The sequence below is a fragment of the Microvirga sp. jy35 genome (genome assembly GCF_056148915.1).
The window spans coordinates 1-43,241 of record NZ_JBWBEW010000043.1 but is presented as its reverse complement, the minus strand read 5'-3'; the positions used below and the strand labels follow the sequence as shown (position 1 = coordinate 43,241).

Here is a 43,241-nt window from a genome sequence, read left to right as displayed (position 1 = left end):
CGCTTGAACAGAGACAACAGGGCGGCTCCTCGACTGGCCGCTTTCCTCTAAACTGCCAAGGTTAATGCAACGGCGCCCCAGAACCTGCACGAGCTGAACCAGTGCTCCGGCCGGTACGCCAACCCTGATGGTGCGCTCCTGCGCTCCGGCCGGGCCCACGCAGAAGAGGGCGGTGACCACGAGAGCCAAGACGGTCCGGTACAGTGCCATCAAACCTCCGCCGCGCTTGATAGCGGTCATAATGACAACAGGCTGGATCGGCACTGGTTCATCTGATGCGCCGAGGGCAATCCCCGTTCAGCCCGTCCCTTGCGAGGAGGCAGACGCAGGCACGATGTCGGCCTCACGCACCACGCGCTGGATCGGCCCAGTCGCGGCCTTGATCCGGTAGAGTGGCTCGTCGTCAGGTCCGGAGGGCAGAAGGCGCAGGATCTCGTAGATCCCGGTGTTGTCGAGAAGCCGTTCCCTTGGCCGCACAAGCTGGCCAACTCCGAATCTGTGAGTCATGGCGTCTGCTCCTCGTCCCTGTGTGCGGCTCTTCTGAATGGCCGGCCCAATGCTGAACCAATCGCGTCGCTTGGCTTGACGTTCCAGCGCATGCCGCACCAAGGGTCGGGCTTTTCATGATCACACTCAATCCTGGCTCCGTTCAACAATCCAGGAGCAACTCTGCTGCTCGTCGGAATTGCGCGTTAGGCTTGTGAGGTCCATGAGTGCCATGGCATCCCTTCGAGGGGCAGGTCAGGAGAAGGTTGATGCTGAATTGGCTTCTTGGCCCTGAGATCAGCAGGACCGCACAATCCGCATGGGTCCCGGAGATGATCGATCGCGTAGGCCGACACGTGGAGGATCAGGTGTTCGCCATCACGGGACGGCGCGGGGCGCTCCTCCCGTCGCACAGCAGCATGACGGATCTGCTGATCGGAGCCTATATTGTGGGCGCCCTCGAGGGCTACGCCCGCACTATTCCTGAGATCCAGAATATGGGCGAACAGGGGAACACCCGTGAACTCCTCCAGGGTGCAGCCACCGAGGTGTGCTCGCGAGTGTTCGGTCCGGAGTGGGTGCGATGGGTCCGCTATCAACTTCCTCAATGGGATGGACCGCCGGCATATCACCCCACCTTCCGGCGGGAGCTTTCCAGCATGTGCTGTCGTGGTGCCCACGACGGCCGATGCCTGGCTTCCAATGATCCCCTCAGCTTTGCCAAGGCCGGCAGCCTGCTTGCCTTCCTGCTCGAGATGATGGAGCCACAAGTGCAATGATGCGTCGCCTGCTGGACGCCCAGTGGACCGCAGCGCAAGGGGCGGACGCGATCATCTATCCCAAAGCATAAGCTCTCGCACTCAGGACGCGCGAGCCTGTCAGGTGCTGGTATGCGGCGTCCGTCAGAGCTTTGTGCCGGTGATCTGGAAGGGAGCGGAACGCACCTTCCACTCCGCCTCTTCGGCGGCGACGGTCACTACGAAACGCTCCTGACCTGTGCTCCAGTCAGGAATTCGCACGCTTGCCTGGAGGGTTCCATCCGCGCTCGTCCTGGCTTGCTGGAGAACCTCGTAGGCGGTCCGAGGGGCGCCACCGCCGATGACCACCGCAGTGTCGGCGGGAAGACCCTTGGCGGAGACGGTCACCGTCATGCCGACCGTGCCATTTCCAGGCGCGAGCGCGACCTCGGCCTTGCTCACGTCGACGTTCGTGGAACTGATGCGGTCACCGATGCCGCCGAGCCGCTGACGCAGGTCCGGGTTCTTGTCGAGGAGGTTGTCCACGGACGAGGTGAGATCCTGCGCCATTCCACTCAGCGCGCTGCCGGCCTCGCGGGCGAGCGATCCCAGTCGCTCGGTTGTCGGCTGGGCTGTCGAGGCTGTGAGCTTCAGCTCCCGGCCAACGCGAAGGTCGTCGGATCCCTCAACCGCCGGGTTCGCCCGCAGGATGGCGGCTTCCGTCATATCGCAGCGAGCGGCGATGCTGCTGACGGTGTCTGATCGGCTTACCCGGGTCGCATCGCCACAAGGGGAGGAAGGCTGTGCCCAAATGGGGCCGGAGCCGAGAAGTGCCAGGGCAACGGAGCCATAAATGTAATGCCGAGCGCTCATGGAGGTATCCTTGTGTTCGGTTTCCGGCTGCTTGGATGACCTCGACGAGGTTGTGCTCGAAAGGCCTGCAACGTGTCAGAACACTTGGACAGATAACTGGTCTCGGTTGAATTCGTTGCCGGACCGCAGGGACAACTTGATGAGACGAATTGGACCACTGCATAGGTAGACCTGCCACACTCACTTGGGATTTGCGACGGAGGTTGATCTACCTTGGTGGACCAGCTCTCGGGCATGGTCAGAACCGGGAAGCGGCTCTGCCTGCGGTGCCCGGACCAATTGAGGGGTTGCTGCCACACGAATGTAAGTGATTAAGATCTGACACCCGGTACCCGACAGATGCTGCTTGCCTCAGGTTCAATGCGACTGTTCAAGTACTTCCAGTGGGTCTCTCGTGAGTGCCGCCTGCGCTTTCGAGAATGAGCCGTATTGTCTCCTCTGGCTGGTCCCACATTGGGAAATGGCCACACTTGTCGAACCAGTGCAGTTTGGCGGTCGGAAACGCCTCCTGCGCACGGGCTGCTTGGCGCGGCAGACACAGGCGATCCTGCCGGCCCCAGCCGATTATCACCGGACCGGGACCGGGTGCGGCTGGTCCTTGCTGCTCCGGCCCCTTGGCCAAGTCTTGAACCAGAGCGTCGAAGGTGGGCGTCGCCGCATAGCTCTTCAACTCGGTCGCAACAAGCTCGGGAGCAAGGGCCCACGGTCGCGCAGAGAGCTGCGCCAAGAGAGCGGTCCGTGCCGCCACGTTGCGCGACAGCATAGGCAGGGTAGGCCCAAGACCACGGACCAACCGAATGGATGCTCCGATGGTTGTGCGAAAGAACGTTCGCTCCCATCCGCGCCAAAACCCTCCCGGATCGAGGGCAACGACCGCGCCAACGCTGCGCCGGCGAGCTAACTCCAGCACAAGCCGCGCTCCCATCGAACTCCCGACGGCATCGGCTCCCGAAAGCCCCTGTTCGGCAATGAAGGCATCAACACTGTCGGCAAGGCCCATGAAGGTGCCGCTACCGGCTGCCGCGGGCGTGCCGCCGTGACCGGGCAGATCGATAGCGATCACTTCACGCTTTTCAGCAAGGGCAAGAAGGATGGTGCTCCAAGACCGCCAGCTACCCCCCAGGCCGTGAACGAGGAGCAGGGGCTGCCCCTGTCCCCGACGAACAACATGCATCATTCACCGCCTCCGTGCAGTTCGGCGCGGAGTAGGGGATGAGCGGAGACGATTGCCTTGCCTGTGGCCACCTGATCGGATCCTTCACGTTTGGAAAGGCACTCGTGGACACCAACGCCCTAGCCTGGCTTTTGGTGCAGCGTTGTTGGTGAGGCCTCCCGCGGTATAGCCATCGAACGGACCAGTTAGCGGAATCTATCCCAATCAGCCGCCCGACACTGGGGCACCAAGCGTTAGGATATGTCCTCAGGTTCTTGCCTGAAGGCCGTGGATTCAAGACATGAGCCGGCTTCTGTGTCGGTCACTGCCGCCGGCGGTCCGTCCGCATCGCGTCTTCCTGCTGCTCGGGTTCTCCCGCACCATCAACAGTGACCTCGTTCAGATGACGGGGGGCAGGCGGTCTGTCGCCTGCGGGCCACCCCTCGCGCTGACGCGTGCGGTCCCCATCGGCCTCCTCGGTCTGATCGTGCAGGAGCACCACGTTGGTCGGAAACGGCAAGTCGATGCCGGCATGACCCAGCGCCTGCTGAACGGCCTGGATCACGCGTCCGCGCACATGCACCACCTCGGCGCGTTGCGGCCGGGTCCACCAGCGCACCTTGATGTTGACGCTGGACCCAGCCAGCTCCCACGGGATGGCTTCCGGCGCGGGCTGATCGGAGACGCCCGGCACTCCGTTCAGGGTGCCGCGGATCACCTCGCAGGCTTTCCCCACATCGTCACCGTACCCGATCCCGACGTCGTACTCGCTGCGGCTCTGCTCGAATGCCGTGTTGACGGTGACGGACTCGGTGTAGACGCTGCTGTTGGGGATGATCACCCGCTTGCCATCATAGGTCCTGATCAGGGTTGCCCGTGCCTCGATGCGCTCGACTGTTCCCTCATGCTTGCCGACCACGATCTGATCCCCCTGGCGGAAGGGCTGCCGCAAGAGCAGCAGAAGGCCAGCAAGCCAGTTTTGCAGGATGTCCTTGAATGCGAAACCAATGGCGATGGAACCGACACCCAAGGTGGCCAGGACATCGGCGGGCTTGACCGACGGGAACACGATGGTCGCAACGACCAGAAGGCCGAGCACGATGATCGACCAGCGCGCGGAGCCGGCGAGCAGGGTGGCAAGGTCCGGGCGACCACGGTAGTTGAAAAACCGGGATACGGCGATGCGGGCCAACCAGGCAATCGCCAGGAAGATCAGGAAGACCATCAGGGCAATGCCGAGGTTGGGCAGGATCCACCAAAAGCCCGTGATGAAACCCTCGATCCGCTCCAGCGTGATGCTTGCATCAGTCTCCATCATGTAGGCTCCTGGTTCAGCGCATCCGCTGACTGGCGGAACGTGTGCCACGCGACAGGTGTTCCGGCGAAGATCTCCGCCGGAAGCTGCATCGGAGGGGTCGAGACGAAGGAGTGTGGCTATCGTGGGCTATTCCGGTGTCCCTGATCGGCAGGCGCCAACCCGCTCCGAGCAGGTTATGGCTGCCGCACGCTCGCCAGGGTAGTCTTGGCCGCTTCGTGATCGGTGCCCTTGATAACTGCGATGGTGCCGTCCGTCTCCAGCACAACGGCGGCTGCCTGGCTCGCGTCCATCACGCCATTGGAGCGTAGCGCCGCCATCACCTCGTCCCGCGTCATCCGCTGCGCCCGCATGGCCCCATCGAGAAACTCGCCTTGGTGCATGATCAGGGTGGGCTCGCTCTTGACTAGATCCCGGAACCCGGCTGATCGAACCGAAAGCCAGGTGATCATGAACTGGAGAAACACCAGCAGCACCATCGCCAGAACGCCCTCCGCCAGTGCCACGTCCTTGCTCAGCAGGACCGTGGCAAGGGTGGAGCCGAGCGCAACCGTGACCACCAGGTCAAAGGCATTCAGCTTGGTGAGCGTGCGCTTTCCCGAAATGCGCAGGATGGCGACAAGGGCGACATAGGCGAATGTCCCGACCAGGAGCACACGTCCCAATCCGGTCCAGGAGTCAAAGAACATGGATGCTTCCTTCCTTGGGACGGGGCGCGGTGGCAACCCTGGCCTGCTCGATCCGGCGCAGAACCGCCGTGCGGTCGCTGGGGGCGAGGTGCGCCTCCGTGGTCGTCTCTGCCAGCTTGCCGAGCTGTCGGGACACTGCCTCTCGAGCTTCCTCGGCGTGGAGAACCGGCGCGAGCTGGCCTAGGACGTCCGCAATGCGGATCAGGATGGCAGGGATTTCCTGTCCGGCCTGCCGGATGGCATCGAAGGCAGCGTCGGCAAGGCCCTGCACATCGGACCGCTGGGCAATCACCCGCACCTTGCCCTCCTTGTCGCGCCAGACAGCCTGCTGGAGCGAGCGCATGAAGATCTCCTCCAGGGCGGCGGCGATCCGGTCAATCACGGCAATGGCGGTGAAGGGGTCGTTGATGCCGGGGGACAGGGCCCTCAGGGCAATCTCTACAAGCTGGCGCAGGCCGAACTCGAGATCCTGCGCCGAGTTGCGCTCCTGCCCAACTACAAAGGCGGCCCTGATGGCCCGCACGGCTTCTTGACCAAGAGGACGCCCTGCATGGACGACCACATGCTCGCCGTTCTTCAGCACGAAGTGGCCGGCGCGCACCTTCACGTCAAAAAGCGCGTCCTCGTGGCAGGCCAGCGTGACAAGCCTGTCGTAGTCGATCACCTGGATGTAGCCGCTTCGGTCCAACGAGACAGCTCCGGCCCTGGGCCTTGTCAGGTCCGGGATCGCACGCTCCGTCTCGTTAAGCTCGGCTGACAGCATGCTGCGGATGTCGTTGTGCAGGTCACCGGCCACCCGCGCGACGATGCTGTCGGCGATGATCGCACGGGCGATCTTGTGCACGTAGAACAGCAGGGCAAACAGGCAGACGCCCGTCAGGACGCTGCCGATCGTCACCGCAACGTGCGGTACCCCTTCGACCCCAAGGGTCCCGTCGAGGCTGCGCAGTACGACCAGGACGTAGAGGATGGTGCCGATGAAGAGCCCCAGGACGGTCTGAATCTGCCGGTCGCCCATGAAGGTCGAGATCAAGCGGGGCCCAAGCTGGTTGGCCGCGAGGGTCAGGATGACGAAGGTGACCGAGACGACAAGCGAGGTCATTGTCATCAGGCCTGAGAGCAGGCTGGACATGAGATCGCGCGCGCTGCTGGCGTCTCCGCCGTAGAGCCACCAGAAGCCGCCGGCATCCCGGACTTCGAGAAACGAGGCTTCTGACGTGAGGATCCAGTAGGCCAGGCTCAGCGCAAGTGCACTGAGGACCAGGGGGATGATCCAGAGCTGACCGCGCAGGAGAACGATGACATTCCGGAGACGATCCATGAACGGTCAACCTCAGACGCCTGCATGGGATCCATCAGGGCCGCGTCAGTGCCCTGCCCTGAGACATACAGGAGGCGCTGTCAGGTAGCGCTTGGTCTTGGCGCACAACGGAAGAGGTCCAGTCCCGGAACCGATCCAACCGTCGCAGCATAGTGTCAGGGACGAGCCAAAACTGTATCGAGGGCAGATGTCTAAGCGGCTCCTTGCCACGTGGGATGTGGTGCGCACCAGCCTGTGGCTGGTTCCTTCCATCATGATCGTCCTGGGGATCGGCCTTGCCGTCGCCATGCTCCGCATCGATGCCGGGCACGGCTCCGAGGACAATGTCCGGGCGTGGTGGATCAACAGCGGCGATGGCGAAGACGCCCGCAGCCTTCTCTCCACCTTGCTCTCCGCGATCATCACGATGGCCAGCATGGCCTTTTCGGTAACCGTTGTTGCGCTAACCTTGGCTGCAAACTCCTATGGCTCGCGTCTGATCCGCATCTTCCGGTCAGATCTGCGCACGCAGGTTGTGCTCGGCACCTTCGCCATGACCATCTTTTACTGCCTGATCGTGCTGCGGTCGATCCATGGCAAGGCGCCGATACCGGAGGTGCCGCACGTATCCGTGACTGTGGGCACCGCCCTGGCACTCATCTGCGTGTTGGCCCTGCTGGCCTTTATTCAGGGCGTGGCCCGCTCCATTGTCGCTGATGAGGTCGTGCGAAGGGTCCGTCGCGAGGTCGATACGGCTATCGTCAAGCTTCCCCACCTCGCCGACACCACAGTTCCGGAGCATGGTCCAAGTGACCTCCCGAACGGCTTTGAGGAGCAGGCGGAGCGGATCGCATTGCCTTATGAGGGGTACGTGCAAGTCGTTGACTACGACGAACTGGCCGCCTGGGCCGAGCAGCGCGACCTAGTTGTGCGCCTGGACTTTCGGGCCGGGGACTTCATTGTGAATGGTGATCGACGTGTCTTGATCCACCCGCCCACCGGCAACCCCAAAAAAACCAGGAAGGAAATCGGGAACTTCATCGTCAGCGGAGACGAGCGTACGCCCACGCAGGACCTGGAGTTCGCAATTCGCCACCTGGTGGAGGTGGCATTGCGGGCATTGTCGCCCGGGATCAATGATCCATTCACGGCTACGGTCGTGATTGATCGGTTGCGCGGGGTCCTGTCGCGGATGATGGAGCGCGCCCTTCCTTCTGAGACAATCCGGGACCGTTCAGCTCGGGTGCGGGTGTATCGTCAGGTTACGACCTATGACGGCGTTCTTGACGCAGCGATCCACCAGATTCGGCAAGCTGGATCGGCCAAGCCCGAGATCCTGATCCATCTGCTGGAGGCCATCCGCCGGATTGCCGAACACGCGCGCCTGGATGAGCAGCGGGGTGCATTGGCTCGCCATGCGCACCTGGTCCGAGCAGCCGGGCAGCGTGACGTGCCTGAGCCTGCCGACCGGGAAGACATCGAGCAAAGCTTTCACAGGGCAATCAGGGCTTGTAAGGAGGCTTCTGTAAGATAGTCCCGCTGGTGAGCCTAGCTGAGCCGAACCGCTACGGACGCCTGCTTGGGGCGGTGCCCGGCATGCATTATTGTCGTCCTGCCGACGTCCTAAGGCAGGAGGGGCACCGGGTTCCATATCCCTCACGAGACTATGTAAGGCCCTCCAATCGATGACAGGGACACGGCACCGATCGAATTCAATCAACCGCCTGCGTCCACTTATGGTGTGATGTCCAACCGCCCGAGTGTATCGCGGTGCCGGACCTGTTCGCCAACAATGATGGTTGTCCCCTGCAATCTTCAGGGAACCCGTGATGGCAGATGATCCTCAACGTCACGCATCAGCAGCAAGCGAGAACGAGCGCTGGAGTGCTTTGGCGGAGCTTGATGAATGGCTGCGCACCCCCATGCTGGTGCTCAGCTTTCTGTGGCTCCTGCTTGTTGTGGTGGAACTGGTCTGGGGGACCTTCGACGCCCTGGAGACATTCGGCACGGCGATTTGGATTGCTTTTCTGCTCGAGTTCGCCGTTCGCTTTACGCTCGCGCCCGAGAAGCTAGCGTTCCTCCGCCAGAACTGGCTGACGGTCGTAGCCCTGGTTGTGCCCGCTTTCCGGCTCTTTCGGGCGTTTCGCATTCTGCGGGTCGCCCGTGCCGCTCGTGGCTTCCGGCTGGTCCGCATTGTCGGAACGGCAAACCGGGGCATGAATGCCCTTCGTGCCAGCTTGAGCTGTCGGGGGCTCGGCTATGTCACAGGCTTGACCGTGCTGGTTGCCCTCCTGGGAGCCGGTGGCATGCTCGCGTTCGAGCCAGCATCCCAGGTAAATGGCGGGTTCGACAGCTATGCCGATGCCCTGTGGTGGACCGGGATGCTATTGGCTACCATGGGGTCCGAGTTCTGGCCGAAGACCCCGGAGGGGCGCATCCTGTGCTTCCTGCTCGCGCTCTACGGCTTTGCCGTGTTCGGCTACATCACCGCGAGCTTCGCGTCCTTCTTTGTCGGACGTGACGCGGCCTCCGAGGAGGGCGAGGTGGCGGGGACAAGGGAGATTGCCGCTCTGCGGGCTGAGATCGCCGCTCTGCGCCGGGACCTCCAGACCGGGGTGCAGACTTCCGACCTCTCCCCGAACTAGGAGCTGCGGCAGGTGCTTTCCGTCTTTGACCTCATTGCCGTCCTGCTCGTGCTGACCGCCACCTTCGGCTGGCTCAACCATGTCGTCATACGGCTGCCTCATACCATCGGCCTGCTGGTTATGGGGCTTGCCGCCTCTCTGTTCCTGATCGGAGTCGAGATCGCCCGGCCGGAGGTGCACCTCTACGAGGACTTGGCGGTCCTTTTGCGCCAGGTTGACTTCAGGGCCACCGTACTCAACGGGCTCCTGGCCTTTCTGTTGTTTGCAGGCGCTCTTCATGTCGATCTCTCGCTGCTGAGGCGGCGCGCCTGGCCCATCGGGGTCATGGCAACAGCCGGCGTGGCGATCTCAATCGCGGTCATCGGTGTTGGCTTGTGGTGGATGTCCGATGTGCTTGGGGTTCCGCTGCCCCTTCCCTGGGCACTCGTATTCGGCGCCTTGATCAGTCCCACCGACCCTGTTGCCGTCCTCAGTACGCTCAAGTCCGTGAAGGTGCCGGAGACACTCGAGGCCGATATGTCAGGCGAATCCCTGTTCAACGACGGGGTCGGCGTGGTGGTCTTCACGGTCCTGCTCGCCATCGCGTCCGGAGGGGGAGAGGGCGGTGCCAGACCCGGACATATTGCCGAGCTCTTCTTCGTTGAAGCGCTTGGTGGCGCGGCCCTCGGGTTTGCAACGGGATATGTCGCCTACCGCTCGATCCGCGTGATCGACAACTATCCTCTGGAAACCCTGATATCCCTGGCGGTCGCCGCCGGCACCTATGCGGCGGCCGCGAGGTTTAACATGAGCGGTCCGATCGCGGTCGTCGTGGCCGGCATCCTGATCGGCAACCGCGGCCCGCAGGATGCCATGAGCGATCTAACCCAGCGCTATGTGTTCGGCTTCTGGCAACTCGTGGACGAGATCCTGAACTCCGTGCTGTTTCTGCTGATCGGCCTTGAGGTTCTGGTCCTTGGCTTCGATCCTGCATTCGCCTGGCTCAGCCTCGCCAGCATTCCCCTTGCGCTCATTGCCCGCTTCCTGGCCGTGGCGCTTCCGGTCATGGCGCTGCGAACGCGGCAGAAGTTCGCGCCTGGGACGATTCCGGTTCTGACCTGGGGCGGCTTGCGCGGCGGGATCTCCATTGCGCTGGCATTGTCCCTGCCCGACGTTGCCGAAAAGCCTGCTTTGCTGGCCGCAACCTATGCCGTGGTCGTCTTCACAATCGTTGTCCAGGGTCTTAGCCTGCGCTCCTTGGTGAAACGGGTGACTTGAAACACGCTTGGAGAACTTCATGACACATCCGGTCCTTGAGCCTCTGGGCGCGTATCGCGCTTACCCTCCGGAGGAGATGATCGAGCGGGCACGGATCTTCTACGAGGACATCAGGCGCAGGAGGACGGTGCGGGACTTCTCCGACAAACCCGTGCCGCGGGAGGTGATCGAGTATGCTCTGCTGGCTGCCGGCACGGCGCCGTCTGGCGCCAATCTCCAGCCCTGGCATTTTACCGTGATCACAGATCCGAACATGAAAAGGCGCATCCGGGAGGAGGCCGAGGCCGAGGAGCACGCGTTCTACAACGGCCGTGCGCCGCAGGAGTGGCTCGATGCACTGGCGCCGCTTGGCACGGATGCAAACAAGCCCTTCGTCGAGACGGCTCCCGTGCTGATCGCCATCTTCGGGCAGCGCTCGAGTGAGGGGCCTGGCGGACGCAAGGTCAAGAACTACTACGTGCCGGAGTCGGTGGGGATCGCCACAGGCTTCCTGATCACCTCCCTGCATGCGGCAGGCTTGGTCACACTGACCCACACTCCTAGTCCGATGGGCTTTCTCAACGAGATCTGCCACCGCCCGGAGATCGAGAAGCCTTACATACTTCTGGTCGTCGGCTACCCGGCGGAGGACTGCTCGGTGCCCGTTCACGGGGGAATCAAAAAGCCGCTCGAGAAGATCGCCTCCTGGCTGTAAACGGGGTTCAGGGAATGGTGTCCTCAACGTAGGTAAAGGTCAGCCCCAGGCCTTGGAGCGCAATACCTCGCTGCTGGGCTGGTCAGGAAGTCGACGTATGCATTGCAATGTTCGGGCTTGATCTTCCCGCCAAGGACAGGCAAAAACCCAAAAGCAAGTAAGGACCCGGTGCAACTCCGGGTGGCTCTTCCGGCCGCCAATCCGCCGGACCATCCAGCAAACAAGCCCTCCGGCAGCGCCTTCATCCCACGGGCCCTGCATTCCTGTGCTTTCTGGAACCCCATGACCTTTATCGAAAACCTCCGCCGTGAGTGGCTTTCCAACATCCGTGGCGACGTGCTCGCCGGGATTGTCGTCGCCCTTGCCCTGATCCCGGAAGCGATCGGCTTCTCCATCATCGCGGGCGTTGATCCGAAGGTGGCCCTGTACGCCTCCTTCTCTATTGCCGTGATCATCTCAATCACGGGCGGCCGCCCCGGCATGATCTCGGCGGCAACCGCTGCAACCGCCGTTCTCATGATCAGCCTCGTGCGGGATCACGGCCTTGAGTACCTCCTGGCAGCGACGATCCTCGCTGGGGTCATTCAAGTGCTGGCGGGGCTGTGCCGGCTTGGCTACGTGATGCGCTTTGTCTCACGTTCCGTCATGACAGGCTTTGTCAATGCGCTTGCCATCATGATCTTCATGGCACAGTTGCCCGAGCTGATCGGTATGCCATGGCAGACCTACGCCATGATCGCCGCAGGCCTTGCGATCATCTATCTCTTCCCGCGCCTCACCAAGGCCATTCCCTCGCCGCTCGTCTGCATCGTCGTGCTGACGGCACTCACGGTCTTCTTGGACATTGACGTGCGCACTGTGGGTGACCGCGGAGCCCTGCCGGACAGCCTGCCGGTGTTCCTGATCCCCAACATCCCCTTCACGCTGGAGACGCTCTGGATCATCCTTCCCTATTCCATCAGCGTGGCCGCCGTGGGCCTGCTGGAGAGCCTATTGACGGCTGCTATCGTTGATCAGATGACGGACACCGCCAGCGATAAGAACCGGGAGGCCATCGGGCAGGGCATCGCCAATTTCTGCACCGGCTTCATCGGCGGCATGGCGGGTTGCGCCATGATCGGGCAGTCGGTCATCAACGTGAAGTCCGGTGGGCGTGGGCGTCTGTCGACCTTCGTGGCCGGTGCGTTCCTGCTGTTCCTGCTTCTCGTCCTCGGCGATCTGGTACGCATCATTCCGATGCCGGCGCTGGTGGCTATTATGATCATGGTCTCGATTGGCACCTTTAGTTGGTCGTCCCTCAACGACCTGCGCAAGCACCCCCGGCGCTCGAGCATCGTCATGCTGGCGACCGTATTCACAGTGGTGGGGACCCACAATCTGGCCCTTGGGGTTGGAGTCGGCGTCCTGCTCTCCGGCATCTTCTTCGCCTGGAAGGTTGCGCAGATCTTCCGGGTCACCTCATCACTGACGGCTGACGGCCATGAACGGGTTTACCTCGTCGAGGGGCAGCTCTTCTTTGCTTCGGCGGACGATTTCATGGCGGCCTTCGATTTCAAGGAGCCCCTGAAGAGGGTGCGCATTGACGTCAGCCGGGCGCACATCTGGGACCTAACTGGCGTCAATGCTGTTGATCGTGCTGTCCTTAAGTTCCGCCGCGAGGGCGCTGAGGTCGAGGTGGTCGGCCTGAACGAGGCCAGCACGACCATCATGGACAAGCTGGCTGCCCACAATGATCCAAAGGCTATGGAGAAGGTCTTCGGCCACTGAGACATTGACGCGCGGGAACATGGCCCGCCCGTTGCCAAAACAACTGTACTGATTGGGCCTGCGTTCCGGACGCCGGAGGCAGCGCCGGGCGCTTGCGCCGTTCAACAAACCAGGAGCAACCCTGCTGCTCGCCAGGTGCGACACCTTCAGTACGCGATGCGGATGCAACATTCCGCGATGCCGCGAGATACGGCAGGATTATTCGGCCTTGGTCCGGAGTACCGCCTCGTCCTCCGGCAAGGCCACATCGGTCTGGAGCCTGTAGCCGACCCCCGTCTCCGTGAGGATGTGCCGGGGCTGGTCGGGCCGCTCCTCCAGCTTCTGACGAAGCTGGCGCACATAGATCCGCAGGTACTGCACGTCCACCTTCGGTCCCCACACCTCCTGCATGATCATGCGGTGGGTCAGCACCTGGCCGGCGTGGAGAACGAGCAGGCGCAGGATGTCCCATTCCTTGTTGGAGAGCTTCACCTCCACCCCGCGCACCGTCACGCGCCGGCGGGTGAGGTCGACGGCCAGGTCGCCGTGGGTGAACAGGGGCTCAGCCCCCTGGCGCTGGACCCGGTGGCGCAAGGCCGTGCGGATGCGGGCGACGAGCTCGCCCATACCGAATGGCTTGGTCACGAAATCGTCCGCGCCGAGGTCGAGCGCGTCCACCTTCGCGGCCTCCTCGCCGCGGCTCGACAGGACGATAATCGCGACCCTCGATCCTGCGATCCTGAGCTGCCGGATCACCTCCAGCCCGTCATGGTCCGGCAGGCCCAGATCGAGGAGCACGACCTCGGGCGCTTCGCGGGCGACGATGTCGAGCGCGGACCGGGCGGTCCCGGCCTCCAGGATGCGATAGCCGTGGACCGCGAGACTGGTGCGGAGCAGTCGCCGGATCGGCGGCTCGTCGTCCACGATGAGGAGGGGAATGGTGCCGTGGACGGTCATTCGGCGGCATCCTCCCAGGGCTGGGCGGTGAAGACGGACTCCGGAAACGTGATGGTGAACACCGCCCCGGATCCGTCGATCCGGTTGGCCGCCTTGATCGTCCCGCCAAGAACTTGGACGAAGCCGCGGCAGATGGACAACCCGAGACCGGTTCCGGCCCGCTGCCGATCACCCTTGTTCACGCGGTGGAACATCTCGAACACCCGCTCCAGGTCCTCGGGAGGAATGCCTAGTCCCTCGTCGCTGACGGTGATCTCTACCATTCGTCCGTCGCCAGCAGCGCCGATCGCGATGGTTGAACCGGGCAGGGCATACTTGGCGGCGTTGTCCAGGAGGTTGACCAGCACCTGCTCGAACAGCACGACGTCCAGGTCGAGCATGGGAAGTCCGGCAGGTAGATCGACCGCCACCCAGTGTTCGCCGAGCACATCCTGCATGCGCTGCAAGGCCGCGCCGACAGCCTCGTTCAGATCGACGGGCTCCCGCTTCAGTTCGATTCCACCAGCCCTGAGGCGGGTCATGTCGAGAAGGTTGGCGACGAAACGGGACAGGCGCTCGGACTCGCCCTGGATCGTGGCGGCGAGTTCCTCGCGGGCAGCCGCATCGTAGAGTTCGCCGTACTGGCGCAGGGACGTGGCCGCGCCGGTGATGGACGCCAGCGGTGTCTTCAGGTCATGCGAGAGCGAACTCAGCAGGGCCGAGCGCAGCCGCTCGGTCTCCGTGGCAAGGCGTGCCGCATCCATCTCCGCGGCCAGCCGGACGCGTTCGATTGCGACGGCAGCCTGGTCGACGAGCGCCGCCAGCAACCGCTCCTCGTCGGGGGTCAGCGGTACTCCGGTCCGGCTGACGCCGATCGCGCCCACCGGACCGTGGCTGGTGCGCAGGGGCAGGAATCGGTGTTGCGCGGTGAGCAACGCCTCGGTGCCCCGTGCCGCCCTGTCCTCGTCGCTGTCCATTCGGGCAGCGTCCGCGTCGGTCCCGTCGACCTGACCACTCGGCGGGTAAGCGGCCTTGATGTCGAGCCTGCCATCGCCGTCGGGGAGCAGGATCACCACGTCCAGTCGCAGCATTGAGCCGATCTCCTGCCCCGTCGCCCAGAGCAGGTCGTCGAGCGTAACGATCCCGGCGATCTCGCGGCTGAAGGCGTAAAGCGCCTCCGTCGTCGCGGCCCGGCTCGCTGCGGCGAGCGCTGCCTCCCGCGCCCGAGAGGCGAGATGGCTCGTGATGACCGCCACGATGAGGAAGAAAAACACGGTGGCGATGTTGGCCGGGTCGGCCACTGCGAGGCCGAAGGCGGGAGGGAAGAAGAAGAAGTTGTAGGCGAGCGCACTGAGAAGGCAGGCCGCCAGGGATGGCCAGAACCCATAGCGGATCGCGATGGCGATGATGGGGAGCAGGAACACCAGGTCGACGTTCTCGATTCCCGTGACCGGGGCGAGGACGAAGGCGACGGCAAGGGCCACCGCAATCGCCACGGCGGTCACGGCGAAGGGCCAGGGGGCGAGGGATCCGCTAGGAACCAAGGTCCCGATCCAGTTCCTGCGCCTCCAACCCTGGTTATCCTGCTCTCCGCCGTCGGTCATAGCCTCTCCGATTCCAGCCGCGCCACCATGACGTCCATGACGGCGGAAGGCGAGGCATGTGCCCGCCGCGCGCATAGGAATGTCATATATGAAACGGCCAAAAGGCCGATTCCGCACGGCCCCAGTGCTGCAATCCCCGGACTTGTGGGGTAATCGGGCCCAATCTTTCCCGACAAGGAGATCCGATGCACGCCCTGACGCCGCGACCCCGCTCAGCCCTGCGGGCCCTCCTGAACAACGAAGCCTCCGGCGGCCTCGTCCTCATGGGAGCGGCGGCCCTGGCCTTGGTCATTGCCAACTCGCCCGTGAGCGGCGCGTACTTCGCGGCGCTGCACAGCTACGTGCTCGGCCTGTCGGTGCTGCACTGGGTCAACGATGCCTTGATGGCGGTGTTCTTCCTGCTGGTCGGGCTTGAGATCAAGCGCGAGATGCTCGACGGCCAGCTCTCCACCTGGCCGCGCCGCGCGCTGCCCGGGATCGCCGCCCTCGGCGGCATGATCGTGCCGGCCGTGATGTACCTCACCTTCAACAGCGGGCCGGACGGCCACCCGCGTGGCTGGGCGATCCCGTCGGCCACCGACATCGCCTTCGCGCTCGGCGTCCTGTCGCTGCTCGGGCCGCGGGTGCCGATCTCGCTCAAAGTCTTTCTCACGGCGCTGGCCATCCTCGACGACCTCGGGGCGGTGCTGATCATCGCAGTGTTCTACACCGGCGACCTCAACTTCTACGTCCTCGGTGGTGCGGCCTTCGTGCTGCTTCTCCTCAACGGGCTCAACCGGGCCGGCTTCACCGACCTGAAACCCTATCTGCTTCTCGGCGTCGTGCTCTGGGTCCTGACGCTGCTGTCCGGCATCCATGCGACATTGGCGGGTGTTGCCCTGGCGCTCACGATCCCCCTGCGAGCTTCCCCCGGAAGGCCCGAGGATGCGTCGTGCCCGCTGCATCGTCTCGAACACGCCCTCCAGCCCTGGGTGGCGTTCCTGATCGTGCCGATCTTCGGCTTTGCGAATGCCGGCGTCTCCTTTGCGGGGATGTCGTTCGGCGCCCTCCTGAATCCGGTACCGATCGGGGTAGCGCTCGGGCTGTTCGTCGGCAAACAGGTTGGGGTCTTCGCCTTCTCCTGGGTGGTCATCCGCCTGGACTGGGCGGACCTGCCGGCAAACGCCACCTGGGCGCAGTTCTACGGCGTCGCGCTGCTGTGCGGCGTTGGGTTCACCATGAGCCTGTTTATTGGGTTGCTCGCCTTCCCGGCCTCACCGGAGTTGCAGGATGCCACCAAGCTCGGCGTGCTGCTCGGCTCCGGCCTCTCAGCCTTGGCCGGCGCCGTGCTGCTGCGCATGGCAAGACAGGAGCGAGGCCTGAAGCATGCCTGACCATAACAGCGACAACGAACGGTCCGGCAAGGACGACGAGAGGAAGCAATGAACCTGACCATCGGCATCGTGATGTTGGCCATCGGCCTCGGGATGATCCTGCTGGGACTTCCGCGCAAGGGCGAGGACAAGCGCCCGTTCATGCGCTCGCATCTTGTCTTCGCGGTCTATCCAGCGCTGATCCTCGTGTTCCTGGCCATGGGCATCCTGACCATCGTGACGAGCCTCTGAGCAGCACCGAATGCTCCGCGCCCGACTTCACCTGCGCCAAGGACGAACCTCCCGCCTGAGACCGAAGCTCTCGAAAGATGGTGATGCGAGTTTGATGGACCACGATCTCCATGAGTTCCTCCGGCATTCCATCCGGTCGGTCTGGAACACCGAATTGCTCCTCTGGCTCAATCGCCATGCAGGCCGCGGCTGGCCGGCTGCTGATCTCGTGCGGGAACTGCGTGCAAGCGACGTGGTCGTCAGCCAGGGAGTTGCGAGCCTTCAGCAGGCAGGATTGATCGTGGCTGAACCCGGTGCCGCTTACCGCTACGCGCCCGCCTCACCTGAGTTGGATCGTCTCGTGCAGCAACTCGAGCGCGTATATCGCGAGCGCCCTTCCGCTGTGAGGCGGGCATTGTTCTCTGCGCCCGCGGATCAACTGGCATCCTTTGCCGATGCATTCCGCCTGAAGAAGGACTGACGGGCATGTCGGGTTTTCAGACCGTCATCTACGGCTTGTGTCTCCTGACGAGCGCCGAGTGCGCGTTTCTGCTCGTGCGCAGCTATGCGCAGTCACGGGCGAGGCTGCTGTTGTGGAGCGCCCTCTGCTTCGCTCTTCTGGCCGTCAACAACCTGCTCGTCGTGATCGACTTGCTGGTCTTGCCGACGGTCGATCTTGTCCCGCTCCGCAACCTGGCATCGCTTGCGGCCGTCGGCGTGCTGGTCTTCGGCTTCATCTGGGAGACTGAGTGAATGAGCGCCGCCACTTCGCAGTTCGTGTCCGGGCTGATCACGATGGGGTTTCTGATCGCGGGCGTCTTCTTCCTGCGCTGCTGGACGAGAACCCGGCATCTCCTGTTCGCGGCCTTCGCCGCCGCCTTCTGGCTGCTTGCCGCCAACCAGGCGCTGGTCGCCGTTCTTGATATCCCCCGGGATGAGCGAAGCTGGATCTATCTTCTGAGGGTGGCGGCCTTTGCGCTGATCATTGCAGCGGTGATCTGGAAGAACAGGCGGTCAGGCAGCGGAGTGCAGCGGGACTAAGTGGCGCAAGGGTTGTCGTCAATGAGGGATCGTCGTCTCAGCAGGCGTATTCCTTCCATCCTGGAAGGACGCATCAGGCTTGCTCCCGAAGCCTCGCCGATCGTCTGCACGATCCGCGACCTGTCGGCGACCGGTGCGCGGATCTGGCTCCCGGACGTCATCGGGTTCCCCGACGAATTCGACCTGGAGATCCCGATGCTGGAGCAGGCCGTACGCGCTCGCGCCGTGTGGTCCAAAGGGAAGCAGCACGGCCTGGTTTTCCTTCAGGCGCTTCCTGAGCCTGTCGGCGTCGGGAAGGACGATGTGCCGGAGACACTCCGAAACCCGGATCGAAAGACGTGATGGGCCGAGGGACCATGGCAAGCAAGGAAGCCGCGAGTAGACTTCAACACATCAGGAGCAACTCTGATGACGTCAAACCGGCGCGTTACGATCGATGCATCGGATCCCTTGCCGCACGAAGGCTTATGACAGGAGGCGCATGATGCTGAAGTGGTTGCGCAAGGGCCTGAAGGCCAGGCCGGCACCGTCAACCCGGGCACCGGAGGTCATCGAACTCGTCTCCCGCCACGTGCAGGAGCAGGTCGCCGCCTTCACCGGAGGGCACGCCGATCCCATGCCGGCATACAGCCGCATAACCGATCTCCTGCTCGGGGCCTATGTCTGGGGCCTTCTGGAGGGCTGTCTCCGCAACCTTCCCGGCGGGGAAGCCTTGATCGAGGACGGGCACGCCCGAACCGCCGTCATGGCGGAGGAGGTGTGCTCGCGGGTGCTCGGTCCGAAGCGGATGCGCTGGGTGCGCGGCCAGCTTCCGCAGTGGGACGGGCCGCCGGCCCGCAATCTCTCCTATCGCTGGGCCCTGTCGAGGATGCATCGCGACGGCGTCCACGATGGCAGGTACGTGGCGGCCGGGGATCCGCTCTGCTTCGCCAAGGCCAGCAGTCTCCTTGCCATGCTCCTGGCCGCGCAGGAGGCACAAGGTTGACCGTCTTGGCCATAGCGTTCGGGAGGCTGCGATTGCCTGTTCCGGAAAGAGTGGGCACATGAGGCTTGTGATCCATACGCTCGGGACTCGCGGCGATGTCCAGCCTTACGTGGCGCTCGCCCGCGGCCTCATGGCGGCGGGGTGCGAGGTGGTGCTGGCCACCGCAGCGCGGTTCGAGGGATTCGTGACGGCCCACGGCGTTCCGTTCGCGCCCTTGCCGGACGATTTCCTCGACCTGATGGACACGCCTGAGGGCAAGGCGGCCCTGTCGGGTCGGAACACGCTGACTTGGACCCTGCGGCTGGCGCGCCGGGTCCGTCCGATGATGCGCCGGCTGCTCGATGCGCAGTGGGCGGCGGTGGGAGGAGCCGACGCCATCGTCTACCATCCAAAGGCGCTGGGCAGCGTCCACATCGCCGAGCGGCTCGGCATCCCGGCGTTCTGTGCCTTCACCCTGCCTGGGATGACGCCAACTCGGGCGTTTCCCAGCCCCATGCTGCCCTTCGCGGATCTGGGGCCGCTCAACAGGCTCAGCCATGAGCTGTTCCTGCGCTATGCCAACACCCTGTTTCGGGAGCCGGTCAACCGTTGGCGCGAGGAGGTGCTCGGTCTCCCGCCTTCCCGGCGCGATGATTGCATCCACGGAGTGCCCGTGCCCCGGCTCTATGGCTTCAGCCCGGCCGTGGTGCCGAAGCCAGCCGACTGGGACGGGAACTCCGCGGTGACCGTCTACTGGTTCCTTGATGACGAGGCATGGCTGCCAGTGCCATCCCTGCAAGGCTTCCTCGCGGCCGGTCCGCCGCCGGTCTATGTCGGGTTCGGCAGCATTCCTTCCGTGGACCCGGTGCGGACCACGGCCATGATCGGGGAGGCTCTGGCGAGCGCGGGCCAGCGCGGCATCCTGGCCAGCGGGTGGGGTGGCCTGGCGGCTGCGCCTTTATCGGAGCATGTGTACATGCTCGATGCGGCGCCTCACGACCGCCTGTTCCCGCATGTTTGTGCCGTCGTTCATCACGGTGGCGCCGGCACCACAGCGGCGGGCCTGCGTGCCGGCAAGCCGACGGTGATTTGCCCGTTCTTCGGGGATCAGCCGTTCTGGGGCCGACGCGTGGCAGAGCTCGGCGTAGGACCGGCCCCCATTGCGTTCAAGCGCCTGACGGAGGCCGGGCTGGTGGAAGCCATTATGGGCGCGGTAGACGATGATGGGATGCGACGGCGCGCCACCGAACTCGGCGCGAGAATCCAGGCGGAAGACGGCGTCGGGACGGCGGTGGCCTTCATCCTGGATCGCCTGGCCGCGCCTGCCAGGAGCGCCGCGTGAGTATCCGGTATTCCAGCGGCCGACAGGACGCCATGCATTCCGTTTCCGTCTGCGTCCCTCACGTCTCCAGTTCGACGCCGGGAGGACTGGTCAGGGCGGCCCTGCAAACCATCTCGCATTCGAAATCAGCACCAGCACGGGGGCATGCATGCTCAAGCGTCAACGAATGAAGGACAAGCTCGCGGTCGGACTCCTGATCGGCTTGATCGCAGGCCCTGCATCCGCCGTGCCCGGGAGTGATGGGGCACCGGCCGTTCAGGAGGCTTCCGATGAGCTAATTCCAGTCCAGGTTGCGGGCCCGTTCGAGTTCCCGTGGTCGATCGGGTTCCTGCCAGACGGCTCGTTCCTGGTAACCGAGAAGCCGGGACGGCTGAAGCTCGTGAGGCCCGGCTCGAAGACACGGAAGATCAGGGGCCTTCCCCCCATCCGGACCGGAGAGCAGGGAGGATTGCTCGATGTTGTGGTGTCGCCGGACTTTGCCCAGACCGGGACCGTGTACCTGTCCTACACCCACGGAACGCAGGAAGCATCGACCGTCAGGATCCTGAAGGGACGGCTGAACCTGAAAACGAGGCGGCTCGTGGATCAGTCCGTCCTGTTCGAGAGCGATCCCCCCGCAAGCGCCAACGAGCAGCTCGGTGGGCGCCTGGCCCTGACCCGTGATGGCTACCTGTTCCTGTCGCTCGGGGACCGCTGGGAGCCCCAGCGTGCCCAGAACCTGTCCGATCATGCCGGGTCCATCATCCGTATCCACACCGATGGGTCGGTCCCGAGCACGAACCCCTTCGTCTCCGTTCCCGGCGCAAAGCCCGAGATCTGGTCGTTCGGCCACAGGAACCCGCAGGGGCTCGTCGGCGACGACCAGACGGGGCAGGTCTGGGCCACGGAGCATGGCCCGCAAGGTGGGGATGAACTCAACCTGATCCAGCCCGGCTGCAACTACGGCTGGCCGATGGTCAGCCATGGATTGAACTACGATGGCTCCCCAGTTGGCTCGGGCAACGCGACGGCGGCGGGTGTGAAGGAGCCGTTACACGTCTGGATGCCGTCGATCGCGCCATCCGGGCTGACGATGCAGCGGGACGGGGAGCAGGCCTCCTTCGTCTCGGGCGCCCTTGCAGGCCAAATGGTGGTGAGGCTCGGTCTTGAGGGGAACAGGGTCGTCACCGAGCAGCGGCTGCTTGAGGGTGAACTCGGCAGGATTCGCGATGTCAGACTGGGGCCCGACGGATTGCTCTACGTGATCACCGACGATCCGGAGGGGCACCTGTACCGGCTTGTTCCGGCCGCCGAAGTAGCGCGGCAGGGCAACGGCCGCTCACCACTCTGAAAGGGGAACACGCGACGTGGCGCAGGCTCCCTCACGGGAGCCTGGCCTCATCCTCGCCAATGCTATGCCGGCCTCGCCAGGAACGTGGCCCAGTGCCTTCGGGCACATCTTCAATGACCCGAGCCGTGCTCCCGAGAGCTCTGAACCGTTGCCATGCTAGAACAAAGATCCCAAGGTGCCGTTCGGGGTCTCCAGCTTCTTGATCCATGAGCGGTGCTGGAAGGCCGTGCCGCTCGACACGGAGGGTGAGGCATCGCCGAGGCCCGCTTCCATGTCGAGGGCGTACGGGAAGGTGCCACCTAGCGTCTCCAGCTTCCGCATCCACTCCTGGTGCTGCGCACGCGTGTCATCCGCATGTGCCGTTCCGTTCGACAGGGCCGCGGCCATGGACATGACGATGAGACAAGCGATGATGCGGCGCACTGACGCCTCCTGTTGATGACTGAATCAGGGGGATTGAGGTGGTTCGGAGGCTAGAGCAACAGGTCTCATCAATCAAAGAGCGCCCATCCGACGATCCGCTGCGCTCGCCTCAGGCGAGCGCAGCGCGAACAACTCGCTGACGCCGCGGTCGACCCATCAGCACAGGGTGTGGCGGAACCTGTCCGCAACCTTGGCGCGCCGCATGGCGGGACAGGGTCGACCGGGCAGAGATCGTCCCGGGCCGCTGGGCTCACCCCAGCGGCCGCATCGACAGATGGGATGATCAAGGCAAGCACCCTTTCTCAGATGATGTACTGGTAGCTCATGTCTGACGCGAGGCCGGCGTTCTTCAGCACGACGCCCGTGTCGAAGCGGCCGTCGCTGTTGAGGTCCGAGATCAGGTACCCGGTGTCGGTCTTGGTGTTGAACAGGAACACGTGCTTGATGCTCGCCTTCGGGAAGTAGTACTCGGCATCGTCGACCGCATCCGCGATCGACGATGCCGTGGTTTTGTGCTCACCGTAGTTGCGCGCCGTGCCCTTCACCGTCATGTCGATCCAGTCGTCGGATCTTTTCCAGTCGGTGATGACGTCCGCCGTTCTGGTGGTGAATCCGGAGTCGCCCTTCTTGAAGACGGAAATATCCTCGCCCGCCCCTCCGGACAGCAAGTCACGCCGGGTCCCGCCGGACAGGAGGTCGTCGCCGATGCCTTCGGACAGGTGGTCGGTGCCAGATCCGCCATAGAGATCGTCCGCGCCATAGCCGCCGTCCAGGTCGTCCGCTCCGTCCCCGCCACTCAGGTAGTCGTCGTCGTCCCCGCCCCACACGTTGTCGTCGCCCGACCCGCCGTAGATGGTGTCGTGGCCAAAGTCGCCGTCGAGGTCGTCGTGCCCCTCGTAGCCGTAGATCAGGTCGTCACCACCGTATCCGTAGACGATGTCGGATCCCTCGCCGTAGTACCCGGGCGCGAGGTCATCGTAGAAAAAGGTGTCGATGTCGTCCTTGAAATCCGTGCCGTTGAAGGTCGCCATCATGGCCTCCTCTTTATCGTCTTTTGCTCAATGCGCCTCGAAACGAGACATCCAGGGGGGCCCGGGACCGAGTTGTGGCACATGCCCCTTAACCGTCCGTATCATGAGGATGCGGCATAGGAGCTGAACCATGCCGCGCCGGTTCGTTCACGTGCCGTAAAGCAACGGAAATCGTTCAGGGGAAGGACGCGGAAGATTGTCGGGCTCCGGTGATGTCAGTGTGTCCGAGTGATATCGCTGCGCTGCCGAGTAAATCATTCAGGAATCCAGAATACCCTCGGGATGCTGCCTCTGCGACACGGTTGCTTTATCAGACGGCGGTGCGTGGGAGGATGCTGCGATACTGGAGGTTCTGCCTGGCCCTGACTACGTAACTGCATTTGCATTGCGGGTGAGCGGACACGTCAATGCAGGCGACGTCTAGCAATGATCCCTCTGGTGCTTGCCAGCATTGGCTAGCTGCTGATGAGGAGGCAGGGCAGCGTCCTTTTTACATTCCTCCCAGACGCATGTGCAGATGCTCGCATTGATCCATTGTGCAAATTAAACAAGGTCCGGTAGTGGCACATCCGAGACGTGAGGCTCTGGTCAGGTTAGAGGCTTGAAGCGGATGTCAAGAAGGGCAGGGGATCTCCCCTGCCTTTTTCTACATCAAGATCTTGCAATGTCGTTGATCCACCCGCCGAACAGGTCAGCAACTTCCAGGCTGCTTGCAAGATTGTAATTCTCGTCGACGAGTTCCTTGTCCTGGTGCTGTAACAAGCCGCTGGCCAGGTGCGGCTCAGATCCAGCCCAGTATCGGGCGGTGAAGGCCCCGCTCCGCCGGAAGTCGGGTGGGCTGAGAGCCCGTCCAATGACGGAGCGAGTGGTCTCCATAATCCTTCGTTCGACACCATTGTAGCTCAGTGCCTCGCCATACTGCCCGACCCATAGTGGACCGCTAAGAAATTGGTTTTGCTCCTCCCCAATCATGAACTCGCCGGTGTGGCGCATCAGACGTGGTCTCGCCCAAGTAAGATAAAGGCCGATTGCAGGATTGAGGCGCTCCCGGATAAGGCGGAGATCAGTCCGTCCGTTCTTGACCTCTACGCCAGGCAATTTGATCGTCCAGCGATCCCGCTCGCGCACGAAGCTGCGGCAGAATTCAAGCTCCGAGAAGTTCTTCAGCCTAATGGGGCAGTAAGCCAGCATGGCGACCATGAGGCCGTCCCGGATCTGACCAGCCCGCCTGACGGGTCTGTGGCTGCGAGCCACCTGGGCTTCCTTGACAAGCGTGAGACCTGCCCGGATCAGAACCTCGGAGAGGACGATGCGGTCGAACCGCTCCAGCGGGTAGGAGACAAGGTCCAGGTCATTGGCAATCTCAGTCAACCACTCAAGATCCGAAGCAGGCGCCAGGATCCTCGCCATGATTCGCAGCTTGCACACTGAGCCGGCCAGGGTGACAGAGGTCCAGCCGGAGCGGACGCGCTCGATGTAGCAGTCAACGTTCTCACGGGTGGCCAGCCGACCTGCTCCGGCCTGAAGATCGAGAGCGCCACGTTCCCGGAGCGACTCCAGGAAGGAGCCGTAGCGCTTCTGAAGATCCTTTCGGGTGGTCGGCTTCCACCGGGCCGCCACGCCGCCGCGCCTCCACCCCGAACCGGGGTCGCACGCCCGAAGCCATGCGAGGCGGTCGGCAGCAGGCCATCCATCAAGGGGCAAGGAGGTGATCATGCTCACTTCTCCTCGTTATCAAGATGAGAGTCGACGATCTCGCCAAAGCGCTCGGTCGCCGTGGAGCTCTCAAGACCAATGTAGAACTTCATGGTGGTCTTCAGGCTCTTATGCCCGAGGATCCGGCGCACGAACTCGTAGTTGCCCGGCTCGCGCTTCAGGATCAGGGCGGCGGCGGCATGACGGAACTGGTGGGTGCGCACCCTCAAGCCTGTGGCCTTCTCGACGGCGCTGGTGATCTGCTCGCTGAACATGCTCGGCGTCTTGAATGATCCGCCCTCGCCAGGGAACAACCACAGCTCATTGTGCCCCCTCAGCAGCACAGGACGATGGTCATGCAGGTACTCGTCGATGAGCGCCGTGAGCCGCTCACTAAGCTTGAACTCGAGCTTCACGCGGTTCTTTACATCGTACTTTGGGAAGATCAGCACGTAGCGGGTTCCAGGGCCGCCTGGGCGGATCAGGTTGTGCTCCAGGCGGATCCGCACAAGGTTGCCACAGCGCACCGGAGCTGCGGTGCGGAGCCCCACCGCAACCGCCAACTGGGCACGTAAGGCAGCCTTGACAGGAGCGTGGTCGCGCAGGCTGCGAGCTTCCTCGATCAGGCGATAGGGCGTCCGGATGACCTCATCCCAGATCGGGCCGCTCAGGACCTTATGGACGAGCGCGAGATTGAACTCGGTCATCTCCTCACTTCTGTGCTCCTCAAGCTCGAAGCGGATCTCATCGAGCCGCTCCAGGGCTAGGTCTTCGAAACCACCCACTTGGCGAGCGATCGACAGCACCTTCCAGGCCAGTTCGATCATGTAGGTGCTGGGAGTGCCTCCAGCCTCTTGTTCGTAATCAGAGGGTCCTGGGTTCGAGTCCCAGCGCGCTCACCACCTCAAACCCTAACCGGCATGGGCTTTTATGGATCTCTCGCGTCCGCAGCCGCGCGTGCCTTTTTCTGCCGGGTAACGCCACGGGTAACAGCAGACAAAATTCGAGCAATCTGCGCCAGGTCCGCCTTCCTTGCGTTAGGTACCGCAACTTCTGCAACTGCGCGATGAGCTGACCTTACACAGCCACCCCAATGGACCGGTTTCGACCCCATGCGGATATTCCGGCAAACGAATTCTGAAGCGGAGTTTCTTTCTTAGCTTCGGTCACGGCACTGCATCGCTTCGAGGCTGCACAATCTTGGCTACCATGCGCGTGATGCGGCTGAGGGCGTGGTGCGTTCTCAGTTTCGGCGGCCGTACGCTGAAGTCAGCCTTCATGCAGCCGCGCTTAGGGAGCGTCGTCAAACCACAGCCGGCAGGAGTGGCATGCCTGGGAACTCGTCGCTGGGTCTTAGACTTAAGCTGTTTCCAGATGGCAATCTTGCCGTTGCGGTTGGCCCAGCGGGCCAAGAGGATTTCATCATGCTCAATGGCATCCGGGTCCTGATTGTCGAGGACGAGCCCTTGGTCGCTGCCACCCTCTCAGATGTGGTGGAGGATGCCGAGGGCGAAGTCGTTGGCATTGCCCGCAGCGTAAGCGAGGCACGGCAGATGATACGGAGGTTGTCCTTCGATACGGCGGTGCTCGATCTCAATTTGAGCGATGGCGCGGTCACGCCGGTTCTGGAGGCGCTTCAGGCTCGTAGATCCCCGACGGTTGTTTATAGCGGCGGCGACTTGCCAGCAAGGGTCAGGGAGCGGCATCCCGAACTCGTGACCCTGCGCAAACCAGCTCTCCCGGGCCGGCTTGTGGCGGAGATCCTTCGGGCCCGCAGGAAGACAACATAGCCCACGAAACCGGGATCAACCAGGATCTGCGGCCTTCCTGAAGTACCTTGGCAACGATTGATGCCATCCGGCTCAGGCATGGTGGACCTTCGCGGCAACCTTCGCGTTAGTAGATCCTCAGCGCGCTTTCCGCCCGGCCACACCTCCGAGCCATTCATGAATTTTGAGAGCACCAAGTCCATTCCTGCGGGAGGGCGCCCCTCCGCTCCTCAAGCCATGCGCAAGTCCCGTATCCTCGAAGGCCGTCCGTTCCCACTTGGAGCGACATGGGACGGGCTGGGGGTCAACTTCACCCAATTTTCCGCCAACGCCACCAAGGTCGAGCTCTGCATCTTCGATGATAGGGGCGAGCGTGAGCTGGAGCGCCTTGAGCTGCCCGAGTACACCAATGAGGTCTGGCACGGCTACCTGCCGGATGCACGCCCTGGCACGATCTACGGTTACCGGGTTCATGGCCCCTACGAGCCCGCCGCAGGCCATCGCTTCAATCCCAACAAACTCCTGCTCGATCCTTACGCCAAGTAGATCGAAGGTCAGATCATCTGGAACCCGGCGCTGTTCGGCTATGAGATGGAAACCGCCAACGACCTCACCTTCGACACCCGTGACAGCGCGCCGTTCATGATGAAGGCCCGCGTGATCGATCAGGCCTTCACCTGGGGCGGGGAGCGCTCTCCGCAGACAGCCTGGGAGAAGACGGTGATCTATGAAGCCCATGTGCGCGGCTTCACCATGCGCAACCCGGCCGTGCGGGAGAAACTGCGCGGCACCTATGCTGGTCTCGCCAGCCCGGCTGCTCTCGACTACATCCGCTCGCTCGGCGTCACGGCCATCGAACTCCTGCCCGTGCACACCTTCGTCGACGACAGCTATCTCGCTGAGAAGGGGCTCAAGAACTACTGGGGCTACAACACCATCGGCTTTTTTGCCCCAGCCCGCCGCTATGCCGCCAACCCGACCTTCGCGTTCGCCGAGTTCAAGGAGATGGTGGCCCATCTCCACGATGCCGGGCTGGAGGCAATCCTGGACGTGGTCTACAACCACACCGCTGAAGGCAACGAGCTCGGGCCGACCCTGTCATACAAGGGCATCGACAATGCTTCGTACTACCGGCTGGCGCCGGATCCGCGCTACTACATCAACGATACCGGCACCGGCAACACGGTCAATCTGAGCCACTCCCGCGTGCTTCAGCTCGTTAGTGACAGCCTGCGCTACTGGGCGCAGGAGATGCGTGTGGATGGCTTCCGCTTCGACCTCGCCACGATCCTGGCGCGGGAGCCGCACGGCTTTGACGAGGATGGCCGCTTCATGGATGCCTGCCAGCAGGATCCGGTGCTCAGCCAGGTCAAGCTGATCGCGGAACCGTGGGACTGCGGCCCGGGAGGCTACCAGGTCGGGCGCTTCTCTCCCGGATGGGCCGAGTGGAACGACCGCTACCGCGATACGGTACGAGCGTACTGGAAAGGCGAGGAGGGCAAGCTGCCGGAGCTCGCCTCTCGCCTGACCGCCTCGGCGGATCTGTTCAACAGGCGCGGGCGCAAGCCGTGGGCCTCCGTCAACTTCATCACCGCCCATGACGGCTTCACCCTCAACGACCTCGTTTGCTACAACCACAAGCACAATGAGGCGAACGGTGAGGGCAATCGCGACGGGCACTCGCACAACCTGTCGATGAACTATGGCTTCGAAGGGCCGACGGCGGATCCCAAGATCCGCGACCTGGGGTTCCGTCACATGCGTACCATGCTGGCGACCCTTCTCTTGTCGCGGGGCACGCCGATGCTGCTCGCCGGTGACGAGTTCGCCCGCACTCAACAGGGCAACAACAATGCCTATTGCCAGGATAACGAGATCTCCTGGCTCGATTGGGAGGGGATTGACCCTGACCAGCGGTGCCTGGCCGAGTTCGTGCAGAAGCTGCTGGCCATCCGGTGCGCCTTGCCCATGTTGCGCCGGGGGCGGTTCTTGACCGGCGAGTATGACGAAGAACTCGGCGTCAAGGACGTGACGTGGCTCACACCCACGGGCGACGAGATGACGGTCGATCACTGGCAGGATCTCAACGGGCGTTGCATGGGGGTTCTCCTGGACGGGCAGGCGCAGGAGACGGGCGTGCGCCGGCTCGGGTCGGACTCGACGCTGCTCCTGATCCTGAATGCACATGAGGACCTGGTGCCGTTCACACTGCCAGAGGCCGTCGGAGGCAGGCGTTGGGTCCGCCTGATCGACACGAACCAGGGGGACAATGATGATCTGGCGGATTTCGACTTCGGGCATGTGTACGAGGTGACAGGACGCTCGCTGCTGCTCTTCATCCTCAGGCCGGCACGACAGAAGGGCCATCGGACGGCTGCTGATCTCTCCTTCCAGCACGTGCTGAGGGCGTTCGAGACTGTCACCTCAACGCCAATCGCGTTTGCACAAAAGGCCCTTTGATGGTGGTATGCCTTCGTAGTTTCGTCGCTCCCAGCAGCGGCGAGCCCCGTCCTCATAGCCAACCTGAGGATTGCCATGGCCATTGCTGATGAGATTGAAGCACTTCTGATCCGCAGCTCAGGTCTGACAGAGGCCGAAATTGCGACCGCCCTGTTTGGTGAAGCAGGTTATCCGGCGCGGGTCGCTAGAGCCTGTATGACCTTGCTGAGGCGCCGCCGAATTGAGCGCAGCGGGAGAGGAGGCCGTACCGACCCCTTCCGTCACTGCCCGAAAGGGCACCAAACTACCGCCAGCTCAACGGTAAAGCGTCGGAGATACTTTGCAGACCAATACCGTCAGTGACTTGTGACCTTCGGCTCACCACGGGCCGTCGCTCAGCGACGGGACCTGTTTCATGTCCGCTGTCCGACCAGGGTGGCTTACAGGTGCTGGAACCCAGCTCGGTCATCCCAGACAAAACTTGCCCCTATCATCGAACGAGGATCCGTCGCTTGAAGTTGTAGCGGGCAATCACCTGCGGCTCCGCCTCCTAACCTGGAGATGCCAATGCCCCGCTGCTATTTCCACCTGCGCTCCAAGGATCGGTTTGTCTGGGCAAGGGAGGAGTGGACCTGCCCGACCCGGCAACCGCCCAGGGAGCCGCTGACAAGGTCGCAGCGGAACTGTACGGTGTGGTGTTGTCACGTTAACCAGCATCGGGCGCATTGAGACAAATTCGGCCGCATGACAGCTTCAAGCGGCGACGCTGGCCGCAGACTTCCATTCCGCCATGGCGTTGAGGCGGTAGAGATGGGTGGCAGTGGCGGAGCGGTGGGAGCGGGGTGGAACGAAGAGATTGCGGATGGCCGAGAAGACACTGACGAACCGCTGCAGGTACCTAGGCGATCGAAAGCCTTGCATCACCCGCTCGCGTCGACGGAACGGCAGATGCGAATTCTCCGCCCGATTGTTGAGCCCCTTGTGCGAGCGGTGTTCGACATCTGGCATGATCTGGCTTCGGGCGGCTGCGTAGGAGCCGAGCTTGTCGGTGATCATCCGCCGAGGTGGGCAACCCTGCTTGCGCAAGAGCCGTTTCAGCAAGCGCTTGGCCGCCTTGGTGTTGCGGCGCGTCTGCACGACCTCATCGAGCACGTAACCATCCTGATCCACGGCCCGCCAGAGCCAGTGCTTCCGGCCAGAGATCGTGACCACGACCTCATCGAGGTGCCAGATGTCGCGGCGGCTTGGCGTCTTACGCCTGAGGCGGCGAGCGTAAGCTGGCCCGAACTTCAGCGCTCACCGGCGGACCGTCTCATAGGACAAGACGATGCCGCGCTCGAGCAGCATCTCCTCGACCAGCCGCAGGCTCAGAGGAAACCGGAAGTACAACCACACCGCATGGGCGATGATCTCAGGCGAAAAGCGGTGGCGTTTGTAGCTGATGGGCTTGCTCATGCCGGATCATCTACACCGCTCGATCTCATGTCCGGGTTAATGTTACAACACCGTTCGGTCCTCGTGCCCTGTAACGCAATCTGATGGGAAGTGTTTACGTTCTGTCTCTCGCTATCCAGTTGACCTGACGCGCATCCAGAGCATTGCATCTTTGCCTCGTTCGCGGTCCTTTCAGAGGTGGCTTGATTAGCTACCGGACACCGGAGCAGGGGGATCCTCGAGATAGAAAGGCTGCGGGCTGCGGCAATCTTCTGTTGAAACAGAGTAACAACGGCAATATCGTCCCGACATCGGCGCCCAAAGGGCGATGACGAGGGAGATAACATGTCGGTTTTGAAGTCGCTGAAGTTGTCAGATGCAAAGGCCGCCGCGCAGGCCAAGACACCTGTTGAGCGAGGTCGCGAGAAGCTCGTCGAGAACCTTGCGCTTCAAAAGCAGCTTGCCGAGGCAACGATCGCTGGAACGGTCTTCGACCCGCCGAAGCACTTTATCATGCGCACAAACGGGGAAGGGGCTCGTGTCCGGGTGGAGGTGCCTCGGCGTGTCCGCAAAGGCTGGTTCGAAGACGGAAGCCGCACGACGCACTTCATCATGCAGTACGGCGGTCGGCCACTGGAAATTGCGAAAGGCAAGACGGCCACGGGGTTGGTCCTCTCCCCAAGCTCCCTACGCTGATCGACAGTCTCATTGAGGCCGTGCGTGCTGGAGAGCTGGATTCGGCCATCGCTACTGCTGCGGCTGAGAGGGGACGAATTCTAAACCGCAATGGAAAGCCAAGCGCCAGCTGAAATTAGACCGGTGAGCTCCCGGCTCCAAGGAAGGGAGCTTGGGTTTGTGTATCAGTCCCCAGATGGGGACTGATACTCCAAGGAAGCGTCGTTTCCTAATCGTGGACTTGGTTAGCCCAGGAAATTGGTCAAGTTTGGAGCCTCAGGAGTGCCGAGCACTTCTTGAATCGCTAGTGCAACTGACAGTGCCTGCATATCAGCCCCTTCAGGACATATGATTTGCAGTCCTATTGGGAGATTCCCAGGCTTCTGCGGCAGGGGAATGCTCACGGCGGGACATGCGAAATAATTCGCAGGCTGAGTGTTGCGGGTCATGCCCAGAGCGAGGTCAAGGGCCTTCTGTTCATCGTCCAGGTCAGCCACAGAGGGTGGAGGCGTCGCGGTCGTCGGAGTGACCCAACCGTCGAACCCTGAGAACTTTTCGGACACGCTCTGGCGGGACTTGGTTCGCTTTGCCTCAAGAGCCAGATAATCTGCTGCCGTCACATCAAGGCCAGACGTCGCGCGCTTCGCAACAATTGGATCCATCTGGTCGCGACCGGCAAGGAAGCGATCTCGGCCAAGGGTCGCGATGAGGCAGGCCGGGAGAACAGCTGGGAAATAACGCTCGCGTTCGCTCGCCTCGGGAACAGACACAGGCCTCAACCGGCACCCTGCAGCCGATAGAGCTTCCATCGCACCCCTAATTTGCGCTTCGACAACCGGATCGAGGTTGTCGAAGAAGTACTCCTGCGGAACGCCGAGCCGGAGCGCTTCGACAGGAAGAGGGCGTGCTTCCGGTTCACCAGTGAGCGTAGCCACAGCAATCGCAGCGTCTCGGGCACTGCGCGTTAGCAGGCCAGGCGTATCTAAATGAGGGGCCAGGGGGAAGGCGCCATCAGTCGAGAAGAAACCGGGTGTCGTCTTGAGCCCGAATATCCCATTGAACGCGGCGGGGACGCGGACTGAACCGCCCGTATCTGAACCAATGGCAAAGGCACACAAACTGGCAGCGACTGCAACGCCTGAACCGGAGCTCGAGCCTCCAGGAAGGCGCGGAGTTTGTGCGTCCCATGGATTGATCGGTGTTCCCTGGGCACTGGAGACGCCAGTGATGCCGAGGGCGAACTCGACGGTCTTTGTCTTGCCAAGGATAACGCATCCTGCCTGACGCAAGCTCTTGACCAGGGGGCCTTCTGGTCCAGCGATGTCGTCGATGTTCATTTTGGTGCCCGCTGTCGTGGGCATACCTTCGACGACGAACAGATCCTTCACGGCTACGGGCACACCCATCAGCGGACCAAGATCCGTGCCAGCTGAATAGAGCGCGTCAATTGCGCGGGCGGTCTCAAGCGCCTGCTCGGCAGCAACATGCTGGAATGCGCCGAGCCTCGGGTCCAGCACTTCGATGCGGGAGAGATAAGCCCGCGTCACGTCCTCGGCTGAAATCTCGCCAGCTCGAAACCGTCGGGCAAAATCACTGAGTCCTCCCTTACGAAATGGATCATCTTCCAACATGACTATTTAGCGTCCTTCGTAATATTGAAACATGGCCGCTTTCGCAGCACAGGTATGCGAACCCTGACCGATGTCATTTCGCAGCGGAGGATAATATCGAGCTAAGCTCTGTCGAGAAAAAAATGTTTGGCGGGGCGGGAACACGCGCACTAGGCTCAAGTCACTGCAGAAGGGTTTCTTTCTCGCAGCAAAAGACTTCCCAGTGAAGCAGATAAAAAGGTGAGGAAACAAATGAAGATCGCTATCGCCGCTGCCTTGGCAGCTACTCTATCCATCGCCGGCGCTCCGGCTCAGGCGCAGGTTGAGGTTGGCGTTATCAACAGCCTTTCAGGTAACTTCGCGGCATTCGGCGAACGTTATCGCACAGGCCTTCAGGTTGCACTTGACGAGATCAATGCGAACGGAGGTATCAAGGGTCAGCAGCTCACCCTCACGATCCAGGATGACCGATCCGAAGCGAAGAGCGCGCTTGCCGCAGCTGAGAGCTTTGCCAGCAAAGGCGTTCCGCTTGTCATTGGCTCCTACGCCTCCTCGATTACAGGACCACTTGCTCAGTTCCTGACGCGCCAGAAGGTTCCGATGATCGTTCTGGGCAGCGCCGACGACAGCATCACGAAGCCGGGTTCGCCGTGGGTGTTCCGCGCTAAGCACAATTCGACGATCGTCGGGAAGGCATATTTTGACTATTTCGACCATCTCAAGAATACAAAGAAAGATGTGCCTCTTGAGACGGTCGCTATGCTGTACGGTAATGGTGCGTGGCCAACCTCACTTGCGAAAGAGGGCAAGCGTCTCGCCTCAGAGCGCGGGTACAAGGTTGTCGGTGACCAATCCTATGATCAGGGTGTCACTGATTTCCGGCCGATCCTCAATCGCTTCCGCGGCGCCAACCCGGATATCCTCTATATTGTGTCCTATGCAGAGGATGGTGTCGCAATCACTCGGCAGATGCGTGAGGTTGGCCTCAATGCCAAGGTCATCGCCATCGATACATCCGCGGCTCTTCCGAGCTTCGTTCAGCAAGTCGGAAAATCGGCTGACTATGTTGCAACAGCCGTAAGCTGGAGTCAGGACGTGAAGTATCCCGGTGCTCAAGAGCTCTATGAGCGCCTGAAGGCCAAGGCCGGCGGTGAACCATCGTTCTATGAGGCAGAGGGTTATCTCGCGCTCATGGTCGCGGCCGATGCTCTGCGCCGTGCTGACCCGAAGTCGCGTGACTCTGTGCGCGAGGCACTGGCTGCCACCGACATCACCACGCCCGTGACGACAGTGAACTTCAAAAGTGCTGACGGCTTCCAGGGCCAGAACCCGATCCGAAGCCTTATCCTGCAGATCCAGGACGGCAAGCACGTCACGGTATTCCCGGATGATCTCGCTGCGAAGCAGGCGCAGCATCCTACGCCGGAATGGTCAACCCGCTAACACAATTGGACCGGCGGCACAGCCGCCGGTCCAACCAAAACGGCAGTCACACATGACGATTGCCTCGCAACCGCGCACTTGCTCGCAGCGGATGAACACGTGACAGCAATCAGGAACAGGAATGGCCGATTTGGACATTTTTCTACAGAACATCGCCAACGGCGTTTTGATCGGGGGCGTTTATGCCCTCATCGGAATTGGCCTGACCCTTGTGTTCGGCGTCATGCGCACGATCAACTTCGCGCATGGCGATTTCGTCGTGCTCGGCATGTACAGTGCAGTCCTCTTCAACGCCCTGCTCGGATGGGACCCATATCTGTCGCTGCTTCTTGCGATGCCAATCGGCTTCTTTGCTGGCGTCATTGTTGAGCGCTTCATCCTCTCACGCGTCGTCGATGCGCCGCCGGAGTCAGCACTTCTGGCGACACTCGGAATCTCGTTGATCATCGGCAACACGATCCTGCTCACCTTTGGGGGCGAGCCACGCTCGGTGCAGGTGTCGTATGCCTCATCGACCTTTTCAATCGCCGGGGTCAACGTCTCTATGGTCCTGCTCCTTGCTGGGATCGCAACGGTCATCATGATCGCGGCACTCTATGCGCTGCTCAACCGGACCGAAGTTGGCCGTGCCATCCGCGGCACTGCGGAAAACCGGCTTGGCGCCGAGCTCGTTGGCATTGATACGCGGCGGATCCATAGCATCGTCTTTGGTCTCGGCGTGATGCTGGCGGTCATGGCAGGGGTCACGCTTATCCCGCTCCTGTTCGCAACTCCGACCAACACGGGGGCCGTTTTCACCCTGAAGGCTTTCGTCGTGACGGTTCTCGGTGGGTTGGGGAACGTCGGTGCGGCGATCGCCGGAGGCATTCTGCTGGGTGTGGTTGAGGTTCTGGGCGCCTCTTACTTCATGTCCGAATACCGTGAGGCTTATGGATTGATTGCGTTCCTGCTGATCCTGCTTTTCCGGCCTGAGGGTCTGTTTGGACGGACGGTGAAACGCGTATGACAAAGCATCTCATTGGACTAGGCGTGCTGCTCGCTGTCGGCATGGCCTACCCGGCCATCTTCCCAAACAATCTGACGGTTGCGATCTCTGTCCTGCTGTTTGCCGGCTGGGCCACATCCTGGGACCTGCTCGGCGGATGGAGTGGCCAGGTGAGCCTTGGCCATGCATCGTTCGTGGGCCTCGGAGCCTATTTCGTCGCCATCGGCGAGGGGCAGTTCGGACTTGCGCCGTGGTGGACAATGGCCATGGCAGCCGCTGTTGCGGCAGTCCTCGCCTATTTTTGGGGATGGCTGACCTTCAGCCTGCGTGGGCCGTACTTTTCGCTTTCCACCATCGCAGTTGCGGAGATCCTCCGGTTGGTCGCCATCAACGAGGAATGGTTATCCGGAGGCGCTACGGGCGTATTCATTGCAACCCTCCCGGAGCCGTTTGGCATCGATCTCTTCTCCAGAACGGCCCAGTTCTACATGGCGCTCGCCTTCGCAACAGTGGTGATTGCTACCGTCATCGTGATCTCTCGGGCCCGGTTCGGCTATCAGCTACGGGCTGTTCGCGAAGACGAGGACTCGGCGATGGCAGCGGGCATCGATCCGACGGCGACGAAGCTGAAGGCGTTCATGCTGTCCGCTGCGCTCACCTCGATCGGCGGGGGAATTTATGGGATCGTACTAGCGTTCATTGAACCGCACGTCATTTTCGCCCTTCTCCTGTCCGTGCAGATCGCCCTCACAGCCATCATCGGTGGGCGCGGGACGATCTGGGGGCCCGCAGTCGGCGCCATCGTGCTGATCGGAGCGGGAGAGATGTTCCGTACCACGTTCGCTGAGGCGAACATGCTCATCTACGGGATCCTGATCTTGGTGGTCGTGCTTTTCGTTCCCCGCGGCATTGTCGGGGAGCTGGCCCGCAGACATATTCGGAGGCTCTATGCCAAACGTGCTCAGGGCTGACGGCATTACCGTTAAGTTTGGTGGGGTAACGGCCGTCAACAACGTTTCCCTGTCCCTTGGCTCCGGCGAGATCCTTGGGTTAATCGGCCCGAACGGAGCCGGCAAGACCACACTGTTTAATGCGGTGACGGGCTTTGCCCCCATGCACTCCGGCAGGATCACCTTGCTCGATAAGGATATCACCGCGCTCCCGGCATTTAAGCGGACCCGTTTGGGGTTCGGCCGGACTTTCCAGACCGAACGGCCGTTTGAGGAGTTGACGGTCGTGGAGAATGTGCTCGTTGCCGCGTTTCTGACGGCCAAACGGCGGAGCGAGGCGGAGCGCCTCGCAATGAGTGTCCTCGAGCAGGTAGGGCTGGCGGATCGCGCTCACCAGCCCGCACTAGATCTCAACCTTGCGCGCCGAAGGCGGCTGGAGCTGGCGAAGGCGCTTGCTGTAACGCCGAAGGTGATCTTTCTCGACGAGATCATGGCGGGTCTGAATCCTCCTGCGTTGCGGGAGATGATCGCTTTCGTGAGATCATTAAGCGCGCAAGGTCTCGCGGTCCTGATGGTCGAACACATCATGGAGGCGATAATTGAGCTGTCCGATCATGTCATTGTACTCGCCAGTGGTGAGAAGATCGCTGAAGGCACTCCGCAGCAGGTAACGAGCAATGAGCGCGTGATCGAAGCGTATCTGGGGACCGATTGATGGAGCAGGCAATTCTGCAGGTTGACAATGTCGACCTTGGCTACGGCGCGCTGAAGGTGGTGTTCGGTGCATCTCTTCATGTGAGTCGCGGCGAACTGGTCGGCCTTGTTGGGGGGAATGGGAGCGGCAAATCGACGATCCTTAGGGCGATCTCGGGCATGATTGCTCCGTGGAGCGGACGCATCCTATTCGCCGGCGAGGAGATCAAGGGAGCACGGCCTCATCAGATGGCGCGTAAGGGATTGGCCCATGTGCCTATGGGCCGTCAGTTGTTCCCGAATATGACCGTGCGAGAGAATTTGATGCTGGGGGCCTACTTGCCTGAAGCAAAGGCTGTCCGGGACGAGAACATGGCGAAGGTTGAAACTCTCTTCCCGGACCTTGTTCGCTACGCCAACGCCATGGCTGGTCAGTTGTCCGGCGGACAGCAGCAGATGGTGGCTATTGCACGTGCTCTTATGCTCGGGCCCAAAATGCTGATTATGGACGAGCCAAGTCTCGGTCTGTCGCCGCTTTTCGTCAAAGAGGTGATGGCAGCGATCAGACGGGTCGCCGAGACTGGTCTTCCAATCCTGCTGGTGGAGCAGAACGTGAAGCAGGTGCTCGCTGTCAGTCACCGCGTTTACGTGCTTGAGAACGGCAAGCAGGTGCTCGATGGCCCGTCAGAGGAGTTACAGGGGCACCCGATGATCCGTAAGGCTTATCTCGGCCTGTAATCTGTGACCATTAGATGCAAGAGCAACAGGCAAAGGCGCATAGTTAGACTATATAACAGCTTCTCAGGAGCGTCTTGACGCTTGGTAGCGGGGTCTTGTGCTCCGGGCGCAGTCACAAGGTCCTTCTTTAGAGCGTCGGGCATAAGCGAGAGAGCTCACGTTCCCTGTATTGTGGGAATTTCGCGTTCTGACTTACTTGGGCTCGCTCGGTCTTTTCTGCCCATCTCGAAAACTCGACCGGCGAGGTCGGATATCCAGTCTTCATCGCGAAAGCTGCCTTCGACAATCCCTTTACAGTTCTGGAACATTATTAAATATCAGATATCTTATCATTATCTATCAATATCCGCCGAAATTTGGGATTGACGTTACGGCTTAGGTCGTCAAAGGATCAACAAAATTTCAGGACGGCTAAATTCGTTGTCTGTCTGCTGAACCGGTTCAGACGGTGCGAACGAGACAACGCTGGCCTAACAAAGGGTAGGGAGGAGCACCGATGTATTCCAAATTCGTTCTTGCGCTGAGCACGGCGCTGCTGACCCTAGTAGGGGCGGCGCAGGCCCAAGAGGCCGTTGAGATCGGCGTTGTCGTCGAGCTCTCCGGCGCCGGCGCCCCGGCGGGCACTAACTGGCGTGACGGCATCAGGATCGCCGTGGACGAGATCAATGCGGAAGGCGGCATTCTCGGCAAGCCGGTCAAGGTCACCGAGTACGACACGCAGACCGATCCGCAGATATCACGTGCGCTGGTGCAGAAGGCGATCGATGGGCGCGCCTATGCGATCTGGGGCACGATCTATTCCGGCTCAACGCTGGTCAACATGCTAGTAGCGCAGCAGAACGGCGTGCCGCAATTCGTCGGTTCTGAGGCGCCAACGATCGTCGAGAAGGGCAACCCGTTTGTCTTCCGCACCTCCTCCGGCGCTCAGAAGGGCGTCCCGGCCCTGGTGCCCTACTTCAAGGACACGTTGAAGGCCAAGAAGGTTGGCGTCGCCTGGGTGAACAACGAGTTCGGCCGCGGCGGACGCAACGTGTTTATCGCCGAAATGAAGAAGGCTGGGATCGAGGTTCTCGCCGACGTGCCATCCGAGCAGGCGCAGACCGACTATGCGTCGGACGTCTCCAAGCTGAAGCAGTCGGGTGCCGACGCTGTGTTCGTCTATATGAACCAAGAGGAGTCCGCCCGTTTCCTGATTGAGGCGAAGAAGCAGGGCCTCTCCATGCCGCTCGTCGGCGAGGTAACGCTGACGGAGGCCAAGGTGATTGAGCTTGCTGGCCCCGCGGCTGAGGGTGCGATCGCTCACGTCGGCATCACGGCCACTGCCGATCAGGTCGAGGGGATTGCGGCCTTCAGAGAGAAGTTCGTGAAGACCTTTAAGCGTGTTCCGACCCACGATGCGATCAAAGGCTATATCGGAGCCTGGACGACCAAGTACGTGACCGAACTCGTCGGCAAGTTTGATGGCGAGGCCTTCTCCGAGAAGATGCACGGCCTGTGCCTGCCAGCCACTAAGTATCCGAGGATCCTGCTCGATACCTGCTGGGACAACCGCGGTGAGATGTCCCGTCCAAGCTTCATGGTGCAGGTCCGAAATGGCTCACCAGTCGTGATCGGCACCGTTCCGGCCAACTGATCGCTAGCGCATCATCGGGAAAGTAGAGGCATTTCTTCCCCGAACGATGCGCCGCTCCCTATGGAGAGCATCGGGCCTAGAATGTGGGCTCCACCTTTAGGTTCGATGCTCTAGTTCCGACCGCGCCGGTCGCCACAGCCTTCAGGCAAAAACAAATGATGTCTCAGTTCCTGCAGGTTCTGCTGTCCGGTCTCGCGACTGGATCCATCTACGCGCTTGTGGCGATCGGCTTTGCGCTGGTCTGGCAGGCGGCCCAGACGATCAACTTCGCCCAGGGCGAGTTCGTCATGCTTCCGGCGTTCCTCGTCTTGGTCGGCCTGAACTACTTCGATCTGCCGCTCTGGGGCGCGCTGCTGTTCGGCCTCGCCATGTCGATCCTCATTCTGGGAGCAGCATTCAAGAAGCTGGTCGTCGCTCCAATCCTGCCCCACGGAGGCATTACACTTGTCATTGCCACAATCGCGCTCGGCATTCTGATTAGGGAGAGTGTGAAGGAGTTCTACAGTGCAGAGGGGCAGCCTTTCCCGTCCGTATTCCCAAGTGACCCGATCAACATCTTCGGCGCGGTCGTCTCCCTGCAGGACATCCTGAACCTCGTTCTCTCGCTGGGCATCGTTGTCCTGCTGACGCTCTTCCTCAACCGCACCCGAACCGGCCGCTGTATGCAGGCGACTGCACAGAATCCGGCTGTGGCCGAGATCCTAGGGGTCGACGTGAAGAGAATGGTCCTCTACACGTTCCTGATCAACGCAGCGCTCGCGGCGCTCGCCTCCTTCCTCATCACGCCGGTCTATCTCGCCAAATTCTCCAACGGCGAAACCCTTGGCCTGATTGCCTTCATCGCGGCCATTGTCGGTGGTTTTAACCAGATCCGCGGCGCGCTGGTGGGTGGCTTGCTGATCGGCGTCTTAGATAACTTGGTGGCCACCTACGTCACTGCCGAATACCGCGCTGCGCTGCCGTTGATCCTTCTGATCCTCATTATCCTGGTCCGACCGCAGGGCATTCTGGGTACGCCTGAGGGGAGGGCCGTCTGATGGCCACCTGGCTTCGTCGCGTCTTGATTCTGGCACTGATCGCGCTGGCGATCGTCGCGCCTCTCGGCCAAGGCAACTACCTCATCTACGTGATGACCTCCTGGCTGATCTTCTCGATCGCCGCGATGGGTCTCAACCTAACACTGGGCTATGCCGGCCAGATCTCGCTGGCGCAAGCTTCCTTCATGGCTATCGGGGCTTACACGACGGCGCTCCTCACGCTTGCAGGCTGGCATTGGCTTGCGGCCATGCCGCTCGGCGTGCTGGCCTGTTTCGTGGTCGGGTTCGGGTTGGGCTATCCGGCTCTGCGCGTGAAAGGTCATTTCCTTGCATTCGTGACGCTCGCGTTCAATACGCTGGTCTTCCTCGTGCTGCGCAACGAGGAGTGGTTGACAGGTGGGACCTACGGACTCGTCGGCATTCCACGGCCGAACCTTGGTCTTTTTTCGACGATGCGCTCGCTGCCCTTCTACTACTTCACGCTGATAGTGACGATCATCGCCGCGCTTGCGATGTGGGGCATTGTTCGCTCGCCGTGGGGCCGCGCCTTCAGAGCGCTGCGCGAGAACCCGATCCGGGCCGAGAGCTTAGGGGTTGACACCCGGCGCATCACACTTCTGGCTTTCGCTATCGGTTCCATGTACGGCGGTCTTGCCGGGGCACTGACTGCATCACTCGTGCAGTTTATCGAGCCGGGCTCCTTCGGGCTCGCCCATTCCCTGCGTATCCTACTGATGGTCGCGGTCGGTGGTGCGGGTTACTTCTTCGGCCCATTCCTAGGCGCGGGCGTCGTGATCCTGCTGCCCGAGATCCTCCGTTTCACCGAAGGCTACTATCTCATCATCTACGCGGTACTCGTGATCGTCATGCTCATCTTCGTCCCGACAGGCATGATCGGCATTTGGGGCCGCATCCGCGACCGATTTATCGCGCGGCCTGTCGCCCGCGCCGATCTCCAGCAAGGGGCGCAGCTCAAATGAGCCAGCCGGTCCTTTCTGTCCGCAGCATCGAGAAGAACTTCGGGGGCATCAAGGCCGTCAAGGGCGTGTCCTTCGACGTGCACAAGGGCGAGATCCTCGGCTTGATCGGGCCGAACGGCTCCGGCAAGTCGACGCTCTTCAACTGCATCCTCGGTCAGCTCGAACCTGATGCGGGCCAGGTCCACGTCAACGGCCGCGATGTTTCCGGCCTACGGCCATCGAAGCTGAACAGGCTCGGCGTCGGCCGCACCTTCCAGCAGCTCTCTGTTTTCCCGAAGATGAGTGTGTTTGACAACATCGTCCTGGCTGGGCAGGAGCATCGCGGCACAATGCTCTCCCGACTCTTTGGCTCCTCTGATGCTGGCCTCACGGCTGACGCTGAGAGGATGATTTCGTTCTTCCGACTGAACCATTTGCGCGGCACGCTGGCAGGCTCGCTGTCTTACGGTCAGCAAAAGCTGCTGGATGCAGCTATGGCCTTCATGGCGGGTCCAGCCCTCGTGCTGCTCGACGAACCGGCGGGCGGCGTGAACCTAACGATGCTCGCACACCTGAGGGAGCGGCTCGCCGCGTACAATGCTGAGCATGGCACGACATTCGTGGTGATTGAGCATAATATGGAGTTCGTGATGAGCCTCTGCACCCGGGTGATCGTGCTCGCCGAAGGTGCAGTCATTGCCGAAGGGACACCAGACGACATTCGGTTGAACCAAACTGTAATCGATGCCTATCTCGGTGGCTGACTGATGCTTGAACTGCGCAACGTCCATGGCGGGTACGGTAAGATTACGATTCTGAACGGCGTCTCGTTCAGGATCCCGAAGGCGTCGATCACCACAATGATCGGTCCCAACGGTGCGGGCAAGTCCACCGTGTTCAAGGCGATCTTCGGCCTGCTGCAGATCCACTCGGGCAACATCCTCCTTGACGACCAAGAGGTTACGGGCCAGACGCCGCGCCAGATGATCGCCCATGGTGTGACCTATGTGCCGCAGGGCCGCAATGTGGTGCCGCAACTTTCGGTTTATCACAACCTTGAGCTTGGTGGGATCACCGCGTCCGACCAAGCCAAGGTGCGCCAGCGCATCGAAGGGGTGATGGACCAGTTCCCGATGTTGCGGGAGTTCAGGAATCGTAAGGCAATCGAGCTTTCCGGCGGTCAGCAGAAGCAGCTCGAGGTGGCCCGCTCGCTTCTGCTCGATCCTAAGTTGGTGCTCATCGATGAGCCCTCTATAGGTCTGTCGCCGAACATGGTGCGGGAGGTCTCTCAAACCTTGATCCGCCTGCGCGACAGCGGCGTGACGATCCTGATGGTGGAGCAGAACGCCAAGGCCGCGCTCGCACTATCAGATTATGGCTTGGTGCTTGAGCTTGGCCAGACCCGCATGCACGACGATGCGAAGAAGTTGCTAACCGACCCGCGCGTTGGTCAGCTTTTTCTCGGCGGTCACGTGCATGACGATGCAGTTGCCGGTGCTCGTTGAAGCGATAGTATGCCGCAATGTTCGCACGTTCGGTTACATCGAAACGGTGGCCGATGGACGGTAAAAGGGCGCTCGACTCCAATGTCCGGACAGTGGCCTGCCGCGATCCCCGCCGTGACACCACGGCAGGTGCGAATTCTCAACCCTTGCACGAGGTAACGTTCTGTCTGCTCTTGTCTACCATGCGGGCTGAGGGTGTTTGGCAGCCAGTGCTATAAAGCAACCGGCTGCAGAGCATTAGTCAGCTGCATCTAAAGCAGTATCAATCCTCGCAGCCGCCTCACAAGCAGTTGAGATCGCTGCATCCATGCATGGGAACTCGAGGTAATCACCTGCGAGGTGAACCCGCCCGAGGTCGCGTGTTAGGGCCGGCTGCAGGGCAGCACGTCCTGGAAATGAATAGGGGGCTCCCTGAGGGGTTCCGTCGCAAACAGTTCAGTAACTCAGTTCGGCGTATGCCTCCGGCAAAACTCCGGAGGTTCAGATGTTCAAAGGCCGCCACTTCGATCGCTCAGTGATCCTGCTGT

41 protein-coding genes, 3 pseudogenes and 1 other annotated feature are annotated in these 43,241 nt (G+C 61.9%); of the genes and pseudogenes, 28 read left to right on the top strand and 16 right to left on the bottom strand.

What is annotated here, in order from left to right; genetic code table 11:
- Positions 1-210, bottom strand: a 210-nt coding sequence (locus AC0QTX_RS22960) for a hypothetical protein (protein ID WP_474606133.1), incomplete at its 3' end; no start/stop codon positions are given.
- A gap of 87 nt (positions 211-297) precedes the next feature.
- The gene (locus AC0QTX_RS22955) at positions 298-507 is read right to left on the bottom strand and encodes a hypothetical protein (RefSeq protein ID WP_474606132.1); all 210 of its coding nucleotides are present in this window, start codon (positions 505-507) and stop codon (positions 298-300) included.
- A 248-nt stretch (positions 508-755) separates the two neighbouring features.
- Here AC0QTX_RS22955 and AC0QTX_RS22950 point away from each other — a divergent pair, with 248 nt between their 5' ends.
- Positions 756-1,265: a hypothetical protein gene (locus tag AC0QTX_RS22950; RefSeq protein WP_474606131.1), complete on the top strand. Its 510-nt coding sequence runs from the start codon at positions 756-758 to the stop codon at positions 1,263-1,265.
- Between the two features lie 123 nt (positions 1,266-1,388).
- Here AC0QTX_RS22950 and AC0QTX_RS22945 read toward each other — a convergent pair whose 3' ends face one another.
- The 5 genes from AC0QTX_RS22945 to AC0QTX_RS22925 all read right to left on the bottom strand — a co-directional run bounded on the left by AC0QTX_RS22945 (position 1,389) and on the right by AC0QTX_RS22925 (position 6,574).
- Positions 1,389-2,096 (bottom strand): LysM peptidoglycan-binding domain-containing protein, encoded by a 708-nt coding sequence (locus AC0QTX_RS22945; protein ID WP_474606130.1) that lies wholly within the window; start codon positions 2,094-2,096, stop codon positions 1,389-1,391.
- 370 nt (positions 2,097-2,466) lie between these two features.
- Complete coding sequence (locus tag AC0QTX_RS22940; protein WP_474606129.1) at positions 2,467-3,273, bottom strand: alpha/beta fold hydrolase; 807 nt, start codon at positions 3,271-3,273, stop codon at positions 2,467-2,469.
- 298 nt (positions 3,274-3,571) lie between these two features.
- The gene (locus AC0QTX_RS22935) at positions 3,572-4,567 is read right to left on the bottom strand and encodes a mechanosensitive ion channel family protein (RefSeq protein ID WP_474606128.1); all 996 of its coding nucleotides are present in this window, start codon (positions 4,565-4,567) and stop codon (positions 3,572-3,574) included.
- 173 nt (positions 4,568-4,740) lie between these two features.
- Complete coding sequence (locus AC0QTX_RS22930) at positions 4,741-5,253, bottom strand: DUF421 domain-containing protein (RefSeq protein WP_474606127.1); 513 nt, start codon at positions 5,251-5,253, stop codon at positions 4,741-4,743.
- A complete protein-coding gene (locus AC0QTX_RS22925; RefSeq protein ID WP_474606126.1) occupies positions 5,243-6,574 on the bottom strand; it encodes a DUF2254 domain-containing protein in 1,332 nt (443 codons plus the stop codon). The genes AC0QTX_RS22930 and AC0QTX_RS22925 overlap by 11 nt, the downstream gene beginning before the upstream one ends.
- A 220-nt stretch (positions 6,575-6,794) precedes the next feature.
- Here AC0QTX_RS22925 and AC0QTX_RS22920 point away from each other — a divergent pair, with 220 nt between their 5' ends.
- The 5 genes from AC0QTX_RS22920 (at position 6,795) to AC0QTX_RS22900 (ending at position 12,916) form a co-directional block, all read left to right on the top strand.
- Positions 6,795-8,087: a DUF2254 domain-containing protein gene (locus AC0QTX_RS22920; RefSeq protein ID WP_474606125.1), complete on the top strand. Its 1,293-nt coding sequence runs from the start codon at positions 6,795-6,797 to the stop codon at positions 8,085-8,087.
- Between the two features lie 295 nt (positions 8,088-8,382).
- Complete coding sequence (locus tag AC0QTX_RS22915) at positions 8,383-9,198, top strand: ion transporter (RefSeq protein WP_474606124.1); 816 nt, start codon at positions 8,383-8,385, stop codon at positions 9,196-9,198.
- A 12-nt stretch (positions 9,199-9,210) separates the two neighbouring features.
- Positions 9,211-10,455 (top strand): cation:proton antiporter, encoded by a 1,245-nt coding sequence (locus tag AC0QTX_RS22910; RefSeq protein WP_474606123.1) that lies wholly within the window; start codon positions 9,211-9,213, stop codon positions 10,453-10,455.
- 19 nt (positions 10,456-10,474) lie between these two features.
- Complete coding sequence (locus AC0QTX_RS22905; protein ID WP_474606122.1) at positions 10,475-11,149, top strand: nitroreductase family protein; 675 nt, start codon at positions 10,475-10,477, stop codon at positions 11,147-11,149.
- A gap of 158 nt (positions 11,150-11,307) precedes the next feature.
- Positions 11,308-11,363 (top strand) — a sequence feature (sul1 is cis-regulatory element that is thought to sense ions involved in sulfur or methionine metabolism; They are found in Alphaproteobacteria).
- Between the two features lie 68 nt (positions 11,364-11,431).
- A complete protein-coding gene (locus AC0QTX_RS22900; protein ID WP_474606121.1) occupies positions 11,432-12,916 on the top strand; it encodes a SulP family inorganic anion transporter in 1,485 nt (494 codons plus the stop codon).
- A gap of 198 nt (positions 12,917-13,114) precedes the next feature.
- Here AC0QTX_RS22900 and AC0QTX_RS22895 read toward each other — a convergent pair whose 3' ends face one another.
- Positions 13,115-13,852, bottom strand: coding sequence for a response regulator (locus AC0QTX_RS22895; protein ID WP_474606120.1), 738 nt, complete (start codon positions 13,850-13,852; stop codon positions 13,115-13,117).
- Positions 13,849-15,435: a DUF4118 domain-containing protein gene (locus tag AC0QTX_RS22890; protein WP_474606119.1), complete on the bottom strand. Its 1,587-nt coding sequence runs from the start codon at positions 15,433-15,435 to the stop codon at positions 13,849-13,851. The genes AC0QTX_RS22895 and AC0QTX_RS22890 overlap by 4 nt, the downstream gene beginning before the upstream one ends.
- Before the next feature lie 185 nt (positions 15,436-15,620).
- Here AC0QTX_RS22890 and nhaA point away from each other — a divergent pair, with 185 nt between their 5' ends.
- From nhaA to AC0QTX_RS22845, 9 genes are all read left to right on the top strand, one after another.
- Positions 15,621-16,808, top strand: a complete 1,188-nt coding sequence (nhaA, locus tag AC0QTX_RS22885) for a Na+/H+ antiporter NhaA (RefSeq protein WP_474606118.1) — start codon at positions 15,621-15,623, stop codon at positions 16,806-16,808.
- A 48-nt stretch (positions 16,809-16,856) separates the two neighbouring features.
- Positions 16,857-17,039, top strand: coding sequence for a hypothetical protein (locus AC0QTX_RS22880; protein WP_474606117.1), 183 nt, complete (start codon positions 16,857-16,859; stop codon positions 17,037-17,039).
- 94 nt (positions 17,040-17,133) lie between these two features.
- Positions 17,134-17,499, top strand: a complete 366-nt coding sequence (locus tag AC0QTX_RS22875) for a hypothetical protein (protein ID WP_474606116.1) — start codon at positions 17,134-17,136, stop codon at positions 17,497-17,499.
- A gap of 5 nt (positions 17,500-17,504) precedes the next feature.
- The gene (locus AC0QTX_RS22870) at positions 17,505-17,771 is read left to right on the top strand and encodes a DUF5985 family protein (protein ID WP_474606115.1); all 267 of its coding nucleotides are present in this window, start codon (positions 17,505-17,507) and stop codon (positions 17,769-17,771) included.
- The gene (locus AC0QTX_RS22865) at positions 17,772-18,059 is read left to right on the top strand and encodes a DUF5985 family protein (protein WP_474606114.1); all 288 of its coding nucleotides are present in this window, start codon (positions 17,772-17,774) and stop codon (positions 18,057-18,059) included.
- Positions 18,060-18,080: 21 nt separating this feature from the next.
- A complete protein-coding gene (locus AC0QTX_RS22860; protein WP_474606113.1) occupies positions 18,081-18,401 on the top strand; it encodes a PilZ domain-containing protein in 321 nt (106 codons plus the stop codon).
- A gap of 139 nt (positions 18,402-18,540) precedes the next feature.
- Positions 18,541-19,044: a hypothetical protein gene (locus tag AC0QTX_RS22855; RefSeq protein WP_474606112.1), complete on the top strand. Its 504-nt coding sequence runs from the start codon at positions 18,541-18,543 to the stop codon at positions 19,042-19,044.
- A gap of 58 nt (positions 19,045-19,102) precedes the next feature.
- A complete protein-coding gene (locus tag AC0QTX_RS22850) occupies positions 19,103-20,365 on the top strand; it encodes a glycosyltransferase (RefSeq protein WP_474606111.1) in 1,263 nt (420 codons plus the stop codon).
- A gap of 148 nt (positions 20,366-20,513) precedes the next feature.
- Positions 20,514-21,695, top strand: a complete 1,182-nt coding sequence (locus tag AC0QTX_RS22845; RefSeq protein WP_474606110.1) for a PQQ-dependent sugar dehydrogenase — start codon at positions 20,514-20,516, stop codon at positions 21,693-21,695.
- Positions 21,696-21,851: 156 nt separating this feature from the next.
- On the opposite strand, the gene AC0QTX_RS22840 is transcribed toward AC0QTX_RS22845, so the two are convergent.
- From AC0QTX_RS22840 to AC0QTX_RS22825, 4 genes are all read right to left on the bottom strand, one after another.
- The gene (locus AC0QTX_RS22840; RefSeq protein WP_474606109.1) at positions 21,852-22,118 is read right to left on the bottom strand and encodes a hypothetical protein; all 267 of its coding nucleotides are present in this window, start codon (positions 22,116-22,118) and stop codon (positions 21,852-21,854) included.
- Between the two features lie 302 nt (positions 22,119-22,420).
- Positions 22,421-23,152 (bottom strand): calcium-binding protein, encoded by a 732-nt coding sequence (locus tag AC0QTX_RS22835; protein ID WP_474606108.1) that lies wholly within the window; start codon positions 23,150-23,152, stop codon positions 22,421-22,423.
- Positions 23,153-23,800: 648 nt separating this feature from the next.
- Positions 23,801-24,865, bottom strand: a complete 1,065-nt coding sequence (locus AC0QTX_RS22830; RefSeq protein ID WP_474606107.1) for a site-specific integrase — start codon at positions 24,863-24,865, stop codon at positions 23,801-23,803.
- Between the two features lie 2 nt (positions 24,866-24,867).
- Positions 24,868-25,671 carry a tyrosine-type recombinase/integrase gene (locus AC0QTX_RS22825; RefSeq protein WP_474606106.1) on the bottom strand — a complete coding sequence of 268 codons (804 nt, stop codon included), beginning with the start codon at positions 25,669-25,671 and terminating at the stop codon, positions 24,868-24,870.
- 597 nt (positions 25,672-26,268) lie between these two features.
- Here AC0QTX_RS22825 and AC0QTX_RS22820 point away from each other — a divergent pair.
- Both AC0QTX_RS22820 and glgX read left to right on the top strand, forming a co-directional pair.
- Positions 26,269-26,634: a response regulator gene (locus AC0QTX_RS22820; protein WP_474606105.1), complete on the top strand. Its 366-nt coding sequence runs from the start codon at positions 26,269-26,271 to the stop codon at positions 26,632-26,634.
- A 216-nt stretch (positions 26,635-26,850) separates the two neighbouring features.
- Positions 26,851-29,073 (top strand): annotated as a pseudogene (gene glgX, locus AC0QTX_RS22815) (glycogen debranching protein GlgX).
- A gap of 732 nt (positions 29,074-29,805) precedes the next feature.
- Here the strand turns inward: glgX and AC0QTX_RS22810 are convergent.
- A pseudogene (locus AC0QTX_RS22810) lies at positions 29,806-30,507 on the bottom strand (IS6 family transposase).
- 333 nt (positions 30,508-30,840) lie between these two features.
- On the opposite strand from AC0QTX_RS22810, the gene AC0QTX_RS22805 reads away from it, so the two are divergent.
- Positions 30,841-31,182 (top strand): hypothetical protein, encoded by a 342-nt coding sequence (locus tag AC0QTX_RS22805; RefSeq protein ID WP_474606104.1) that lies wholly within the window; start codon positions 30,841-30,843, stop codon positions 31,180-31,182.
- 224 nt (positions 31,183-31,406) lie between these two features.
- Here AC0QTX_RS22805 and AC0QTX_RS22800 read toward each other — a convergent pair whose 3' ends face one another.
- On the bottom strand, positions 31,407-32,792 hold the full coding sequence (locus AC0QTX_RS22800) for an amidase (protein WP_474606103.1): 1,386 nt from the start codon (positions 32,790-32,792) through the stop codon (positions 31,407-31,409).
- 231 nt (positions 32,793-33,023) lie between these two features.
- Between AC0QTX_RS22800 and AC0QTX_RS22795 the strand changes: the two genes are divergently transcribed.
- The 10 genes from AC0QTX_RS22795 (at position 33,024) to AC0QTX_RS22750 (ending at position 42,714) form a co-directional block, all read left to right on the top strand.
- On the top strand, positions 33,024-34,214 hold the full coding sequence (locus AC0QTX_RS22795) for an ABC transporter substrate-binding protein (RefSeq protein WP_474606102.1): 1,191 nt from the start codon (positions 33,024-33,026) through the stop codon (positions 34,212-34,214).
- Between the two features lie 121 nt (positions 34,215-34,335).
- On the top strand, positions 34,336-35,220 hold the full coding sequence (locus AC0QTX_RS22790; protein ID WP_474606101.1) for a branched-chain amino acid ABC transporter permease: 885 nt from the start codon (positions 34,336-34,338) through the stop codon (positions 35,218-35,220).
- Positions 35,217-36,170: a branched-chain amino acid ABC transporter permease gene (locus tag AC0QTX_RS22785; RefSeq protein ID WP_474606100.1), complete on the top strand. Its 954-nt coding sequence runs from the start codon at positions 35,217-35,219 to the stop codon at positions 36,168-36,170. The genes AC0QTX_RS22790 and AC0QTX_RS22785 overlap by 4 nt, the downstream gene beginning before the upstream one ends.
- The gene (locus AC0QTX_RS22780; protein ID WP_474606099.1) at positions 36,148-36,864 is read left to right on the top strand and encodes an ABC transporter ATP-binding protein; all 717 of its coding nucleotides are present in this window, start codon (positions 36,148-36,150) and stop codon (positions 36,862-36,864) included. Before AC0QTX_RS22785 ends, AC0QTX_RS22780 begins: the two co-directional genes overlap by 23 nt.
- Positions 36,864-37,580, top strand: coding sequence for an ABC transporter ATP-binding protein (locus tag AC0QTX_RS22775; RefSeq protein ID WP_474606098.1), 717 nt, complete (start codon positions 36,864-36,866; stop codon positions 37,578-37,580). The genes AC0QTX_RS22780 and AC0QTX_RS22775 overlap by 1 nt, the downstream gene beginning before the upstream one ends.
- A 496-nt stretch (positions 37,581-38,076) precedes the next feature.
- Positions 38,077-39,213: an ABC transporter substrate-binding protein gene (locus tag AC0QTX_RS22770; RefSeq protein WP_474606097.1), complete on the top strand. Its 1,137-nt coding sequence runs from the start codon at positions 38,077-38,079 to the stop codon at positions 39,211-39,213.
- Positions 39,214-39,371: 158 nt separating this feature from the next.
- On the top strand, positions 39,372-40,250 hold the full coding sequence (locus AC0QTX_RS22765) for a branched-chain amino acid ABC transporter permease (RefSeq protein ID WP_474606134.1): 879 nt from the start codon (positions 39,372-39,374) through the stop codon (positions 40,248-40,250).
- Positions 40,250-41,230, top strand: coding sequence for a branched-chain amino acid ABC transporter permease (locus tag AC0QTX_RS22760; RefSeq protein ID WP_474606096.1), 981 nt, complete (start codon positions 40,250-40,252; stop codon positions 41,228-41,230). The genes AC0QTX_RS22765 and AC0QTX_RS22760 overlap by 1 nt, the downstream gene beginning before the upstream one ends.
- Positions 41,227-41,973 carry an ABC transporter ATP-binding protein gene (locus AC0QTX_RS22755; protein WP_474606095.1) on the top strand — a complete coding sequence of 249 codons (747 nt, stop codon included), beginning with the start codon at positions 41,227-41,229 and terminating at the stop codon, positions 41,971-41,973. The genes AC0QTX_RS22760 and AC0QTX_RS22755 overlap by 4 nt, the downstream gene beginning before the upstream one ends.
- 3 nt (positions 41,974-41,976) lie before the next feature.
- Entirely contained in the window at positions 41,977-42,714 is a 738-nt protein-coding gene (locus tag AC0QTX_RS22750; RefSeq protein ID WP_474606094.1) for an ABC transporter ATP-binding protein, read from the top strand.
- A 237-nt stretch (positions 42,715-42,951) separates the two neighbouring features.
- Here the strand turns inward: AC0QTX_RS22750 and AC0QTX_RS22745 are convergent.
- Positions 42,952-43,119: pseudogene (locus AC0QTX_RS22745) on the bottom strand (FAD-dependent oxidoreductase); the annotation flags it as partial.
- Between the last annotated feature and the right edge of the window lie 122 nt (positions 43,120-43,241).

Excerpts from the sequence above, each read along its gene's own strand:
- AC0QTX_RS22900 (WP_474606121.1), top strand. The coding sequence starts at position 11,432 with ATGACCTTTATCGAAAACCTCCGCCGTGAGTGGCTTTCCAACATCCGT.
- AC0QTX_RS22890 (WP_474606119.1), bottom strand. The coding sequence starts at position 15,435 with ATGACCGACGGCGGAGAGCAGGATAACCAGGGTTGGAGGCGCAGGAAC.
- AC0QTX_RS22825 (WP_474606106.1), bottom strand. The coding sequence starts at position 25,671 with ATGATCGAACTGGCCTGGAAGGTGCTGTCGATCGCTCGCCAAGTGGGT.
- AC0QTX_RS22870 (WP_474606115.1), top strand. The coding sequence starts at position 17,505 with ATGTCGGGTTTTCAGACCGTCATCTACGGCTTGTGTCTCCTGACGAGC.
- AC0QTX_RS22905 (WP_474606122.1), top strand. The coding sequence starts at position 10,475 with ATGACACATCCGGTCCTTGAGCCTCTGGGCGCGTATCGCGCTTACCCT.
- AC0QTX_RS22895 (WP_474606120.1), bottom strand. The coding sequence starts at position 13,852 with ATGACCGTCCACGGCACCATTCCCCTCCTCATCGTGGACGACGAGCCG.
- AC0QTX_RS22785 (WP_474606100.1), top strand. The coding sequence starts at position 35,217 with ATGACAAAGCATCTCATTGGACTAGGCGTGCTGCTCGCTGTCGGCATG.
- AC0QTX_RS22925 (WP_474606126.1), bottom strand. The coding sequence starts at position 6,574 with ATGGATCGTCTCCGGAATGTCATCGTTCTCCTGCGCGGTCAGCTCTGG.
- AC0QTX_RS22875 (WP_474606116.1), top strand. The coding sequence starts at position 17,134 with ATGGACCACGATCTCCATGAGTTCCTCCGGCATTCCATCCGGTCGGTC.
- AC0QTX_RS22760 (WP_474606096.1), top strand. The coding sequence starts at position 40,250 with ATGGCCACCTGGCTTCGTCGCGTCTTGATTCTGGCACTGATCGCGCTG.
- AC0QTX_RS22915 (WP_474606124.1), top strand. The coding sequence starts at position 8,383 with ATGGCAGATGATCCTCAACGTCACGCATCAGCAGCAAGCGAGAACGAG.
- AC0QTX_RS22770 (WP_474606097.1), top strand. The coding sequence starts at position 38,077 with ATGTATTCCAAATTCGTTCTTGCGCTGAGCACGGCGCTGCTGACCCTA.
- AC0QTX_RS22750 (WP_474606094.1), top strand. The coding sequence starts at position 41,977 with ATGCTTGAACTGCGCAACGTCCATGGCGGGTACGGTAAGATTACGATT.
- nhaA (WP_474606118.1), top strand. The coding sequence starts at position 15,621 with ATGCACGCCCTGACGCCGCGACCCCGCTCAGCCCTGCGGGCCCTCCTG.
- AC0QTX_RS22865 (WP_474606114.1), top strand. The coding sequence starts at position 17,772 with ATGAGCGCCGCCACTTCGCAGTTCGTGTCCGGGCTGATCACGATGGGG.
- AC0QTX_RS22850 (WP_474606111.1), top strand. The coding sequence starts at position 19,103 with ATGAGGCTTGTGATCCATACGCTCGGGACTCGCGGCGATGTCCAGCCT.
- AC0QTX_RS22775 (WP_474606098.1), top strand. The coding sequence starts at position 36,864 with ATGGAGCAGGCAATTCTGCAGGTTGACAATGTCGACCTTGGCTACGGC.
- AC0QTX_RS22955 (WP_474606132.1), bottom strand. The coding sequence starts at position 507 with ATGACTCACAGATTCGGAGTTGGCCAGCTTGTGCGGCCAAGGGAACGG.
- AC0QTX_RS22755 (WP_474606095.1), top strand. The coding sequence starts at position 41,227 with ATGAGCCAGCCGGTCCTTTCTGTCCGCAGCATCGAGAAGAACTTCGGG.
- AC0QTX_RS22790 (WP_474606101.1), top strand. The coding sequence starts at position 34,336 with ATGGCCGATTTGGACATTTTTCTACAGAACATCGCCAACGGCGTTTTG.
- AC0QTX_RS22765 (WP_474606134.1), top strand. The coding sequence starts at position 39,372 with ATGTCTCAGTTCCTGCAGGTTCTGCTGTCCGGTCTCGCGACTGGATCC.
- AC0QTX_RS22830 (WP_474606107.1), bottom strand. The coding sequence starts at position 24,865 with ATGATCACCTCCTTGCCCCTTGATGGATGGCCTGCTGCCGACCGCCTC.
- AC0QTX_RS22820 (WP_474606105.1), top strand. The coding sequence starts at position 26,269 with ATGCTCAATGGCATCCGGGTCCTGATTGTCGAGGACGAGCCCTTGGTC.
- AC0QTX_RS22880 (WP_474606117.1), top strand. The coding sequence starts at position 16,857 with ATGAACCTGACCATCGGCATCGTGATGTTGGCCATCGGCCTCGGGATG.
- AC0QTX_RS22835 (WP_474606108.1), bottom strand. The coding sequence starts at position 23,152 with ATGATGGCGACCTTCAACGGCACGGATTTCAAGGACGACATCGACACC.
- AC0QTX_RS22800 (WP_474606103.1), bottom strand. The coding sequence starts at position 32,792 with ATGTTGGAAGATGATCCATTTCGTAAGGGAGGACTCAGTGATTTTGCC.
- AC0QTX_RS22795 (WP_474606102.1), top strand. The coding sequence starts at position 33,024 with ATGAAGATCGCTATCGCCGCTGCCTTGGCAGCTACTCTATCCATCGCC.
- AC0QTX_RS22780 (WP_474606099.1), top strand. The coding sequence starts at position 36,148 with ATGCCAAACGTGCTCAGGGCTGACGGCATTACCGTTAAGTTTGGTGGG.
- AC0QTX_RS22940 (WP_474606129.1), bottom strand. The coding sequence starts at position 3,273 with ATGATGCATGTTGTTCGTCGGGGACAGGGGCAGCCCCTGCTCCTCGTT.
- AC0QTX_RS22845 (WP_474606110.1), top strand. The coding sequence starts at position 20,514 with ATGCTCAAGCGTCAACGAATGAAGGACAAGCTCGCGGTCGGACTCCTG.
- AC0QTX_RS22950 (WP_474606131.1), top strand. The coding sequence starts at position 756 with ATGCTGAATTGGCTTCTTGGCCCTGAGATCAGCAGGACCGCACAATCC.
- AC0QTX_RS22855 (WP_474606112.1), top strand. The coding sequence starts at position 18,541 with ATGATGCTGAAGTGGTTGCGCAAGGGCCTGAAGGCCAGGCCGGCACCG.
- AC0QTX_RS22860 (WP_474606113.1), top strand. The coding sequence starts at position 18,081 with ATGAGGGATCGTCGTCTCAGCAGGCGTATTCCTTCCATCCTGGAAGGA.
- AC0QTX_RS22935 (WP_474606128.1), bottom strand. The coding sequence starts at position 4,567 with ATGATGGAGACTGATGCAAGCATCACGCTGGAGCGGATCGAGGGTTTC.
- AC0QTX_RS22945 (WP_474606130.1), bottom strand. The coding sequence starts at position 2,096 with ATGAGCGCTCGGCATTACATTTATGGCTCCGTTGCCCTGGCACTTCTC.
- AC0QTX_RS22930 (WP_474606127.1), bottom strand. The coding sequence starts at position 5,253 with ATGTTCTTTGACTCCTGGACCGGATTGGGACGTGTGCTCCTGGTCGGG.